Below are 48,909 nucleotides of genomic sequence, written 5' to 3'. Positions count from 1 at the left end.
ATGAAGCTCGGGAAGTCGCCGAACTGGGTCCACTGGTTGTACGCGGCCCGCACCGGCACGCCAACCTCGATCGTCTCGACGATGTTGGTGACCTTCTGCTCCTTGCCGCCCTTGCCGCCGCCCTTGCCGCGCACGCGGCCGAGAGCCGACATCACCTTCTCCTTACCGCCGGTCAGACGGGGATGGAACATGGCCTTCACCCGGGACTGGCCCTCGGCGCGCTTCTTACTACCGGTGACGGCGGCGACCAGGCCGGGGCCGCCGCCCTGCTTCGCGTACTCGCTGAGCCGCCCGGTGGTGCCGGTGATCTTCTCGGTCAGCACGTGGGTGGCCCGCTCCCCGAACGCGGAGGCGAGATTGCGCACCTCGCCGCCGAGCTGCTCGCGTGCCTTGTGCACGAGGTTGCCGATAACCATCGTCACTGACCCCCACGTTGACCGTCGTCGCTGGACCCCTGGCCACCCTGCTGGCCCTGCGCGGACTGGTCGGCCTGGCCGCTGGCCTTGCGGCGCAGCGCGTCCGCGCTGCCGCGCAGCTTGCCGCTGAGCACGTCGATGCCGCTGCCCGCGGCGGCAGTCGCCGCGTCCTTGCCCGCGGTGGCCAGCGGCTGGCCCAGCTTGCCGAGATTGCCCAGCTGCGAGTTGGCGCCGAACAGATCCGTACCGAGCTTCTTCAGCCCGCCCGTCTGCTGGCTGGCCCGCCCGACCGCTACCGCCGCAGCCAGAGTCAGGGCCGTCTTCAGCTTTTTGCGGCGCCCTAGGAGATAGCCGAAGCCCACCGCCAGTGCGACCCGTGTTCCCCTCTTCATCAGCTCTCCTCGCTCCCCCGGCGTACACCGACGCCGGTCACCTGGGACCGACCACAGCCGGCCGCCGGGGATCGGCGGAACAGATCCTGCGACACCGGGCGTCCGCCATCGGTGGAACCAGCGAGTACCCGTCTCTCTACCCGCAAAACGACACTGAACCGACAAAACCGGCCAACGCCAACCCGTACGCCGAGCTGCGGCGACCCTGACGACGGCCCGGGCGCGTATCGAATCGGGCTGCGGCATTGGTAGGGCTCTTGCACCAGACAGCACCATGGCGCAGCACGCCACGACGTAGCCAACAGCAATGATTGGCAGTCAAGGCCAGGTTGACACAGGCTGGCCTAGTTGGCACTCGGCGCTGCACCGTCGCCACTGGCGGGGGTCACTGCGTTCATCACCAAGCGCCAGACCAGGAGGCTCTGTTCTGAGCGGCCAGCCTGCTGCCACGTGACGAGGCGGTGGTGGGGATGCGGCGCGCACTCGGGCAGGCCCCCGCCTGCCGGCAACGCCGGCCCGAGGGGTCGCAGAGGCTCCGGGGTCAAGGGCGGCCCGCAGGGCCGTCGCGCAGCGATGCGAAGCACCCTTGAGGCTGGAGGGGCGGCCCCGCATCCTCCGCGCCGCATCCCCACCACGGCCGGCGGTGACCCGCCCTACGGCGCGGCGGTGCAACGGCCGCCGCGCCTCCGGCCGGCTGCCGGCCCCAATAGCAGTTCACCGGTCGGTTCGACGCCGGTGGTGGGGAGGTGATGTTCGACCGGATCTGCTCGGAGAACGGGATCACCCACCGGCTCACCAAGCCCCGCTCACCCACCACCACCGGCAAGGTGAAGCGATTCCACCAAACCCTGCAACGCGAACTTCTCGACGACGTTGAGGTCTGGGCCACCCCGCAGGAGGCACAGGCCGCCATCGACGTGTTCCGGCACGGATACAACACCGGACGACGACACCAGTCCCTGGGGATGGCGTTTCGGGCCGACCGGTTCAGCGCCCCGCCGGCCGAAGAGCAGCTGCCAGTGCGGCTGCCGCCGACGCTGGTCAACACCATTCCCGCACCTCGCCGACCACTGCCGGCACTTCCACCATCGGCCGAGCAACCCACCACCTCGGCGGTGCCAGTGCCGATGGGCGACGAGGTCGGCCTGGCCGTGGAGGTCACCCGCCTCGTTCCCGCCTCGGGCAACCTCACTGTCTGCGGGCAACAGTTCTGGCTCAGCCCCACCCGCGCCGGACTGCCGGTCACCCTGTGGGCCGACACCACCGTTGTTCACCTGCTCGTCGACGGCGTCCGGCTCAAGACCGTGCCCTTCCGGCTCACCCGTGCCCACCTGCGTCAGCTTCTCGCCGACAGCGGCCGCCCCGGCCCGCCCCCGGTCACCGCGGGCCCGGTCAAGCCGGGGGCTCCCGTCGAGGTCGACCGGCTCGTCAACGCCACCGGCCTGATCAGCCTCGCCGGTCGGCAACACCCCGTCGGCTACCACTTCGCCGGCCGACGTGTCACCGTCCGCCTCGACCGAGGTGTCCTGCACCTCCTCGACACCGACCGGACCCTGCTGCGCAGCCTGCCCAACCCCTCAGCGCCGCCGAGAAAGCCGGCGTCCGCGATGCCCGGCCCGCCGGACCACCACCACAGCCCGCATCTCAGCCGGTGCCCGTCGAACGCCGCGTCAGCTGCCCGGGGCTCCCTTGTCATCGCCGGTCAACGCATCCACGTCGGCATCGGCCACGCCGGTCAAACGCTCACCGTCGAAGCCGCCGACACCACCTTCCGCGTCCACGACGGCGACCAACTCCTCACGAGGTCCCCCGCACCACGACCAAGCAAATCGCTAGATTCAAGGTCCGCAAACCCGAACCCCCACGCCAGCGCGTGACGCCGACCGGCACCTGAATCAGGGCAGGCCCGATGAGAGTTCCCACCCCGTTAACCGGCTGCCGTGTCGACCGCACGGCCTTCGACTACCAGGTGCGGCTCAGCCTCTGCGCGCTCGACCCCGACGAGGGCTACCGAGTCGACGCCGAACTGGCCATCGAAACTCCGTTCCTGCTCCGCGACCCGGACGGGCAATGGCACGAACTTGACCCCGGCACCGGCACCGGCGCCAGCCTGGCGCCCGTCCTGGACCTGTTCGACCAGACCATCAGCAGCGTTGAGATCCGCGGCAAGGGTGCCCTCCACCTGACATTCGACAACGGCGTCGAGTTACACGTCGGACCCGATCACAGCTACGAGTCCTGGCACCTCACAGGCATCGGCGTCGACCCGATAACCGTCGGCCCAGGCGGGGAAACCGACTGGCAGCCGGCTCCCCGGCCCGAACCACGCCACATCGGCTAACATCCACAACAATGATCGTCTGGCCGGACGTGTCACGGATCAAGTGACAGCGATCCGTAACGCATCAAGTGAAGCCCGACATCGCCGGCGGCCGGCGGCCGGCTGTCGTGTCTCGGGACCTGCATGACAGATCGGTATCAGGACCTGGGTGACACTCCGCCGCCTGTATTACCGGCCGGAGGCCTGAGCCGAGGTCGACGGCCTGATCCGCGCAGGCGGCGACGGATGAAGGACACTCACCGGCCTCTATCGCCGCCCGGCGGGCAAACGGAGCCGCTCGAACTTGGGCCACCGCGGCGCATCCGCATCTGACGGCGCTGCCGTGTGGTACGAATTACCGAAAAGGTTAGACAGAACGGCGGAAACGGGCGCGCAGATGACGGGTGGGGCAGCCGGGCTCCTGCGACGACCCGAGGAACCACGAGCGACGTACCTGGAACTGTTCTTCGACTTGGTGTTCGTCTTCGCGCTCGCACGGCTCTCGCAGGAGCTGCTGAAACATCTGAACTGGAGGGGCGCGTTCCAGACGCTGGTGCTGCTGCTCGCCCTGTGGGCGGTTTGGGCCAACACGGCGAGGCTCACGGACAGGTTGAACCCGCAGCAGCCGCTGATACAGCTGCTGGTGATCGCGACCATGTTCGGCACCCTCATGATGGCCGCCGCGGCGCCGGAGGCGTTCGGCGAGCACGGCCTGTTCTTCGCCGGCGTGTAGGTCGCCACCCAGATCGGTCGCAACGCCGGTGCTGTGCTCCTGTTGCGGGGCCACAAAGGGGCGGCGCGTCTTTGCGCGGCAACTCTTCTGGTTCAGCGTGTCCGCAGTGCCGTGGATCGCGGGTGCTGTCACGCACGACACGACCCGCACGGTCCTGTGGGCGCTGGCGGTGGCCGTGGAGTACGTGTCTTTGCACTCGGCTTGCCCACACTGCGGCTGGGTCGCTCGTTCGAGCGGGTGGCCGAATTTGCGATCTCCGCCGAGCACCTGGCCGAGCGCTACCGGCAGCTGTTCATCATCGGGCTCGGCGAGCTCATCCTGGTCACCGGGCTGACGTTCAGCCACGGCACGTTCGAGCCTGACCGGGTTACCGCGGTCGTGTTCGCGTCCGCTACTACGGCACTGATGTGGCGGATCTACATCCACCGCGCCGGGGGCCTGATAGCGGAGGCCATCGCAGCCGCCCCCGACCCGCACCGCGCGGCCGTCACGACGATGCGCGCCCACCTGCTCATGGTCGCCGGCATCGTCGCCATCGCCGTCGGCGACGAGCTAGTCATCGAGCACCCGCTCGGACACACACCATCGGCCTGGATCATCGTCATCCTCGGCGGACCCGCGCTGTTCCTCGCCGGACGGGGCTTATTCGAGTACGAGGTGTTCGGCCGGGTCTCCCGCTCCCGGCCGATCGGGGTCCTCGTACTCGCCGCCACATCGCCGGCGGCGTTCTTCCTGCCACCGCTGCTGGTCGCCATGGCACCTGCCCTCGTCGCTGGAGGCAGCCGCCACGTACGGTCGGACCGTCGCGGACGAGGGTGACGACGCAACCGACTCAGACATGGTGACCTCGTACCAGTTCGAGCCGACTCTGCTCGTCGCCAGCGCCGAATTCGAGGCCGTGCATGGCGGGGAGTACGTGGTCGACGCCGGCCTGGTCGCCCGGAGCTAAGCCCCGCGCCGCCCGCCCGAGACGTTTCGGGCGGGCGGCGATCCGGACCGACAGCAGCTGGCAACGGGGGGTCGGCGGCGGATGACCAGCAGGGCGATGTCGTCGCTGGCGTGCTCGTCGGCGACGGCGGAGATGATGTGATCGCACAACGCGTCGGCCGGTCCGGGCTGGATGACGTTGGCGAGGCGGTCGATGCCCGTATCGATCAGTTCCCCGCGGCGTTCGATGAGTCCGTCGGTGTAGAAGACGAGCGTCGCGGTGGGCGGTAGGTGCAGCACGGTGGTGTGACGGTTGGTTGGTGGTCGGCCCACGCCCAGTGGCCTGTCGACCGTCAGGTTCACGAGCCGGGTGGGTTGGCCGGGGACGGCTAGTAGCGGTGGGAGGTGCCCGGCGGAGGAGAGGTGCACGGTCGCGCGGTCGGGTGAGATGAGGGCGTAGACGGCGGTGGTTAGGGTGCCGGCTTCGAAGTGGTGAATTTTGCGGTCGAGGGACGTCAGCGCTTGGGCGGGATCGTCGAGGTCGAGTGCGTAGGCGCGTAGCGCGCTGCGGATGCGTCCCATGACGACGGCGGATGGCAGCCCGTGGCCGGATACGTCGCCGATGACGGCGCCGGTCCAGCCGGAGGGCAGCGTGAATACGTCGTACCAGTCGCCGCCGATGCCCAGGTCGTGACCGGGCAGGTATCGGGCGGCCAGGTCCAGGCCGGGGATGTCAGGTAGTCGGCTGGGAAGCAGACTTCGTTGCAGGGCCAGCGCCGCCTGCCGGTCGAGGACCTGCGTTCGGGCCTGACCTGCGACGCTGGCCCGATCGGCGACGAGCTGCAGCAGGTGCACATCCTCGGGACCGAAGTGCCGCAGGCTCAGAGCGCCGACGTGCAGCACGCCGATGAGGTTGCCGTTGGCGAGCATCGGGACGCCCAGCAGGGCACGCACGCCCGCGTCGAGAAGGATGGGATTGACCACGTCGGCAGGTGTGACGTCGTAGATTGTGACCGGCTGGCGTGTCGCAGCGACCCGTCCAGCGAAGCCGTGTCCGACCCGAATGCGGAATCCCCGGCGCACCTCTTCCTCCAGGCCTTTGGCCGCCGTCGCGACCAGTTCGCCGGTGTGGCCGTCGAGCAGCAGGATGGTGGCAGTATCAACCTTGAGGAGATCCCGGACCCGTTCAAGCAGCTCATCGAGCAGCTCGGCGACGTTCAGAGCAGACAAGGCGGCGTCGGTGATCGCCTCGATACGACGTAGCCGCTCCTCATTCGTCACCAGCTCGGCATCGCTCACGCACGCAGCCTAGACGCCGACACGCCGCCGCCGGCCCGCCAGGAGTCGGATCAACAGGTGCCGGACCTCCCATCCTGAGATACCTGTCGACGTCATAGGTTGCCTTGATCGTCGGGCGAGCCGCTCAGCTTGAGTCGAATCGTCCTCGCTCACAGGATCGGTTAAGGTCGGCGGCGTAGACGATCCGGCAGCTAGGGGGAACAGTGGCGGACTCGCCGCTCGACCACCGACCCCCCACGGCCACGAAGCCCTTGCTCTCGATGTCGCTCACCCTCACGGACCTCACCCGCGTTCGACGCGAGGTCAAGGCCGTCAGTCACCGGTGCGGCCTCGACGATGACCAGATCGAAGACTGGATCACCGCGGTCAACGAACACATGATCAACGTGATCCGGCACGGCGGGGGGCGGGGCACCGTACGCCTGCTACTCCTCAACGACCGAGTCACCTGCGAAGTTACCGACCACGGGCCTGGATTCAAAACCGCTCACTACGTTCCGCGAGCTGAGCGGCCATCCCTGTCCGACGCGGGAGGAATGGGGCTATGGGTGGTCGGACAGATCGCCGACTTCCTCCTGGTCCACAGCGGGCCGGCAGGCACCACCATCCGCATCGCGCCACGCACCCAGGAAACCGTCGGCTGATCGCTCGGAGTGTGCCGTTCGGTCATACTCTCCCGTCAGCCACGGAGTTCCTGCACCTGCCGGAGGAACTCGCCATCGTCCTCAGCGCCGAAGTTCCCGTCCAGTCCACGCCGTGATCTCGAAATCTCCGAGGCCTGGCCGGCTTAGAACTCCTAACAGAATGATCTAGGGGAAGTTCGTCCTTCTTGGACGACCGACTAGAGTGCTCGGCCGTGAGGAGGGGTGAGCAGCCGCCGTGGATCGTCTCGGACGAGTTGTGGGCTGAGATCGAGCCGCTGCTGCCGCCCCGTCCACCGCGCAGGCACCGGGTCCCGGGCCGTAAACCCCTGGATGACCGCAAGGTGTTGTGCGGGATCTTGTTCGTGCTGTACACGGCGATCCCGCGAGTACCTGCCCCAGGAGCTTGGCTTCGGGTCGGGGATGACGTGTTGGCGTCGGTTGCGGGACTAGAACGACGCCGGCGTGTGGCAGCGACTGCACGAAGTCCTGCTCGGCAAACTACGGGCCGCAGACCAGTTGGACATGTCACGGGCGGTGATCGACGGCTCCCACGTCCGGGCGCTCAAGGGCGGCCCAAAACCGGTCCGAGCCCGGTCGACCGCCGCCGCCCGGGCTCGAAACACCACGTCATCACCGACGCGGGCGGCATCCCCCTCGCCATCAGCCTGACCGGCGGCAACCGCCACGACGTCACCCAACTGATGCCCCTGGTCGACAAGATCCCACCCATCAGAGGCATCCGCGGACGACCCCGACAACGACCGAAGCGGCTCTACGCCGACCGCGGCTACGACTACGACTGCTACCGCCGGGACCTGCGAGCCAAGGGCATCACCCCGGTCATCGCCCGACGCGGCGTCGACCACGGCTCCGGCCTCGGCACCCGACGGTGGGTCATCGAGCAGACCATCGCCCTGCTGCACTGGTTCCGCCGCCTACGCATCCGCTGGGAGATCCGCGACGACATCCACGAAGCCTTCCTCACCCTCGCCTGCGCCATCATCTGCTGGCGCCGACTCCAACGCTCAAAGAGTTAGGAGCTCTTAGTCGGGGCCTCAGCCGCCCACGTGGATGCCGGGCCTGCGAGCAGGGTCGCGTTCCACCTTGCGGATGATCTCCCGGACGACCGGTGGGGTGTCACCGCGGCCGAGCAGCAGGTGCGCCACAGGATTCCCTTCGGACCGCTCGAAGTGGGCTGCGACGGCTCCGCAGCCGCCGCGGCCGGGGTAGCGGGGCGGCCGACGGTGCACAGGTGCGTCCAGTCCTCGCTCAGGTCGAACACGTACGCGAAGGCCGCGCCGACCGTCAGGGTGTCCAGCTGGCCGGACCGGCCGTCGCGGGTGCCTGGGAACGACGGCCCGTCCCGCCAGGGCGACCAGGCTCACGTCCATGGTGTTGGACAGCACGAACATGCGCAGGTGCGCCATATCCCAGCGGGCCGAAGCAGACGTCGATCGCCGCTGCCAATTGGGCGAAGGTGTGCCGACGGTCGGATGTGAAGACCCGGCCGGGGCGGGGCGATCTCTCCCGGCCACGCCGGGTCACCAGTTCCGCCGACCGACGGCCTCCACCCGGCTCTCCACGGCCGTTCAAGCCCCCGGACGGATACGAAGAAGCCCCTGACCTCGCCAATCCGGCTGGTCGGGGGCTTCTTCCTGCGATGCGCGCCCAACGGAATTCTTCCCGATCAGCACGCCGCGCGGGCGGGGCGCCGATCTGGTCCCGGGACCGCAGCCGCACCACTCTCGATCGTGCGGAAGCCGGCCGAGCCGGCGGACCGACTCGGCGCGTAGGTCCGGGTCGGTGTCCGGATGGCCGACACCCGCTTCAGCTTCGCCCGTGCCCCAGCATGCCGGACCCACGACCACGCGCTTATTTGTATCGATCGCATCTTGTTAAATGATTGATGCGTGCCGATACTGACGGAAGTGTGTCAGGAGGGCGTTATCGACCGGCCCGGCGACACGTCCTCCAACTCACGGGGCCACCACAAGTCTGGCCCATCGCTCCTGAGGAGGAGACAGTGAGGATCAAGCGCAGCCCATCCCGCAGTCACGTCGCCCGATCCGCCCGAATTCTCGCTCTGGCCGTCGGCTTGGTCGCCACCGCCGCCTTCACCCAGCCGGCCGCCGCTTCGGCGGCCCCTCAGGACTACGGCGCCAATCAGCTCGCTCAGGTCACCCACGCGGTGGAGCGGTCGGCAGTCGAGGGCATCGCCTGGCACGTGGACGCGACGTCCGGCCGCGTCGTCGTGACGGCCGACAGCAGCGTTTCCCGGGCGGAGATCGCGAAGATCAGGCAGAGCGCCGGCGACAAGGCCGGTGCGATCCGAGTCGAGCGCGCCTCGGGCGTTTTCGCCCCGCTGGGGTCCTCTGGTGACGCCATCTACGGCGGCGGCTACCGTTGCTCGCTCGGCTTCAACGTCGTCAGCGGCAGCACCTACTACTTCCTCACCGCCGGGCACTGCGGAGACGTGGCCAACACCTGGTACACCAACTCCAGTCAGACCTCGCTCATCGGCCCGACCGTCGGATCCAGCTACCCGGGCAACGACTACGCGCTGGTTCGCTACGACAACACCTCCCTCACCCACCCCGGCGGATTCACCGTCGCCGACGCCTACATCGGAGAACCGGTCAAGCGCACCGGATCCACCACCGGCACCCACAGCGGAACCGTCACCGCGCTCAACGTCTCGGTCCGGTACGTCGGCAAAGGCGGCGGCACCGTGAAGGGCATGATCCAGACCACCGTGTGCGCCGAGCCCGGCGACTCCGGCGGCCCGCTCTACGACGGCTCCAAGGCGCTCGGCATCACCTCCGGCGGCAGCGGCGACTGCCGGTCCGGCGGCACCACCTTCTATCAGCCCGTACGCGAAGCGGCCAACGCGTACGGCGTGGCCGTCTACTGATACGACAGCAAGCCACGCAGAGGGCTCCCGGCCATGGCCGGGAGCCCCTTTGCCGTCACTGGCTGCCTCGGTCGGTCGTCTCGACGACCTGGAGCCGCTCCGGCATTGATGATCAGGAGCTGGGGCGGTCAGCCGGAACGGTGGTCGGGCGGCCGCCACCAGCCGGCTTGCTGGAAACGGTCGTGGGAATGTTGTCCGGCTTGCCGGCAGTCCGGGACGGGCGAACCTCGTTCGGCCGGGCCGGCGGGGCAGGCTCGGTGCTCGTCCGCGGGAGCAGAGTGTCGCAGTACGCAGCCACCTCCTCCTTGGTCCCGGCGGCGGTGATCAGCGCCGTGAAAGGGGGTTGTCCAGGGCCTTGCCCGGGTTGTCGCCAGCGCCAGCCCTGAACGTGCGGCACAGGCCGACCAGCGACGGCGACGGGGAGGAGGCGCCCTTCGCCTCAGCCAACTCCGCCGCCTGTTTGGAAGCCTTGCCCGTAGCATGCGGCGACGGCTGCACCTTCGCGTTGTCGGTCAGCGGGTTGGGCGGCACGCCGTTCGTGGCCGCTAGCTTGATCTTTAACCCCGAGGGTCCTGTTGGGACCCCGACCGAGCACGGAAACAGCCCTTGGTCGATGATCTTCTTGGCGGATGCGCTCAGACCGGGTACTCCGCCGGGCAGTGCCGCCCCGGCAGCCCGGGACGATCGGCCGACCGCGCAGGCACGGCGGCGAGTTCGTCTTCGGTGATCCGGCCACGTGGGGTGAGCCGGACGCGGCCACCGTTGCCGACACCCGTCTCTACGGCACGGCGTGGGCCCGAGCCTGGGACCGGTTGCACCCACGGTTGACCCACCGATCCGCCTGGATCGACTCGGCGAAGATGCTGCCGGTCATCGAGGGAACTGTCATCCGTTTGGAGGTTGGGCACCTGCCCAGCGGTCCGACCCCGAAGCCGGTCTGGCTGTGGTGGTCCGGCGTCGACGCCACCAGCGCTGATGTCGACCGGCTCTAGCTAGATGCGGACCGCTGCAGGTTCGGCCGTCCGGCAACTGCCGGCGCAGAGCCGCTACGTCACAGCTCGCGTTCGCGCAATGGCGGCTACTCACGCCTTACGGGGCGGTTCAGGCCACGCTCTGTCCCAGCTTGCCCAGATGTCAACCTCGTCGGCCGACTCCAGACCCATTGCCAGCAGCAGAGAGATCACAGCGACCAGGCGGGTGAAAACCGAGGAGCCGTACAAGCCCTCCCCTATGGCCGTGATGACCAGGCCCCTGGCAAGATCGCGGCCTGCGACGTGAAGGACCTCGGCGTACTCCGGCTCTGTTAGCCCGAGGGTGACTTCATCACACGGAACGGAGAGCGCAACGGGCACCGGATTAAGGTCGAGCTGGACCCCCCCGAAGAGTCGGTAGCACGCGCCATTAGCAAGCCATACGCCCCCGCGGGTTCAAATCCCGCCGCCACACTGGCTCAGCCTGGTGCCTGGTGTGCACGGGTGATGCTCGCGCTCAAGGCGTCGCCTGCAGTCGCGGGCCGCCGCGGTTGACTTGGCGGTATCGGGTCTGTTCGGGCATGCCGGGCAGTTGAATGGGTCAAATGGGCAGCCGGGTTGCGAGGCGACGGCGGGCCGCGGGTCGGGCGGTGGGTTTGCTGCGGCGGAACGGCAGCATGCAGCAGGCGACGTTCGTGGAGCTGTTCTTCGATCTGGCGGTGGTGTTCGCGCTCGACCGTGTGGTCGCGGAGTCGTTGCCCGGTTTCCTCAGCGACGACCCGGCGCGGCGGTGGGGCAATGCCGGCCGGACGCTGTTGCTGTTCATACCGGTGATGTACCTGTGGACTACCACCGCGTACCTAACCGGCCGGTTCGAGCCACACCGCGCGGGCACCCAAGTGATGCTGCTGTTCAGCACCTTCGCCATGATGATCATGGGGACGGCTGTGCCGGGGGCGTTCGCCGGTGAAGGTCTGGTGTTCGCGGTGGTGTTCGTGACGGTGCGGGTGGCGCGCCCGGCCGTGATCTCGCTGGGTCTGGGGTCGCACCGGTTGCGCCGGTTGTACTGGCGGGTAACGGCGTGGTCATGCCTGGCCGGGGTGTTTTGGGTAGGCGGCGGGCTGGCCGGCGGCGCCGCCCAGCTGGTGTGGTGGGCGGTTGCGGCGGTGGTGGATCTGGGATCGGCGAGGTTGGGCTGGCCAGCGCCCGGGCTGGGTCGGCATCGGAACACCATCTGGCAGGTCGCCGGGCACCACCTGGCGGACCGCAACGCACAGCTGTTGATGATCGCCCTCGGTGAGACCATCCTCGCCGTCGGCGTCAGCTATAGCACCCACCCGCACGGCCCCTACGAGACTGCTGGCCTGGTGATCGCTTTCGCCACCACGACGCTGCTGTGGCGGGTGTACTTCCAAAAGGCCGGTGAGCTGCTGCCCAAGGCCCTCGACGCGGCAGGCGATCCCGCGCAGTGGGGTCGACGAGTCGCGTTCGCGCATGCGGTGATGGTGCTGGGCATCGTCACCACCGCAATCGGACACGGGATCGTGCAGCACAGCCACACCCAGGTGACACACCCATCGTGGCTGGCGACAATCCTGGGCGGGCCGGCACTGTTCCTCGTCGGCCGGGCTCGCCTGGAGCATCTGGTGTTCGCCCGAGTCTCGCGGCGCAGGATCGTCGGCGTCGCCCTGCTGGCCGCGGCGGCCCCGCTGATGGGGCAGGTGTCGCCGCTGGCCACCGCGGCCACCGCCGCCGCAGTGCTGCTGCTCATCGCCCTGCTGGACTGGCGCAACGCGGCGGGCAAGCCACCGGAGGTCCCGTCGCCGCCCGGCTGACCGCCGCCCCAAGCAAGAGCGCGGCATCGACGGCGGATGGAAGGTTTGCCGCGTCGATGCCATGCCACTTTGTGGAGCCGCGCTCGTTTCACTCATCGTCACATTCAGGGCTGTTCGCGGGCGTCACGCTGTTTGGTGTCAAGCGACGGTTGCCAGCGGCTGCTGAGGGCCGGGAAACGCAACGTTTTCACGGTATCGCCGATCGGTTGTAAGGCAGCGGTGCAGACAGCGAAGGAGGCGGTTGAACAGGTTGCGTAGTGCTGCGTTGTGGTTGTCACCGGCGGTTCGTCGGCGCTGGTAGTGAGCTCGGGCGCCGGGCGAGGCGGTCAGCGCAGAGAAGGCCCAGTGGTAGCCGGCGGAGGCGAGGCGCTGGTTCTTGATCCTCCGGTGCATGACGATCACGCTCTTGCCGGATGCCCGGGTGACTGGGGCTGATCCGGCATAGGATTTGATGGCTTTCGCGTCAGCGAAGCGCGATCGGTCATCACCGATCTCAGCGAGAACCCGGGCGCCGACGAGTCGACCGATGCCTGCGAAGGCCTGGCGCTTCATCCGGGCCTTTGCGGCTGAGTGGACCAGGCCCTTGCGTGACGGTGACGGGGTTGACCACGAAAGAGCTGCGTGATGCGGAACAGGCGCTGGGATTCGAGCTTCCAGCGGCGTTGCGCGAGGCGTACCTGCTGTTCGGCCGGCGCGATGACCTGACAAGGAACGAGGACCGGTTGTTGCCGCCACGCGTCCTTCAGGTCGACGAGAGCGGTGAGGTGCTGGTTTTCCGGGACGAGAACCAAAGCGTGGCCTCGTGGGGCATACCACTGGCCGACATCGCTGAGCTGGATCCCCCAGTGGTCATGGAGCACGGGGAGGGGTGGCAGCCATTCTTGGACCGTGTCTCGCTGGCCTGCGTGGAGACGGTGCTCACCGAGGTGTTGTTCGGTTCGGAGTACCTGGAGAACGCAGCCGAACTACCGGCCGAGCTGATCAGCGTGGTTGAGGCGAACTACCAGCGGGTGAACTTTCCTGAGTACCCGATGTGGTCTGAACCGGCGGCGCCGGTTTGTTGGTTCTCCGCGCCCGGGCAGTTGCTGCGCCTGGACGGGCCAGGCGAGTGGGCGTGGCTGTTCGTCCGGGGCCGGACGGCCGACGATCTGCGGCGGATCTACCGTCTCATCCCTGGAGATTGGACTCTGGGAAATGCGCTGCTCTAAGTGTCGCCCATCAAGTGAAGCCAAGGTGTCACGCATCATCCGAGTAGGACACCGGGCAGGTAGCAGTGTCGGGTCTCACGACCTGCATGACAGATCAGCTCGGGACCTGGGTGACAGGCTCGGCTAGAAGCTCTGCTCCTTGGGATCACATCCCGCGAGGAGGACCGTCTCCGTAGAACCACGCCGTGGTGCCGGGCGGCGGCGGTGGTAGATCACCCCGAATGAGGTTGAAGACGGCTACAGCGAGGTCAGCCACGAGAGATGTATCGACAGACGATGCGCCGCGAAGGAACACGGCTTGTTGTTCGACGACGTAGTGCTCGGCTGCCTCTGCGACCGTGATGTGGCGACGTGCTCTCAGTCGTTGAGCCGCCCTCGCGAACAGTTCCAGCAGTTGTTTTCGCTGTCGGCCGGTCAAGTCAGCCGGGACTTCAAGCCCTAGGCTTCCCTGTGCGATGACTGCCATGCTGAGGTCGCGGCGAAGGCCGTCCCACCACGGTTCGCTGGCCAACTCGGCGGCCTCGGCGACGTGCAGCACCTCAACCGCCAAGATCGCGAGGCTGACGTCATACGCCCAGAACCAGTGATCGTCGTCCAGGATTACCGCAACCGTCTTGCTCAACCGGCTCCTCCCTCAGCAGCAACAGCGCCCACCAGTCTGCCCGGCACAGCCAACGACCGGGAACTTCAACCGCTCCTACGACAGCCGCATCGCCAGCGCGGGCGTTCCGAAGATCACGGTCCACGACGCCCGACGTACCTGCAGTTCCCTGCTGGTCGGACCTGGACGTGCATCCCCGGATCGCCATGGCGATCCTGCGGCACGCGGACTTCTCGATCACGATGGAGATCTACAGCCAGGTCTCGTCCAAGGGCACCCGCGAGGCTCTATGGAGACTCGGCGAGAGCCTCGATCAATGAGCCGTTGCTGTACTTCACTGCTGTGCAAGATCAGAAAAGGCCATCTGGAGGATTCCAAATGGCCTTTGACCTGCGTCGGGACGGCCGGATTCGAACCGACGACCCCTTGACCCCCAGTCAAGTGCGCTACCAAGCTGCGCCACGTCCCGATGCCCCCGCGCGGTTTCCCCCGCGACAGCCGGTACAGCTTAGCGCAGCACCCGCCCGCCGTCCGCACAGGCCCCACCCGGGTCGCCACTCCCCCGAACCACCCCACAACCCCTACAGCTTCCTAGGAGGATAGGGAGGGGCATGAGGGCAGAGAAATGCCGGATGGGCGGGAGGGGCCCATCCGGCATTCAGACGTACGCGATCAGCCGTGCGCCTTGCCCCTACCGCCCGGGCCGAGCTTCTTGCGGGGGCGGACCGAGATCTCGATCGGGCTGCCCTCGTATCCGAACTCCTCGCGGAGCTTGCGCTCAACGAAGCGCTGGTAGCCGGCGTCCAGCGGGCCGGTGGTGAAGAGCACGAACCGCGGCGGCGCCACCCCGGCCTGGGTGGCGAAGAGGATCCGCGGCGCCCGCCCGCCGCGCACCGGGTGCGGGGTGGCCTGCACCAGCGCGGTGAGCCACTGGTTGAGCTGCGCCGTCGGGACCCGCAGCTCCCAGCTGGCCAGCGCCTTGCGCAGCGCCGGCGCCAGCTTGTCCACGGCCCGGCCCGTCATCGCGGACAGGTTCAGCCGGATCGCCCAGGGGATGCGGCGCAGCTCCCGTTCGATCTCCTTGTCCAGGTAGTACCGGCGGTCGGCGTCGACCAGGTCCCACTTGTTGAACGCGATGACCAGCGCCCGACCGGACTCGGTCACCATGGACAGGATCCGCTGGTCCTGCTCGCTGATCGGCTCGCTGGAGTCCAGCAGCACGACGGCCACCTCGGCGGCCTCGATCGCTCCGGCGGTCCGCAGGCTGGCGTAGTACTCGGTGCCGCTGGCCTTGCCGACCCGCTTGCGCAGCCCGGCGGTGTCCACTAGCTGCCAGGTCTCACCGCCGATCTCGACGAGGCTGTCGACCGGGTCGACGGTGGTGCCGGCGACCGAGTCGACGACCGCCCGCTCCTCGCCGGAGAACCGGTTGAGCAGGCTGGACTTGCCCACGTTCGGCCGCCCGACCAGCGCCACCCGGCGCGGCCCGCGCGGCCGGTTCTCCTGGATCGGCGGTGCCTCCGGCAGCGCGTCCAGGATGGCGTCCAGCAGCTCACCGGAGCCCCGCCCGTGCAGCGCCGACACCGGGTACGGCTCGCCCAGGCCGAGCGACCAGAGCGAGGTCGCCTCCATCTCGATGGCCGTGTTGTCGGCCTTGTTCCCCACCAGGATCACCGGCTTGGCGCTGCGCCGCAGCATCTTCACCGCGGCCTCGTCCACGTCGGTGGGGCCCACCATGGCGTCGACCACGAAGAGCACCACGTCGGCGGTGACCACCGCCGTCTCGGCCTGCGCCGCGATCGCCGCCGCCCGGTCCTTCGCGTCGGGCTCCCAGCCGCCGGTGTCCACCACGGTGAACGCCCGGCCGTTCCACTGCGCGTCGTACGGCACCCGGTCCCGGGTCACCCCGGGGACGTCCTCGACGACCGCCTGTCGACGGCCGATGATCCGGTTGACCAGCGTCGACTTGCCCACGTTGGGGCGGCCGACCACGGCCACCACCGGCTGCGGGCCGGCCTGCTCCTCGACCTCGACGTCGGGCTCACGCAGCTCCACCCAACCGCCACCCTCGCTCATGCCACTCCCCGTTCCGTGAGCAGGTCGCGCAGGCGGGCCACGACCTCGTCGATGCCCAGCTCGGTGGTGTCCAGCACCACCGCGTCCGCGGCCTGGGCCAGCGGGTTGACCTTGCGGGTCGAATCGAGCCTGTCCCGGCGGGCCAGGTCGGCGGCGGTGGCCGCCACGTCGGCGGCGTCCTCGGCGCTGCGCCGGGCCGCCCGGGCCGCCTCGGAGGCGGTCAGGAAGACCTTCAGGTCGGCGTCCGGTGCCACCACGGAGCCGATGTCGCGGCCCTCGACCACCATCCGGCCGGCGTTGGCGATCATTTCGCGCTGCCGGGCGACCAGCAGCGCGCGCACCGCCGGCACCGCGGCGACGGCGGAGACCGCGCCGGTGACCTCCGGGCCACGGATCTCGGCGTCCACGCTCACGCCGTCGGCGGTCACGGCGTACCCCTGCGGGTCGGTGCCGATGCGCAGGTCCACCTCGCCGGCGACCTTAGCTACCGACTCGACGTCGGTCAGGTCGACCCCGGAGCGCAGCACCGCCCAGGTGATGGCCCGGTACATCGCCCCGGTGTCCAGGTAGCGGGCACCGATGCCGGTGGCGAGCCGCCGGGAGACGGTGGACTTACCCGATCCGGACGGCCCGTCCACAGCGACCACGCAGCGCCCGGCCCGTACGTTTTCCTCCACCGTCGTCCTCCTCAGCCCGTACCTCGCGGATCGCCGGGTTTCCGGCGCCGCAAGCGGTGTGCCCATCGTCATCAATCATGCCCGGGGCGCGCCGCGCACCGCGCGCGGCGCCGCTTGCCGCGACGCGCGCCACCCGCGCGGCCGCGCCCGGACCGTTGCGGAGCCTACCGGCAGCCGTACCCCGAACTCGGGGGTCAGTCACCCACGGCGTGGAACAGGGCGGCGACCTCGGCGTTGGTGAGTCGGCGGGTACGCCCCGGGCGCAGGTCACCGAGCCGGATCGGCCCGATCGAGGTACGCACCAGCCGGGACACTGGGTGGCCGACCTCGTCCAGCAGCCGCCGGACGATGTGCTTGCGCCCCTCGTGCAGGCTCAGCTCCACCTGGGCGGTCCTGCCCAGGGTGTCCACCACCCGGAACGAGTCGACCTTGGCGGGCCCGTCCTCCAGCTCCACCCCGGTCATCAGCCGCTTGCCGAGGTTGCGGGGGATCGGCCCGGCGACCTCGCAGAGGTACGTCTTGGTGAGCCCGTACGACGGGTGCATCATCTTGTGCGCCAGCGTGCCGTCGTTGGTGAGCAGCAGCAGGCCCTCGCTGTCCGCGTCGAGCCGCCCCACGTGGTAGACGCGCTGCTCGACCCGGTTGCCGATGAAGTCGGCGAGCGCGGTGCGCCCCTTCTCGTCGGCCATGGTGGAGACCACCCCGCGCGGCTTGTTCAGCGCCAGGTAGACCAGCCGGACGTCGGCGACCAGCCGCTCGCCGTCCACGTGGATGACGGCGGTGGCCGGGTCGACCTTGTCGCCGAGCTGGGCGACCCGGCCGTTGACCGTGACCCGGCGGCGGAAGATCAGGTCCTCGCAGGCACGCCGGGAACCCACGCCGGCGGCGGCGAGCACCTTCTGCAGGCGCTCGGCACCCTCGTAGACGGGGGCGTCGGGTTTCGGGGAACGGTCATCGCGTGGCATCGGCAAGCTCTTCTACGTCGTCGGGCAGGAAAGGGGCGAGTGGCGGCAGCTCGTCGACGGTGTTCAGCCCGAGCTTCTCCAGAAACAGCGTGGTGGTCCGGTAGAGGAACGCCCCGCTGTCCGGTTCGGTGCCGCACTCCTCGACCAGGCCGCGGGTGACCAGCGTACGGATCACCCCATCGCAGTTCACACCCCGGATGGCCGAGATGCGCGATCGGGTCACCGGTTGCTTGTAGGCGACCACGGCCAGGGTCTCCAGCGCCGCCTGGGTCAGCCGCACGGACTGCCCGTCCAGCACGAACCGCTCGACGTATGTCGCGTATTCCGGCCGCGTGTACAACCGCCAGCCGCCGGCCGCCCGGCGCAGCTCGAACCCGTGCCCGGCGGTCGTGTAGCCGGCGGCGATCTCGTCGAGCATCGACCCGACGCGCTCGGCCGGCTGCTCCAGCACCTGGGCCAGGACCAGCTCGCTGACGGGCTCGTCCACCACCAGCAGGATAGCCTCCAGCGCGCCGCGTAGTTCGGCGTCGGACAGCTCCGGGGCGGGCTCCGGCACGACCGGCGCCCGCCGTCGCCCCGCAGCCCGCCTCTGGTGTACGTCGGCAGCGCCCGCTTCCCCCGCGCCAACCTGATCCCCAGCCGGCTCCGGCTCCGGCTCCGGCTCCGGCTCCGGCTCCGGCGAGATCTTGGCAAGTTCCGGCCCCTCCGGGGGCCGTTTCGTTCCAAGATCTGCTTCGGCTGGTGACGGCCCTGCGAGGGCGGGCGGGACTTCGTCAGCGGGCGGCACCTCGGCAGGCGGCGGCACCTCGGGGGCGGGCGGGACGTCGGCAGGCTGCGGGGCTTCGGAGGCCGGCGGGCGGGGGCGGTCCCACGGGGGGACCCAGGCGGCGGCCTGATCGGCCAGGGAGTCCCGGCGTTCCTCGTCACTCATCCCGTTCACCCTCCGTCGTCCCACCCGCGTGCGTAACCTCGGTCTCCCCCACCGAGGCGGTCCCTGCCTCCGGCCCGGCCCCGACCGCCGGCGACGTTCCCTCGGCCCGTGCGGGCACACCCTCCGAAAAGGCTTCGGCCTCCGGCACGCCGCCGGGCGGCGGTGCAGTCGGCGCTTGCGCCGCGGTCTCACCTGCCAGGGCTGCGGGAAGCGCTGGTTCCGGGTCGGCGGGGGTGCCGGCGTACTCGTCGACGTGCAGCTCGGTGTCGCCGTCGGCGGGGCCGGTCCAGCGCACGGTCAGCTCTTCGAGGGCCTGCTCCTGCACGAAGGCCACCAGGCCCTCCCGGTACAGCTCCAGCAGCGCGAGGAACCGGGCCACCACCTCGAGGGTGGCCTCGCAGTCGGCGCAGAGCAGGGAGAAGGTGGCGGTGCCGGCCCGGCGCAGCCGCCCGGCGAGGATGGCCGCGTGCTCGCGGACGCTGACCCGGACCATGTGCACGTGGGCGATGGAGACCTCCGGCACGGGCTTCGGGGTCATCGCCCGCACGGCCAGCTTCAGCAGCCGCTGCGGGCCGATGCCGAGCACCAGGTCGGGCAGCGCCTCGGCGTACCGGGGCTCCAGGCTGACCGCGCGCGGGTAGCGCCGACCACCGACCGCCTCCAGCTCGGCGATGTGCGCCGCCGCCTCCTTGTACGCCTTGTACTGCAACAGCCGGGCGAAGAGCAGGTCGCGCGCCTCCAGCAGGGCGAGGTCCGCCTCGTCCTCCACCTCGGCGGCGGGCAGCAGCCGGGCCGCCTTCAGGTCGAGCAGGGTGGCGGCGATCAGCAGGAACTCGCTGGCCTCGTCCAGGTCCCACTGGTCGCCCATGGCCCGGATGTAGGCGATGAACTCGTCGGTGACCTTGTGCAGGGCCACCTCGGTGACGTCGAGTTTGTGCTTGCCGATCAGTTGCAGCAGCAGGTCGAACGGGCCGGTGAAGTTGGCCAGCCGGACGGTGAAGCCGCTGACCTCGGGGGCTCCCCCGGCCGGCAGCACGCCGTCGACCTCGGCGGCCAGCTCGGCTGCCACCGCCGGGGTGGCGGCCTCGTGCGGCCCGGCGGGCGGGTCGAGGGGTGGCGCGGTCACCGGACGACCGTAGTCCACGCGGCGGGCACCCGGCGTTCCGGCTACCGCTCCGACTGGGCGGCGATCACCTCGCGGGCCAGCTGACGGTAGTTGCGCGCCCCGGAGGACGACGGGTCCATGGTGGTGATCGGGGCACCGGCCACCGTGGACTCGGGGAACTTCACCGTCTTGGTGATCACCGTCTGGTAGACCTTGTCGCCGAACGCCTCCACCACCCGCTGGAGCACCTGACGGCAGTGCGTGGTGCGGCTGTCGTACATGGTGGCGAGGATGCCCTCGAGCTCCAGGTCGAAGTTGAGCCGCTCGCGCACCTTGTCGATGGTGTCCAGCAGCAGCGCCACACCGCGCAGGCTGAAGAACTCGCACTCCAGCGGGATGAGCACGCCGTGCGCGACGGTCAGCGCGTTGATCGCCAGCAGGCCCAGTGAGGGCTGGCAGTCGATCAGGATGTAGTCGTACTCCTTGCGCACCGAGCGCAGCACCCGGGCCAGGGCCATCTCCCGGGCGACCTCGTTGACCAGCTGGATCTCGGCGGCGGAGAGGTCGATGTTGGCCGGCAGCAGGTGCAGCCCCGCCACGTCGGTCTTGATGAGGACGTCCTCGGCGGTCACGTCATCCTGCATGAGCAGGTTGTAGACGGACAGGTCGAGGTTGTGCGGGTTGACCCCCAGCCCCACCGAGAGCGCGCCCTGCGGGTCGAAGTCGACCAGCAGCACCTTGCGACCGTACTCGGCCAGCGCGGCACCCAGGTTGATGGTGGTGGTGGTCTTGCCGACGCCACCCTTCTGGTTGGCCATCGCGATGATCCGGGCCGGCCCGTGCCGATCGGTGGGCATCGGCTCGGGGATGGGCTTGCGCATCGTGTAGGCGGCCGGATCCGCCGGACCCAGGTCCGCGCCGAGCGTGGCCTGCTGCTCGCGGAGCTCCGACGTCCAGGTCTCGGCACGGTCACCGTTGCCAGCCATGTCCTCGTTGCCCCCTCCCGACGACCACCCGGCGTCGGAGCCGTCCGACGTCCTACGCGGCGCCGCTGCGCACCCCGGTCGAATCGCCCCAGGAGGTCCGCGCCGATGCCGACTGTACGCCACCGACCAGCAGGGGGTCCGCTACCGGCCCGGCGTGTCGGGGCGACAGCGGCGCCCGGTCAGCCCCGGGCCCGCGGGTGGGCGGTGGCGTACACCTCGCGCAGCCGCTCCACGGTGACCAGTGTGTACACCTGGGTGGTCGTCACCGAGGCGTGGCCGAGCAACTCCTGGACCACCCGCACGTCGGCGCCCCCGTCGAGCAGGTGAGTGGCGTAGGAGTGCCGCAGGGTGTGCGGGGACACCGCGGCCGGCCCGTCGACCGGCAGGCCGGCCCGCCCGGCGGCCCGGCGCAGGATGGCCCAGGCACCCTGACGGGTCAGCGCGCCGCCGCGCGCGTTGAGGAAGACCGCCGGGGTGCCGCGACCGGCGGCAGCCAGCCCGGGCCGGGCCCGGACCAGGTACGCCCGCAGCGCCTCGACGGCGTACCCGCCGACGGGCACCAGCCGTACCCGGCCGCCCTTGCCGCGCAGCAGCACCGTGCCCTCGTCGGCGTCGACGTCGTCCACGGCGGCGCCGACCGCCTCGGAGATCCGCGCGCCGGTGCCGTACAGGAACTCCAGCAGCGCCCGGTCGCGCAGCGCCAGCGACGCGCCCTCGCCGGTGGCGGTGACCGGGCCGGCGGTCTCCAGCAGCCGGACCACGTCCTCGACCGGCAGTGCCCGGGGCAGCCGGCGCGGCGGGGTCGGTGGGCGGACATCGCGGCTGGGGTCGGCGCCGGCCAGCCCCTCGCGCAGCGCGAAACGGTGCAGGCCGCGCACCGCGCTGGCGGCCCGGGCGGCCGACGACACGGCCAGCGGGGCGTGCACGTCGTCGCCGGCGCGCAGCCGGGCCAGGTGCGACTCGACGACGCCGGCGTCGACCGACGCGAGGTCGCCGACGCCGGCCGCGACCAGTGTCGCCAGGTAGCGGTCCAGGTCGCGGCGGTACGAGGCCAGGGTGTTCGGCGACAGGCCGCGCTCGACGGTGAGATGGTCGAGGTAGCCGCGTACGGCACGGCGCAGGGCCGGCGCGGGCTGCTCGCCCGTGCCGGCCCCGTCCGGGTTGCCGGTCAGCCCGCCGCCGTTCAGGCCAGCGCGTCGGCCAGCGGCAGCACGTCCATGCCGTGCGCCTCGGCGACCGGGCCGTAGGTGACCTGACCGTCGTGGGTGTTCAGGCCCAGGGCGAGGGCCTGGTCGCGGCGCAGCGCCTCGCGCCAGCCGTGGTTGGCCAGCTCCAGCGCGTACGGCAGGGTGACGTTGGTCAGCGCGTAGGTGCTGGTGTGCGGCACCGCGCCGGGCATGTTCGCCACGCAGTAGAAGATCGACTCGTGGACCTTGTACGTCGGGTCGGCGTGCGTGGTGGGCCGCGAGTCCTCGAAGCAGCCGCCCTGGTCGATGGAGATGTCCACCAGCACGCTGCCCGGCTTCATCCGGGAGACCAGCTCGTTGGAGATCAGCATCGGGGCCTTGGCCCCGGGCACCAGCACCGCGCCGATGACCAGGTCCGCGTCGAGCACGGCACGCTCGATCTCGTACGCGTTGGAGGCGACGGTCTGCAGGTGGCCGCGGTAGATGGCGTCGGCCTGGCGCAGCCGCCCGACGTTCTTGTCCAGCAGCAGCACCTCGGCCTGCAGACCCAGCGCGATGGCGGCGGCGTTCATGCCGGACACGCCGGCGCCGATGACCACGGTCTTGGCCGCGTAGACGCCGGAGACGCCACCCATCAGGATGCCGCGCCCGCCACCCTGCCGCTGCAGCTGGTACGCGCCGACCTGCGGAGCGAGCCGGCCGGCCACCTCGGACATCGGGGCCAGCAACGGCAGCGACCGGTCGGGCAGCTCGACGGTCTCGTACGCGATGCCGGTGACCTTGCGGTCGACCAGGGCGTCGGTGCACTCCTTGGAGGCGGCCAGGTGCAGGTAGGTGAAGAGCACCTGCCCCTCGCGCATCCGGTGGTACTCCTCGGCGATCGGCTCCTTGACCTTGAGCACCAGCTCCGCGGTCTCCCACACCTCGTCGGCGGTGGGCAGGATCTTGGCGCCCGCCGCGGCGAACTCCTCGTCGCTGATGCTGGAGCCGACGCCGGCGCCGGACTCGACGAAGACCTGGTGACCGCTGCGGGTGAACTCGTTGACGCCCGCCGGCGTGATCGCCACGCGGTACTCGTGGTTCTTGACCTCGCGTGGGATTCCGACCTTCACGATGCAGACACCTCTCTTCGGGGCTGCTCACCCCCGACTGCTCGGTGCCACGACGGCCCCTTTGCCATCGCGGTCCACCGGTCCCGCCGGCGGCAGTCTAGGCGGGCCCGACCCCGCCGGAAGCCAGCACAGTGACATCCGGTGCCGGGGTGTCCTGACGGAGTGTCAGGGCAGCGGCCCGGCGGGCGGTGGGACGGCGCCTCAGCCGTCAGGACATACTTCGTCCATTATCGTCCCACCAGCCAAGTGGCGCTCACGCTGCGCGTCCGAGTCGCGCCGGCACGGACACGAAACGGGACCCTGCGGCATGCCGCGGGGCCCCGTTTCGCGCGTACTCCCGGCGTCGCCGGGGATCCTCAGCCCGGCAGCGGCGCGTCCGCCCGGCGCAGCGCGGACCACCCGGTGTCCCGGGCCCGCGCGGCAGCCAGCAGGCCAGCCACCGCGGAGGCGTTGGTGATCTCGCCGTTGAGCACCATGCCGACCGCCTCGTCCAGGTCGATCCGGACGACCTGCAGGTCAGCCTCCTCGTCGCGGCGCTCGTGACGCTGCTCGGCCGGCACCTCGGTCAGGTCGCGGGCCAGGAACACCCGGACCAGCTCATTGGTGAAACCAGGCGAGCTGTGCAGGTCGACCAGGACGTCGATCCGCCCTGCGGTGAGGTCGACCTCCTCGGCCAGCTCCCGCGTCGCCGCGGCCGGCAGATCCTCGCCGGTGACGTCGGTCAGACCGGCGGGCAGCTCCCACAGGTGCCGCCCCACCGGGTGCCGGTACTGGCGGATCAGCACCACCTGGCCGGCGTCGTCCAGCGCCACCACCGCCACCGCGCCGACATGCCGCACCATGTCGCGCGCCGCGGTCCCGCCGCCCGGCATGGTCACCTGCTCGGTGACCACGCCGAAGATCGGACCCCGGTACCGCTCCTCGCGGGAGCGCACCTCGTAGCGGTGCTCGACGGCGCTACGCGCCGCGCTGCTGTGCCCCGTGGTCCGCTCGCTCACGACGCCGACGAGGCCTTCGCCGCGGCACCGTTGCGGGCGGCCTTGCGCGCCGTGCGGGACTCCCCGGCCTCCGTCGCGGCGTCCAGGTCGACCGGCAACTGGTCGGCCTGCGAGTACGCCACCGCGGCCTTGACGAACGAGGCGAACAGCGGGTGCGGGCGGGTGGGACGGCTCTTCAGCTCCGGGTGCGCCTGGGTGGCCACGAAGTACGGGTGCAGACCCCGGTCCAGCTCGACGAACTCGACCAACCGCCCGTCCGGCGAGGTGCCCGAGATGTGCAGGCCGGCCTTGGTCAGCGCGTCCCGGTAGGCGTTGTTCACCTCGTAGCGGTGCCGGTGCCGCTCGCTGACCTCGGTGCTGCCGTACGCCTCGGCGACGATCGAGCCCTCGGTCAGCGTCGCCGCGTACGCCCCGAGCCGCATGGTGCCGCCCAGGTCGCCCTTGCCGGCGACGATGTCCTCCTGGTCGGCCATCGTGGCGATGACCGGGTGCGCGGCCTGCTCGTCGAACTCCAGCGAGTTGGCGCCGTCGAGGCCGGCCAGGTGCCGGGCCACCTCGATGGTCATGCACTGCAGGCCGAGGCAGAGCCCGAGCAGCGGAATGCCGTTCTCCCGGGCGTACCGGGCGGTGCCGATCTTGCCCTCGATGCCGCGTACCCCGAAGCCACCGGGGATGACGATGCCGTCCACGCCGGCCAGGGCCGCCGCGGCTCCGGCCGGGGTGACGCACTCGTCGCTGGGCACCCAGCGCAGCTGCACCCGGGCCCGGTGGCCGAAGCCCGCCGCGCGGATCGCCTCGCTCACCGACAGGTACGCGTCGGGCAGGTCGACGTACTTGCCGACCACCGCGACGGTGACCGTGTGCCGGGGCCGGTGCACCCGCTCCAGCAGGTCGTCCCAGCTGGTCCAGTCCACGTCGCGGAAGGAGAGGCCGAGCCGGCGCACCACGTACGCGTCCAGCCCCTCGCGGTGCAGCACCTTCGGGATGTCGTAGATGCTCGGCGCGTCCGGGGCGGCGGTCACGGCCTCCCGGTCCACGTCGCAGTAGAGCGAGAGCTTCTCCTTGACCTTCTCCGGGATCTCCCGGTCGCAGCGCAGCACCAGGGCGTCCGGCTGGATGCCGATGCTGCGCAGTTGCGCCACCGAGTGCTGGGTCGGCTTGGTCTTCAGCTCCCCCGACGGCGCCAGGTACGGAACCAGCGAGACGTGCAGGTAGAAGCAGTTGTCCCGGCCCAGGTCGTGACGCACCTGGCGGATCGCCTCCAGGAACGGCAGCGACTCGATGTCGCCGACCGTGCCGCCGACCTCGGTGATCACCACGTCCGGCACGTGGCCGTCGTCGTCCGGGTCGGCCATCGCCAGGATCCGCGACTTGATCTCGTTGGTGATGTGCGGGATGACCTGGACGGTGTCGCCCAGGTACTCGCCGCGCCGCTCCTTGGCGATCACCTCGGAGTAGATCTGCCCGGTGGTGACGTTCGCCTTGCCGGACAGCGCCCGGTCGAGGAACCGCTCGTAGTGCCCGACGTCGAGGTCGGTCTCGGCGCCGTCCTCGGTGACGAAGACCTCGCCGTGCTGGAACGGGTTCATCGTCCCCGGGTCGACGTTGAGGTAGGGGTCGAGCTTCTGCATCACCACGCGCAAACCGCGCGCGGTCAGCAGGTTGCCGAGGCTGGAGGCGGTGAGGCCCTTACCCAGCGAGGAGGCGACGCCCCCGGTGACGAAGATGTGCCTGGTCGTCCGTGCTGAAGGGGCCAACGCCTGCTCCCGTGTCGTCCGTCGCGGTCGTGCAGACCGCCGTGCCGATCAGCAACTGATCGCGATCCACGGGATTCCACGGTAACACCTACCCGGGGGTGCTCCGCAGCCCGCACCCGAGGTCGGCCGCCTGACCGGCCGGTCGGCGCCGGCCGCGGGTCAGGAGGCCGCCACCTCGGTCGATGCCCGGCTGACCTGCCGGGGCGCCCCGGCGGGCGCGGTGGGCGGGCCGGGCCGCACGGCGTCCGACGCTGCGGCGGACGGGTCCGCCCCGCCCGCGTCCGACGCCTCGGCGGGCGGGTCCGCCGCGCCCGACCGCCGCGCGGGCGGCTCCGCCGCGGGCGGGCTCATCGGTGCCACGGGCGCGTCCGCCGCCGCGCCGGTCGACGCCGACGGATCCGCCACCGGCGGGCCGGGGGCAGCCGGGTGCGGGTTGTCGGCGCCGTGCGGCCCACCGCCGCTCGGGCCGTCGCCCCCGCCGGCCGGCCCGGCGCCACCGTGCCCCGAGGAGCCGTCGTCGGCGGAGTCCGGGCCGTCGTCGCGGGACCGACCGCTCGGACGGGTCCGGTCGGCGGCGTGGTCGAGCACCCGCAGCGAGGCCAGCGCTGCCATCGGCACCACCAGGGCCGCGGCGGCACCGGCCACGTCCAGCGCCGCGCTGTCCAGTACGCCCCCGAGCACCGCGGCGACCGCGGTGCCCGCCATCGCCGCCCGGATCGCCGGGTAGATGCCGAACAGCCGCATCAGCCCGCCCCACGGCTGCAACAGGGCGAACCAGACCAGCAACGCGCCGGTCAGCGCCAGCACCGTCAGCGGGCTGTTCACCAGCGTGTCGAAGTTGGCGGTGCTGGACCGGTGCAGGGTGAGCCCGCTGCTGCCGTCACCGAGCGCGGCGAGGAACCGGCCCAGGCTCCCCCGCTCCCCGGCCGGGCGGCGCACGTCCACCACCGCGAAGCCGATGGTGACCGCCAGCCCGGCCATCGTCGCCCAGGCCAGCCGGCTCACGGTCAGCCAGCCGCCGGCGCTGATCGCGGCGGCCACGCTCAGGCCGGCGGTCAGCGCGATCGCGCCGACCGGGTCGGCGCCCAGGTACGGGCTGCCGACCACCACCACCGCGACGCCGCCGACGGCCACCATCACCATCGGCCGCCAGCCGCGGCGCACCCGCTGGGCGAGCCAGCCCGCGCTCAACAACGCGCCGGCGAGGAACACCCCCAGCCCGACGGTACCCAGGCCGGCGTACCGGCCGCCCTGCAACGCCGAGTAGCCGACCACCCCGTTGAGCTGCAGTCGAGCGCCGGTGAGCACGTCCAGGCCCACGGCCAGCGCGGCCAGGCCGGCGACGGCGCCCAGTGGGCCGAGGGTGCTGGCGTGCCCGGGAGCGAACCGGACCAGCGCCGTGCCGGCCGCGACCAGCAGCGCCGTGACCGCCACGAAGATCCAACCGGGGTTCCCGGCGCGCCACCAGGGCACCGCGTCGGCGAGCAACGCCGCCGGCACGGTCAGCGCGGCCGCGACCAGCAGCAGCTCCACCCCCGCCACGATCCGCCGGGGCACCGGCGCCGGCCCGTTCGGCCCGGCCTGACGACGCGCCCGGCGCAGCAGCGGCAGGACCAGGATGGCCAGCAGCACCTGCACGGCGGCCAGGAGGGTGAAGAATCCGCCGGACACGCTGCGCTGGGCGCCCGCCTCCCGGTCGGCGTCCACCGGCTGGGCGATCGCCGCGGCCAGGTCGGCCGGACGACCGCCGACCGCGACGGCGGGACGGCCGAGGAAGAGCCGCTCGGGCACCGGCCGGCCGAGCGCGGCGAGCGCGGTCGGCGCCAGATCGACCAGTTGCAGGTAGCCGTCCCGACCGGTGCTGGCCGAGGTCAGCCAACCCCGCTCCCAGCCCGGCCCGTCGGCGACGGCCACGTGCAGCCGGGTCGGCGCGGCGGTGTCGGAGATCCCCGCGACCAGCACCAGCGACCGGGGCGGTCGGGCGGCCAGCACCCGGGCCAGCTGGGCGTCCGCGGCGCGGGCCGCCTCGGCCCGGGCCGCGCGGTCGGTGCCGTCGACCGTGCCCAGGTCGACGATGCTCAACACGCACGAGCCGAGCAGCCCGCGCGGGTCGGCCGGCAGCGCCGGGGCGTACCGGTCCACCCGACCGAACGGACGGGCCGCGGCCACCGCGGCGCCCGGCCCCACCGCGACCGAGCAGCGCACCGACTCCGACAGCGAACCGGGCACGCTGCCCCAGGACAGCCGCTCCTGGTTGTACTGGACCACGCTCTCCTGATCGGGCAAATTCGCCCCGATGCCGTCGGGCTGCTCCACCGCCACACCGGACGGGGGGCAACCACCGGCCACCCGGCTGCCGTTCCAGGCCGCGAAGCTGCCCGCGCCCAGCGTCAGCCAGCCGTCCACCGGGCAGGTGGGCCGGTGCGCCGAGCGCACCGACAGCGAGCCGATCGACCCCTGCTGCGCCATCCGCCACAGCGTCGGGGTGCTCTGCTCATCGACGTCCTCCCAGCGCAGTCCCGCCACCCCGACCACCACCACGAAGTCGGCGCTGCGCTGCGGGGTGCCCCGGGGTGGGCGGGCGGCCAGCGCGGCGATGCCCAGGGCCACCACGAGCAGGGTCAGCAGGGCGGGGGCGAGTCGACGCAGCATCACCGGTGTCCCGTCGTCGGCGCGCCGGCGTCGGGAGACGCCGGACCGGTGGCGTCGGGGGCCAGTTCGGCGTAGAGGGCGGCCAGCGCGGCGACGGTGTCCGCCTCGGTGGGCCAGCTCGCAGCGCGTTGCGCGCCGCGCCGGCCCAGCTCGGCGCGGGCGTCCGCGTCGTCGAGCAGGGCCCGCACCGCCGCGTCGACCGCGTCGACGTCACCGGCGGGCACCAGCGCGGCGGCGTCGCCGACCAGCTCCGGCAGCCCGCCGACCGCGGTCGCCACCAGCGGTACGCCGGCCCGCAGCGCCTCCTGCGCGAAGAGCTGGCGGGCCTCCCAGTCGCTGGTGACCACCGCCAGGTCGGCGCCGGCGAGCAGGTCCGCCACGTCGGTACGGTGCCCGAGCAGGGTCACCGGGGCGCGGGCCGCGGAAATCCGGGCCGCCAACGGCAGGTACGCCGGGCCACTGCCGGCGATCACCACCACCGGTGGTGGGGTGCGGGTACGCCAGCGCGCGGCGGCGTCGACCAGCACGTCGTAGCGCTTCTGCGGGTGCAGCCGACCGACCGAGACGATCAGCGGCTGACCCGGACCGACGTTGAACTCGGCCCGCACCGCCGCCGGGCGGCGGCGCGGGGCGGGCAGCGTGGGCGCGGCGACCGGGGCGAGCCGGGCGTCGGCCGCGCCCAGGGCCGTGGCCCGGTCGACGAGATCGGCCGAGGCGCCGAGCGCCACCCTCGCGCCGCGCGCCACCATCCGCTCGGCCAGCCGGGACACGCTGCCACGCAGCCCACCGGAGAGCACGGCGTTGTGCCAGGTGACGACCAGAGGGGCGGTCGGGCGGGCGAGCACGGCGACCAGCCCGGCGCGCAGGCCGTGCGCGTGCACCACGTCGACCCGTGCGGCGGCCAGCGCCCGGCGCACGGCGAGCACCGCGCGCCCGTCGGCGGGCGTGGGACTGGCCGGGATCTCCACCGGCTCGAACCGGGCGCCGACGCCGGTGAAGTCGAACTGTTCCTGCGTCGCCGCCGGGCCGCAGACCAGCACGTGGGCGCCCGCCGCGGCGAGGCCGCGGGCCACCGACCGGACATGCTGACCGACCCCGCCGGTGCTCGAGGCGAGCAGCAACGCGACGGTGCCCGACCAGCCGCCGGCCAGGGAGGGCTCCGTCACCGTGACCACCGCCGGTCACCGCTTCTGGCACTCACCCGCGCACCGTCTCCTTTCCGTCGCCCCGCTCCGGCCCGACCGCGCCCGGCGCCGACCCACCGGCACCCTCCCGCGGCCCCCGCCGGCCCGCCCGACCCAGGCGGCGCAGCACCCCGGCGAGCAGCGGCCGTACGTCCCGCCGGTCGACGAACCAGACCACGACGAGGAACACGACCCCGATCAGAACCCCGGACAGCATGCCCTGACCGAGCGCCCCGGCCGTCGTCGGGGTGCCGCCGCCCGGCGTGTCGAGCCACCGGACCAACCCCAACCCGGCGAGCGCGGCGACCACTGCCGCCAGCCCCCCGGCCACCCCGGCACGGGCCGCACCGGCGAGCGCCGGACGCCCGGCCGAGCGGAGCACCGCCACGATGAGCAGCGCTCCGAGCACCAGCATGCCCACCGAGTTGGCCACGGTGGCCGCCAGCACCCGGTCGGCGGGTGCAAGCAGGGCCGCCAACGGCAGCGCCACCGCCGGCACCACCAGCCAGCCGACGGTGATCGCCACCGTCGCCGGCCGGGTGTCGCCCCGGGCGTACAGGGCACGGGAGAGCACCGCGAACAACCCGTAGCCGAGCAGGCCCGGCGCGAAGCCGATGATCGCGGCGGCGGTGGACGACGGATTGTCCGGATAGAAGAGGGCGGCGACGGGTTGCGCGGTGCCGATCAGCGCCGCGGCGCCCAGGCAGCTGAACAGCAGCACACTGCGCACCGTCGTGGACAGGGTCCGCCGGTAGCCCTCGTCGTCGCCGGCGGCCGAGGCGGTGGCGAGCGTCGGGTAGGAAGCCACCGCCAGCGGCACCGCCAGCACCGCCCACGGCAGCAGGAAGATGGTCTGGGCCAGGTTGAACACCTGCGGAGAGCCGGTGGGGCCGCCGGAGACCCGGTTCAGGATCACCAGGAGCGCGACCTGCTGGGCCGCGACGGTCACCGCACCGGCCGCCGCGAGCCCGCTGACCCGGGCGCGGGCGTCGGCCGGGAACGCGTACCCCGGTCGCAGCCGCAGCCCGAGCCGGCGCAGTGGGATCAGCAGCGACAGGGACAGCACGACGACGCCGAGTGTGGTGCCGGCGGACAGGACCAGTTCGCCGCCGCGGCTGACCTGGGCCACACTCGCCCCGCGCCCCTGACCGGCGCCGAAGGCGAGGTAGACGACGATCACGGTGAGGCTGGACAGCAGCGGGGCGATCACCGGCCAGGCGAAGCGGCGGTGCGCCTGGAGCACGCCGGTGAGCACGATGCCGATGCCGTACAGCGGCAGTTGCGGGGCGAAGACCCGCAGCATCCGAGCGCCGGCGGCGAGTTCCGCCGCGGACCGATTCTCGCTGATGAGCGACATCACCGGGTCGGCGAACACCGCGACGAGCACGGCGAGGGGCACCAGCAGGCTCACCGTCCAGGTCAGCAGCGCCCCGGTGGTGGCCGCCACCGCCCGCCGGTCTCCGGCCGCGACCGCACCGGCCAGCAACGGCACGACGAGGCTGGCCAGCGCGCCGCCCGCGACGATCTCGAAGACGATGTTCGGCACGGTGTTGGCGATGACGTACATGCCGCCGAGGTCGCTCTGCTGGACCACCCAGGTGAACACGGCGGTACGGCCGAAGCCGGCCAGCCGGCTGAGCACGGTGAGCACGGCGATGAGCGCGGCTGCCCCGGCCACCCGGCCGGCGCCGGCGAGGGGTGCCGGTCCGCTCACGTCAGTCGGCGCGCCGGCCCAGTGCGTCGAGCTCCCGCAACCCCGGAGTCCGCTGGATCACCGCCGTGAAGCTGACCTTCTCGCTGGCGGCGGTGAGGCCGGCGAGCGCGGCGAGCAGACCGGCCCGACCCAACGGGCCGGTACGGGCGGCGAGCGCGACGCCGAGCAGCGCGCCGAGCGCGTTCGCGCCGCTGTCGCCGAGCATCACCTCCTCGCCCAGGTCGGCGGGGAGCAGGCCGGCGGCGGCGCCGACCGCGCCGGAGGCGATGCCGCCGTGCGCGCCGCCCATCAGCGGCGCGCCGAGCAGCAGACCGGACTTCAACGCCCGACCGGGACGCAGGTCCAGCAGGTTGAGCAGGTTGGCCGTGCCGGCGATCACCCCGGCGCCGAGCAGCACGTCGACGCCGCGGCTGAACGCGCCGCGGCCTTGGCGGCGGCGGTGCGCGGCGACCCGCGGGTCGGCGGCGAGCAGCGCGGCGGCGCCGAGGCCGGCGGCGCCCACCCCGACGACCTTGACCATCCCGGCGGTGATTCGCCCCTCGCGCAGCGCGGCCAGGTGCCCGGCGAAGCCCTTCGCTGTCTTCTGCTCCGGTCGCGCCCCGACCACGTCGTCGTAGAGGCCGATCCCACCGGCGCCGAGGCCGGCGACCAGCGCGGCACCGCCGGAGGCGGCACTGGTGGCGCCGAACGCGCCGACGGCGGCCGCCCCGGCGGCGAGTGCGGGCCCGGCGGCCAGGGTGACCGTGCGGCCGCGGAAGTTGGTGCGCTCCAGCGCGGGTCCGACCGGGGCGGTACGCACCTCGCGCAGCGCGTACCGGGCGGCCGCGGCGCCGGCGCCGGCGATCAGCAGCCGGCCGAGCCCCCTCACGCCACCATCTCGTTTCGCTCGGCAGCGGCGCAGGACGCCGCCCTGCTGTGCCTCATGTTCGCCCGCTGCGCTCGCTCACGCGCCGCCTCGTCGGGCCCGGACACGGGGGTACGTCGTTGGCTCACTGGGGCAGTCTAGGCAACAGGCCGGAGGTAGCGTTGTCGCCGACGCCGTACTGGCCCGCCTTCTTCTGGGTGAGCTGCTGCATCAGGGCGAGGCTGGTGACCACCTGACCCTGCACGGTGTTGGCGTTGTCGACCGTGGAGATGGTCTGGGACAGCACCGCGTCGCCGCGGACCACGGCCACCACGTTGCCGCCGGCGGAGCCGTTGCCGCCGACCACGATCGCTCCGGTCCGGTCGAACTGCTCGGCGATCTTGACCACCGACTCGTCCCGCTTGGCGGAGTCCTTGTCGACGTACGGCTGCCCGCTGACCACGACGACCGCCTCGGCCGACCCGGTGACCTTGTTGTCGTCGGTGGTGAGGTAGCCGGCGTTGTTGTACGCGGCGAGCACCGCGCGCCGGTCGGCGTCGCTGACCGGGGTGGTGCCCTGCGCCCGGTCCAGCAACACGCTGGCCAGCAGGGCGCTGGAGGTCTCCACGCCGTGCCCGTTGCCGGGCAGCCCGGACGCGGGCGCGGTCGGCCGGGCGGCGGTGACGGCCAACTCCATCAGGTTGGTGTTGTTGTCCGGGTTGATGAACTTGTCCTGCAGGTCGACCCGGCCGGTGATGGTCGCCCCGCCCAGCTGGAGCTTCTTGAGCACGCCCTCGGTGTGATCACGCCCGTTGGGCAGGCTGAGCACCAGCACGCGACGCCCGGCGAGGGTGCCCGGGAGGACGACCTGGGACATCTCCTCGGCGAACTCCTCCTCCAGCCCCAGCTGCTTCTCCATGTTGTTGACCGTCTGGCGCATCTGCTGGTTGTCCTTGCGCAGCGCGGTGACCTGCTCCTTGAGCGAGTCGGCGACCGGGCCGTTGAGAGCGGCCGTGCCAACCACCAGGCCGATCGCCAGCGCCAGAAAGACCGCGGTGAGGGACACCACGTGGTAGCGGAAGTTGATCACGCTTGCAGCCTCTTGATCGGTCGGGGGCTAGAAGAGCCGGTACAGCTGGAACACGAAATTGTCCCACCATTCGGCGACCACGCCCAGGTACGCCTTACCGACGGTGGAGACGGCCACCGCCGAGGCCATCGCCGCGATCGCCGAGAGCACCAGCAGCAGCAGTGACGAACCGGAGATGCTCTGCCGGTAGAGCCGGCTCACGCCCTTGGCGTCGACCAGCTTGCCGCCGACCTTCAACCGGGTCAGGAACGTCGAGGCCATCCCGCCGCGGCCCTTGTCGAGGAACTCGACAAGCGTGGCGTGGGTGCCGACCGCGACCAGCAGCGAGGCGCCCTTCTCGTCGGCCAGCAGCATGGCCAGATCCTCGCTGGTCGCCGCCGCCGGGAAGGTCACCGCCGGGACGCCGAGGCCGTTGACCCGGGGCAGCCCCGGTGCCCGCCCGTCGGGATACGCGTGCACGATCACCTCGGCGCCGCAGCGCAGCACGTCGTCGGTGACCGAATCCATGTCGCCGATGATCATGTCGGGGGTGTAGCCCGCCTCGACCAGCGCGTCCGCGCCGCCGTCGACCCCGATCAGCACCGGCTTGAACTCCCGGATGTACGGGCGCAGCACGTCCAGGTCGGCCTTGTAGTCGTAGCCACGGACCACGATCAGGCAGTGCCGACCCTGCATCTGGGTCTGGATCTCCGGCACGCCCACGCCGTCGAGCAGCAGGTCGCGCTCCTGGCGCAGGTAGTCCATGGTGTTGGCGGCGAACGCCTCCAACTGAACCGACAGCCCCTCCCGGGCATCCGCCATCGCCTTCGCGACCGTCTCGGCGTCCTGGAGGTTGCCGTGGGCAACCGGCTCCTCACCGACGAAGACCGTGTTGCCCTCGATCCGCACGGAGTCGCCCTCGCGGATCTGCTCGAACACCCCCTCCCCCAGGTCGTCCAGGAGCGGGATGCCGGCGGCGACCAGCACCTCCGGGCCGAGGTTGGGGTAGCGGCCGGAGACCGAGGGCTTGGCGTTGAGCACCGCGGCGACGCCGACGGCGACCAGCGAGTCGGCTGCGACCCGGTCCAGGTCGACGTGGTCGATGATCGCGATGTCACCGGGGCGGAGCCGGCCGACCAGCCGCTTCGTGCGGCGATCGAGGCGCGCGGTGCCGAGGACTCTGCCCGGCTCCGTGTTTCGGGGCCGGCGCAACGTGGGTAGACGCATCGTGACCATCCTGGCATGTGAGGCAGGCTTTTCTGTCGCGACATGCCTGAGCAGGGCCGCCTACCCAGGGAAGCACACGAGAGCGCAGGCCGGTGTGCTTGCGCTCACAATCAGCGGCGTCACGGACGCCTTTCCTTGGCCGCCACGGCCAGAAGCTCCTCGGCGTGGGCGATACCCAGATCGGAATCCGGTAAACCGGCCAACATCCGGGCCAGCTCCCGGGCCCGCTCGGTGTCCTCCACCACCCGCACCCCGCTGGTGGTGACCGCCCCACCGGTGTCCTTCGCCACCACCAGGTGCCGATCGGCGAACGCGGCGACCTGCGGCAGGTGGGTGACCACCAGCACCTGGTGGCTGCGGGCCAGCCGGGCCAACCGGCGGCCGATCTCCACCGCCGCCTGGCCGCCGACACCCGCGTCGACCTCGTCGAAGACCAGCGTGGGCGGGCCGCCGGAGCCGGCAAAGACCACCTCGATCGCGAGCATCACCCGGGACAGCTCGCCGCCGGAGGCACCCCGCTGCAACGGCAGCGAGGGCGCGCCCGGGTGGGCCAGCAGCCGCAACTCCACCTCGTCGCCGCCGTCCGGGCCGACGCCCACCTCGACGCCGTTGACCGGCAGCGCCGGGTCGGTGCGACCGGCCGCCCGGGGCAGCACCGCCACCTCGATCCGGGCGTGCGGCATCGCGAGCCCGGCCAGCTCGACGGTGACCTGCTCGGCGAAGCGGACGGCCGCCTCCTGCCGGGAGATCGACACCCGGCCGGCCAGCTCGGCCACCTCCCCGGCCAGCCGCTGCCCCTCGCGCTCCAGCTCGTCGAGCTGCTCGTCGGAGATGTCCAGATCGGACAGTCGGGTGCGGGCCCGCTCGGCCCAGGCGATCACCCCGTCGACGTCGTCGGCGTACTTGCGGGTCAACGCGCGCAGCGCGGCCCGCCGCTCGTAGACGTGCTGCAACCGGGCCGGGTCGGCATCCAGCGTCGCCAGGTACGCCGACAGCTCGGCGGAGACGTCGGTGACCAGCGTCGCCGCCTCCTCCAGCCGGGCGGCCAGCTCGCCCAGCGCCGCGTCGGTGCCGGCCTGCCCCTGAAGGGTGCGCCGGGCGGTGCCGAGCAGCGCCGAGGCGTCCGGTGTCTCGTCGGCCGCCTCCGCCCCGCCGGCCAGGCACTGCTGGGCCACCTGAGCCGCGGTGCGCAAACCCTCGGCGTGCTCCAGCCGCTGCGCCTCGGCCTTGAGCTCGTCGTCCTCGCCGGGCTGCGGGTCGACCCGGGTGATCTCGTCGAGGCCAAGGCGCAGCAGGTCGGCCTCCTGGTTGCGCTCGCGGGCGTTGCGCCGCCGGTCGGCCAGGTCGTCGACGACCCGCCGCCACCCGGTGTACGCCTCGCGCAACGCGTCGAGCAGCTTCTCGTGCGCCGGCCCGGCGAACCGGTCCAGCGAGGCCCGCTGCTCGGCCGGGCGCAGCAGCCGCAGCTGGTCGGACTGGCCATGCACGGCCACCACCTGCTCGCCGACCTCGCCGAGCATCGACACCGGCATGCTGCGCCCGCCCAGGTGCGCCCGCGACCGGCCCTCCACCGTCACGGTGCGGCTGAGCAGCACCGACCCGTCCTCGTCCGGCTCGCCGCCGGCGTCGGTGATCCGGGCGTGCACCGCGTCGGCCACCCGGCCGTCCAGGCGCAGCCGCCCCTCCACCACCGCCCGGCCGGGCTGGGCACGCACCCGGCCCGCGTCGGCCCGGCCACCGAAGAGCAGGCCCAGGCCGGTCACCACCATCGTCTTGCCCGCACCGGTCTCGCCGGTGATGACGTTCATGCCGCCGGTCAACGGCAGCGTGGTGTCCTCGATGACGCCCAGCCCGGTGATGCGCAGCTCTTCCAGCACAGCAACCGACAGTAGACGCGGGGGCCGACAGTTGACCAGCCGACGGCGCCGGGGGCAGGCCCCGGGACGGCCGGGGAACGTCCGCCGTACAGTTCTGCCCCGTGTTGGACGTGATCGGCCTGACCCCGGCGGAGGAGGAGCTCTACCGCTGCCTGCTCCAGCTCACCACGGCCCGCATCGACGAGCTGGTCCACCGGCTGCGCCGGCCCCGCGCGCAGGTCGTCGCCCAGGTCGAGGCGCTGCGGATCAGGGGCCTGGTGCTGCCCACCGACGCCGAGGAGGACGCGCCGCTGCGCCCGTCCGCGCCGGACGTCGCGCTCGGCGCGGCGCTGCTCGCCCGGCAGGAGGCCCTGGAGGCGGCCCGCACCCGGGTCACCCAGCTGGCCGAGGAGTACCGCGCGGGGCTGCGCCGCCACCACAGCGACCACCTCGTCGAGGTGATCACCGGCGCCCGGGTGCTCCGCGAGCGGCTGCGCGACCTGCAGAACTCCGCCCGCACCGAGGTGCTCTGGTTCTGCCGGGCCAACCCCCTGGCCATGGACGGCCCGGACAACGTCGAGGAATTCGACGCCCTCGCGCGGGGCGTGCGCTACCGGGCCATCTACGAGCGGGAGCTGCTGCTGCAACCGGGCGCCCTGCCCGACCTCGCCAAGGGCGTGAGCGCCGGCGAGCAGGCCCGGGTGCTGGACCGGCTGCCGGTGCGGCTGGCCATCGTGGACGGCCGCACCGCGGTCTGCCCGCTGGTGCCCGACCGCGACCGCGGCGAGCCGAGCGCCGCCGTGATCGGCCGCAGCCAACTGCTCGACGCGCTGCTGGCCCTCTTCGAGAGCCACTGGCGGGTGGCCACCCCGCTGCGCCTGTCCGACCCGCTGACCGTGTCCGAGGCCGACGGCCGGCAACCGGACGATGACGCGCGACCGGACGGCGGCGGCTACCGTCCGGACGCCGACGAGACCCGACTGCTGTCGCTCTTCGTGGCCGGGGTGCCGGACAAGTCCATCGCCTCCCAGCTCGGGGTGAGCCGGCGCACCGTGCAGCGGCGGCTGGCCGACCTGATGACGGCCGCCGGCGTGGACACCCGACCCGGGTTGGCCTACCAGGCCGCCCGCCGCGGCTGGCTCTGACCCCGTCGGCGAGCACCGCCGCGCCCGACGGGGCGGGACGACCACCTCGGCCGTCCCGCCCCGCCCGACTCAGCGCAGCCCGTACGCCTGGAGCACCGTCTGGTCCACGGTGTTCCCGGCCCGGTCCGCGGCGTGCACCCGCAGCGACACCGTGCCGTGCCCGGCGGGCACGGTGGCGGTGTAGCGGGTGCCCGAGCCGCGGGTCGCCGCCGAGCGCCAGGTGGCGCCCGCGTCGAACGAGACCTCCACCCGCACCTGGGCACCGACGGGCGCCGGCACCCCAGCCGGCTGACGCAGGGTCAGCCCGACCTGGTGCGGGCGGTCGCCGCGCACCTCACCGCGCAGGTCGGTCGGCACCTGGTAGTCCACCTGGAGCAGCGACAGCGGCTGGGCCGCCTCGCCGGCCGGGCGGGCCGAGGTGAACTGCCAGGCCGTCTCGGTCCGGGTGGCGTGGGTCCACTCCGCCGAGGAACGCGCGGTGGTCAGGTCCAGCCGGTACCGGGCGGCGCCGGCCGTGGTCGCCACCGGAGCCCACTCGGCGCCGAGATCGGCGAGCAGGGTCCCGTCACGGCTGAGCCGGGCCTGGACCAGGTCGCTCTCGTCGTTGCCGCCGGCCGTGCCGACGTGCCCGTCGGCGTCGACGAACTCCGGGATCCGCAGGTCGAGCACGTCCCCGGTGCGCCGGGGCGCGGCGCCGGCGTCGGCCGGCACCGCCGGCCGGACCACCGGGGCGAACCACGTCTGGGTGTCGGAGTCGGCGGCGGCGTAGCGGCGCGGCGCCTGGGTGAGGCCACCGGTGAGCGCACCCCAGTCGGAGAAGGTCAGCAGGTGCGACACCCGCTGCTGCCACCAGGAGTCCCCGGCGCTGACCCACTCCTGCCGGCTGGTGCCGGTCTGGACCATCCGCTGGTCGTCGTTCCACGAGTACGTCTGCCACGGCCGCCAGCCGAAGCGCTGCTCCTTGGCCCAGTCGAGGCCGCCGCTGTCGGCGTACCGGGCGTCGACCCGCGCGGTGTTGGCCTCGGTGACCCGGTGCACGATCCGCTCCGGAACCCGGCCGGCGGACACCTGGAACACGTCGTACAGGTAGGGACTGTTCACCGTGAGCGCCAGGTCCAGCGTGGTCCTGCGGGCCTTGACCGCCGCGATCAGCCGCTGGCCGTCGTCGTTAGCGACGACCAGGGCCGGGATGGGCTGCCGATCGCCGGTGGGACGCCAGACGGTCCACGCGCTCCAGTCGGCGGGGCGGACGATCAGCACGGCCGCCGCGCCCGCCGCGGCCGCCGCCGCGATCTGGTCGGGCTCGGAGCGCTCCGGGTCGGCGGCCAGCAGCGCCGCCGCACCACGCACACCCGCCAGCTCCGCCGCAGTACCGGTGCCGGCCCAGACCAGCGGCAGCTCGCGCCGGCCGGAGAAGACCGGCGAGTCGCCGAGCAGGTTGATGTCCAGCGGCCCGGAGAACCCGCTGACGGTGGCGTCGACCATCGGCGCGACCAACTGCCAGCGCGACGAGAACTCGAACCGGCCGGCGGCCACCGGCCGGGTCGGGGTGACATTGACCTGCTGGACGGTGCTGAACAGCATCGTCCCGTGGTCCACCTCGCGGCCGTTGCCGAACACCCGGTGCTCGTAGAAGCTGATCGACGCCCGCTGTTCGGTGGGCCTGGGCGTCTCGATGCGCACCGGGGTGCCCTTGCGCGGGTCGAGGGTCACCGTGAGATCCCGATCGACGGTCAGCTCCGGGTCGGTGACCAGGGTGACCTGCTCGTCCAGCGGAGCGCCGTGCTCGATCAGCCCGGCCAGCAGGTACGGGCCCTCCTCGACCTGCGCGGTCATCTCGCCGCCGACGATGTAGCCGATCTGGTCGGACTCGACGTGCTCGCCGAAGAGCGTGACCACGCTCGCCGTGCCGGGCCGGCCGGCCAGGTCCACCGCCTTGATGGTCACGGTGTGCAGCGGGCCGCTGAGGGTCAGCGCCACGGCGGTACGCACCGCCACGCCGTCGGCGCCGGTGGCGACCAGCCAACCGCTGTAGACACCGCGGTCCAGCTTCGCCGGGTCGGCGTGCAGCGGCACTGCGACGGTGCCGCCGGCCGGGACGGCGACCTGCGTGGCGTCCAGGCTCACCCCGTCCGTCTCGGCGGTGTCGGTGTCCAGGTTGCGCACGTCCAGGGCGAGCCGCAGGGTCTGCGCGGCGTCGGTGCCGTTGGTGTAGGTGACACTCCGCTCGGCCGCGGCACCGCCGGTGGCGACCCGCCCGAAGTCGGCGACGCCGGTGCCGTACACCCGCTGGCGCAACGCCCGGGCCACGTCGACCCGGCCGGCGCCCTGCTCGAACACGGTCTGCCCGGGGTTGCCCTTGGTGGTGCTGACCAGCGCGTCCTTGAGCTGAGCGGCGGTCCAGTCCGGGTGGTCCTGGGCGAGGATCGCGGCAGCGCCAGCCACGTGCGGAGTGGCCATCGAGGTGCCCGACGCCTGGGTGTAGGAGTCGTCGATCGGCGTACCCATGGTGGTGCCGGCGGCCCGGGCGGCGATGATGCCGACGCCCGGCGCGGTGATCTCCGGCTTGAGCCCGTTGTCGCCCAATCGCGGGCCGCGGCTGGAGAAGTCGGCCAGCTTGTCGTCGCGGTCCACCGCGCCGACGGTGAGCGCCGAGGTCGCCGCGCCGGGTGCGCCGACGGTACGCGCGGCGCCCTCGTTGCCGGCGGCCACCACGAACAACGCGCCGGTCTCCGCGGTGAGGTCGTTGAGCGCCTGGCTCATCGGGTCGGTGCCGTCGGTCGCGCTGCCGCCGAGGCTCATGCTGACGACCTTCGCGCCGGAGTGGGCGGCCCACTCCATGCCGGCCATGATGCTCGACTCGTAGCCGGAGCCGGAGTCGTCGAGCACCTTGCCGATGAGCAGCTTCGCGCCGGGCGCCACGCCCTTGCGCCGTCCACCGGAGGCGGCGCCGCTGCCGACGATGGTGGAGGCCACGTGGGTGCCGTGGCCGTGCCCGTCGGCGGCGCTGCCGGTCCCGCTGAAGTCCTGGCTGCCGGCGATCCGGCCGGCCAGGTCGGTGTGGTTGGCGTCCACGCCGGTGTCCAGCACGGCGACCCGCACGCCGGCGCCGTCCCGGCCGGCGGCCCAGGCCTCCGGTGCGCCGATCTGCGGCACGCTGGTCTCCAGCGCGGCCTTGACCTTGCCGTCGAGCCAGACGTGCGCGACGCCGCCGGCGAGGGTTGCCGTGCCGGGCGCCGCGGCCCGGCCGGTCGGGGTGGCCCGCAACGCGTTCCAGAACCCGCCGAGCTCACCCGTACCGACGCGCAGCGCGGCGCCGCCGATGCTCTCCAGCGGCCGGACCGCGCGGGCACCGGCGAGCGCCTGAACCCGGCCCGCGGTCGGGTTCTGGTAGCGCACGATCAGTGGCAGGGCGTCGGCGCCGCCGAACCCGTCGGCGGCCAACTCCTGCACGTCGAACAGGTCGGCGTCGAGCACCCCGGCGGCCAGGTACGGCACCACGTCGCTGGGCAGCACCCGCAGCCCGCCGTCGACCTCGGTGGTGTGGAAGGTGACGCGTTCCCGGCCGGGGGCGGGCCGGACGGTCGCGGCCACCCGACCCGGGGCGGCCCGGACCAGGTCCACCTGGTCGCCGGTGATCAGGGTGACCCGCACGGGCGCGGGGGCGCCCGGGGCGGGCGCGGCGGGGGCGGGTCGGACGGGTGGGTCGGCGGACGCCGGCGCGGCGAGGCCGACCGCCAGGACGCCGACCGCGCCGGCGGCGAGCCAGCGGGGGGACCAGTGCATACGATGCGCTCCTCTACTCCTTGCGGCCCGGCACCCATGGGTGAGGACCGATTCGGAGTCTGCGGCGCAGCGCGCACCGGGTCACTAGTCGCCGCCCGCCGCAGCGGCGACATGTCGTCAGGTGGACAACCGCCGTGCACCGACCGTGCGAGCGGTGGTCACCGCCGGCTGCCCCGCCAGCCGTGCACGGGCAGCGCGAACTTGGCCACCAGCCGGTCGGTGAACGGTCGGGCCCGCAGCCGCACGATGCGCACCGGCAGCGCGCCCCGGCGCACCGTCACCCGGGCGCCCGGGGGCACGTCGTAGACCCGGCGACCGTCGCAGGCCAGCACCGCCAGGGTGGTGAACGGGTCCACGGTGATCACGAAGGTGGAGGTCGGCGCGGTGACCAGTGGACGGCTGAACAGCGCGTGGGCACTGATCGGCACCAGCAGCAGCGCCTCCACCTCCGGCCAGACCACCGGCCCGCCGCCGGAGAACGCGTACGCGGTGGAGCCGGTGGGCGTGGCGCAGACCACGCCGTCGCACCCGTACCGGGACAGCGGCCGCCCATCGACGTCGACGAGCAGCTCGAGCATCTGCGCCCGCTCGCCCTTCTCGATGCTGATCTCGTTGAGCGCCCACGACTCGATGGTCGGGCCGCCGTCGAACTCGGCGGTGACGTCCAGGGTGAGCCGCTCGTCCACGGTGTAGTTGCGCCCGACCACGTCGCGGACCGCGCTGTCCAGATCGTCAATCTCGGCCTCGGCGAGGAAGCCCACCTTGCCCAGGTTGATGCCGAGCAGCGGAGCCTTCGCCGGCCGCGCCAGCTCCGCCGCGCGCAGGAACGTGCCGTCCCCGCCCAGCGCGAAGACGATCTCGGCACCCTCGGCCGCCTCGGGACCGGTGACCGGCACCACACCCGGCAGGTCGAGGTCGTCGGCCTCCTCGGCGACCACGCGCACCTCGAAGCCGGCGGCGATCAGGTCGGCGGCGACCGCCCGCGCGTGCTCGGTGCTGCGCCGACGGCCGGTGTGCGTCACCAGCAACGCGGTGCGGCTCATCGGGCCGTGCGTCCGTCCGCGACCGGGCGCTGCCCGGCCGCCGCCCCCCGTCCACCGGCGCGGCCGCGTGCCCCGCCGGCCGTACGCTCGCTGCACCCGTTCACCCTGCGACCTCCTCCGCCGCCGTGGCCGGCGCGTCGCCGTCCGCCGTCGGTCCCTCCGGCCCGGCCGCCACCACGGCCCGCACCCGCTGCGGGTCGGCCGGTGGCGCGCCCCGGCGCAACCATACGAAGAACTCCACGTTGCCGCTGGGCCCGGGTAACGGGCTGGCGGCCACGTCGGCCAGGCCGAGCCCGAGCCGTGCCGCCGCGGCGGCCACGTCGAGGACCGCCTCGGCGCGCAACGCCGGGTCGCGGACCACCCCGCCGGCGCCCACCCGTTCCTTGCCGACCTCGAACTGCGGCTTCACCATCAGCGCCAGGTCGCCGTCGTCGCGGGTGCAGCCGGCCAGCGCCGGCAGCACCAGCCGCAGCGAGATGAACGACAGGTCGGCCACCGTGAGGTCGACCGGCCCGCCGATCGTCTCCGGCTCCAGCGTACGGACGTTGGTGCGTTCCAGGACCCGGACCCGCTCGTCGGTGCGCAGCGACCAGGCGAGCTGCCCGTAGCCCACGTCCACGGCCACCACCTCGGCGGCGTCGGCGCGCAGCAGCACGTCCGTGAAGCCACCGGTGGAGGCTCCGGCGTCCAGGCAACGCCGGCCGGCGACCCGCAGCCCACCGGGGGCGAAGGCGGCCAGCGCGCCGGCGAGCTTGTGCCCGCCTCGGGAGACGTACTCCTCAGCCGGGTCCGCGCCGGTGACCAGCAACGGGTCGGCGGGGTCGACCATCGCGGCCGCCTTGCGGGCGACCACCCCGCGCAGTTGGACCCGACCGTCCTCCACGAGCGCGGCGGCCTGCTCCCGGGAACGGGCCAGACCACGACGGACGAGTTCGGCGTCGAGCCGGTTGCGACGTGCCATGGGTGGTCTCCGGTCTCCTCAGGCCTGGTCGATGGTGGCGAGCGTTTCCCGCAGCGTCTCGTAGGCCGCCTCGTACTGCGCGATCTGGTCGGCCGGCGCGAGCGTCGCCGCGTTGATCATCGCCTGCACCGCCGCGTCCACGGCGGGGTGCCGGGCCTCGTCGTCCCCGTCGAGACCCGGCGGAACGGGCCGGGACGCGCCGCCGACCGGCGGACCGGGGCGGGCACCCTGCGGAGGGCCGGGGCGGACGCCGGGCGGCGGGCCGGGGCGGTACGCGTCGGTCACGCCATGCTCCGGGCGTCCGGGCCGCGCATCACGCGTCGCCACCCGGCTGTCGCTTGCGGACCGCCTTCTTGGCCGGCGTGGCGGGCGTCGCCGGGTCGTGCGTCGACGTGCGCGTGACGGTCGCCGGCGGCTTCTTGACGATGGCCTTCTTGGCCACCGCCTTCTTCGCCACCGCCTTCCTCGCCGGATGCGTGGACACCGGCGCGGCCGCCGACCCGGTGGACGGCACCAGCCCGGCCTCCGGTCGGACGCCGACCTCGGCGTCGGGCCGCGGGCCGGCCGGGCCGGCGGGCTGCGCCGGCGTGCCGGCCGACCCGCCGGTGCGGGCCTCGCGCAGTTGCCGTTCCAGGTCGTGCACCCGGCGGGTGAGCTCGGCAACCTCGTCGGCGGTGGCCAGGCCCACCGCGCCGAGTGCCCGGTCGACCTCGAACCGGACCAGCTTGGTCAGGGCCTCCCGATTGGCCGTGCCGGTGGAGACCAGTTCCTCACCGAGGGCCTGAAGCTGGGCGGCGGTCGCGCCGCCGGAGCCGACGAGGCGACGTGCCACGTCCTGGGCCTTCTTCCGGGGCGCCTCCGTCAGGCCCATGGCCAGCTCGAGGTAGGCGCGCCACGCGTCCTGCATGCCTGAGTCCTTCCGCGGGGCGGGGGGTGTGCAGGTGTCACGCTACCGGGCACCCCGGACGGTGCCGTGCGGTACGGTGCCGGGGACGGCGTGGCGAGCGGCGAGGGGGCGATGTGGCCAGCGTGGACGAGTGCCGGCAGGCGTTGCAGGATCTGGCCGCCCGGCTGGACCGCAACGCCGAGACGGTGCGCGAACGGATCGATCTGGACCGCACGCTCGCCTGCCGGATCACCGACCTGGACACCGCCTTCCACGGCCGGATCACCGGTGGCCGACTGGTCGACCTGACCGACGGTGACGACCCCAAGGCCAAGATCGCGCTGAGCACGTCGAGCGACGACCTGCTGGCCCTGGTCCGCGGCGAGTTGGACGTGACCCGGGCGGTGACGTCCCGCCGCGTGTCGATCAAGGCGAACCCATTCGACCTGATGAAGCTGCGCAAGCTGCTCTGAGAGCCGCCGCGGCGTCACCGCGCCGCGGGCAGCCCGAAGCTCGTCAGCGCATCCGCCGCGTCCGGGGACACCGGGCGCACGGGCGGCACCGCCGACGCCGACCAGGCGGCCGCGCAGAGCGCGGCCAGCGCGTCCAGCGGCCGACCGGCGCCGGCCAGCTCCAGCGTCCCGTCCCGGTCGGTCAACGTCCACCCGCCGGCGTCCGCCGGCCCGGGGACCCGCACCGCCGCAGCCGGGTCAAAGAGCCCCGCCAGGTCCCGCGCGACGTACGTGGGCCGGCGTGTCGGCTCGGCGGCCAGCAGATCGGGTACGCCGCTGACGCCGGTGAGGACGAGCAGGCTGTCCAGCCCGGCCCGACGGGCGCCCTCGATGTCGGTGTCCAGCCGATCACCGACGACCAGGGTACGGCCGGTGCCGCTGCGTCGGGCGGCGGTCTGGAAGAGCGCCGGTTCCGGCTTGCCCACGACCACGTCGGGATCCCGGTCGAGCGCGGTACGCAGCGCGGCCACCAGGGCGCCGTTGCCCGGCAGCGGACCCCGCCCGCTGGGCAGGGTCCGGTCGGTGTTGGTGGCGATCCAGATCGCGCCGGCCCGCACCGCGACCGACGCCTCGGCCAGGTCGGCCCAACCGACCTGCGGTCCGTAGCCCTGCACCACCGCGGCCGGCTCCTCGTCGGCCCGGGCGACCGGTGTCAACCCGACCGCCCGCAGCTCGGCCCGCAGCGCCTCCGCGCCGACCACCAGCACCCGCGCGCCGGCGGGCAGCCGGTCACGCAGCAGTTCGGCCGCCGCCGCGGCGGAGGTGAGCACCTCCTCCGGCCGGGCCGGCACGCCCATGCCGGTGAGCAGGTCGGCGACCTCGCTGGAGCGGCGGGAGGCGTTGTTGGTCGCGTACGCCACCGCACGCTCCTCGGCGTGCAGCCGGGCGACCGCGTCGACCGCGCCGGGGATCGGCCGGTCGATCAGGTAGATCACCCCGTCCAGGTCGAAAACGACCAGAGTGTACCCGTCGACCAGCCGCTCCCCGGCGTCCGTGCTCAACGCTGCGCCGACCCCGACTCGTCGTCCCGGGCCGGAGTCGACGTGCCATCGCGCGGCCCGTCGTCGGTCACCCGGACGTCCGCGTCCCGGTCGCCGGCGAGGTCGGCGTCGTCGCTCTGGACGTCGCCATCCTCCTCGTCGTCGTCGAAGTCCTCGTCCTGGTCGTCGAGGTCCTCGTCGTCGTCCCCGTCGAGGTCGTCCTCTTCGTCGTCCAGGTCTACGTCGTCTTCGTCGTCGTCTTCGTTCTCGGCGTCGTCGTCCCGGTCCAGGTCCTCGTCGGCGTCGTCCGCGTCGCGGTCGGCGGCCAGCTCGGTGTCCGGCCGGGCCGGCACGGCGCCGGGGGCACCCGGACCGGTCGCGATGTCCTCGGACTCGTCCTCGTCGTCGCCCTCGATCAGCACGCCGTCGAGCTCCAGCAGCCGCTCCGCGGCGTCGGTCTCGCCCTCGGTGTCCACGTCGGCGGCGCGGGAGAACCACTCCCGGGCCTCCTCGCGCCGGCCGACCGCGAGCAGCGCGTCGGCGTACGCGTAACGCAGCCGTGGCGTCCACGGCTCGGCGGCCTCGCTGGTCAGCTCCGGCACCTGCAGCATGGCCACCGCGGCGTCCTTCTGCCCGAGGTCACCCCGCGCGCCGGCGGCGACGATCAGCAGCTCCACCGCGACCGCCGGGTCCAGCTTCTCCCGGTCGGCCCCGCGGAACAGGTCGATGGCCCGCTCCGGTCGGCCCAGCGCCCGCTCGCAGTCCGCCAGCACCGCCAGGTGGCTCTGCAGCCCACTCATCCGGTGGTACGTACGCAGCTCCGCGATGGCCGACTGCCACTCCCCCGCGTGGTACGCGGCCAGGCCGACCGCCTCGCGGACCGCGGCGATCCGCGACGCGAGCCGCCGCGCGGCCAGCGCGTGCGCCAGAGCCTCGGCCGGGTTCTCGTCGATCAGCTGCCCGGTCGCGACCAGGTGCCGGGCCACGGTCTCGGCGACCGGCTTGTTCAGCGAGAGCAGCTCAGCGCGGACGTCCTTGTCCAGGTCGGTCGCGACGATGTCGTCCGGCAGCGCCGGGGCCGAGCTGCGCCCGCCCTCGGTCGACTCCGGGCCGGCGCCACGGTCGTCACGACGGAACTCGCCGTCGCGACGCGGCCGCTCGCCGCCCCGGAAGCCGCCGTCCCGGTCACCACCGCGGTAGCCACCCTCGCGGCGATCCCCGCCGCGGAAGCCGCCCTCGCGGTCGCCACCACGGAAGCCACCCTCACGCGGCGCGCTCGTGCGGGAACCGTCACGGTCACCACCGCGGAAGCCACCCTCACGCGGCGCGCTCGTGCGGGAACCGTCACGGTCACCACCGCGGAAGCCACCCTCGCGACGCTCGCCGCCACGGAAACCGCCCTCACGGTCGCCACCACGGAAGCCACCCTCACGCGGCGGGCCAGACCGGGTACGGTCGCCGCCCTGGAAACCACCCTCACGGCGGTCACCACCCCGGAAACCACCCTCACGGTCGCCACCACGGAAGCCACCCTCACGCGGCGGGCCAGACCGGGTACGGTCGCCGCCCTGGAAACCACCCTCGCGACGGTCACCACCCCGGAAACCACCCTCACGCGGCGCGCCCGGCCGGGAGCCGTCACGGTCACCGCCGCGGAAGCCACCCTCGCGACGGTCCCCGCCACGGAAGCCACCCTCACGGTCGCCACCACGGAAGCCGCCCTCGCGACGCTCGCCGCCACGGAAGCCGCCGTCCCGGTCACCACCGCGGAAGCCACCCTCACGCGGCGCGCTCGGCCGGGAGCCGTCACGGTCGCCGCCGCGGTAGCCGCCCTCGCGACGCTCGCCGCCACGGAAGCCACCCTCGCGGTCGCCACCACGGAAGCCGCCTTCACGGGGCGGACCTGAACGGGTACGGTCGCCGCCCTGGAAACCACCCTCACGGTCGCCACCACGGAAGCCGCCCTCGCGGCGATCCCCGCCACGGAAGCCACCCTCACGCGGCGCACCCGTGCGGGAACCGTCACGGTCACCGCCGCGGAAGCCGCCCTCGCGACGCTCGCCGCCACGGAAACCGCCCTCGCGGTCGCCACCACGGAAGCCACCCTCGCGACGATCCCCGCCACGGAAGCCACCCTCGCGGTCACCGCCACGGAAGCCGCCTTCACGGGGCGGACCTGAACGGGTACGGTCGCCGCCCTGGAAACCACCCTCACGGCGCTCACCACCGCGGAAACCGCCCTCGCGGTCGCCACCACGGAAGCCGCCCTCGCGACGATCCCCGCCACGGAAGCCACCCTCGCGGCGCTCGCCGCCACGGAACCCACCCTCACGGTCGCCGCCGCGGAAGCCACCCTCACGCGGCGGAGCAGACCGGGACGCATCACGGTCACCGCCGCGGAAGCCACCTTCGCGGCGCTCGCCGCCGCGGAAACCGCCCTCACGGTCGCCACCACGGAAGCCACCCTCGCGGCGATCCCCACCACGGAAGCCACCCTCACGCGGCGCGCCCGAACGGGAGCCGTCACGGTCTCCACCCCGGTAACCGCCCTCGCGGCGATCCCCACCACGGAAGCCACCCTCACGCGGCGCGCCCGAACGGGAGCCGTCACGGTCTCCGCCCCGGTAACCGCCCTCGCGGCGGTCGCCGCCACGGAAACCACCATCGCGGTCGCCGCTGCGGGGTCCACCGTCGCGGCCAGCGGAGTATCCGCCTCGCGAGCCAGCGGTGTTGTCGCGATCGCCGCGGTACGGCGGCCGGTCGTCACGGCGCGGCGCGCGGTCGCGACCGGCCGCACCCTCGGTGCGGTCTTCGTTGCGACGGGGACGATCTCCGCCCTGCGGTCCTGAACTCACAGGTACATCCTTCCTCATTGCGCCACCAATGGCGCTACGCAGTCGAGGGCCGACCCTGATGGGGCGGCCCTCGACTGGAAGATTGTCCGGCGGTGTCCTACTCTCCCACACCCTCCCGAGTGCAGTACCATCGGCGCTGGAGGG

Annotated in this window: 39 protein-coding genes, 1 tRNA gene and 5 pseudogenes; 15 read left to right on the top strand and 30 right to left on the bottom strand. The window is 72.6% G+C overall.

Annotation, left to right across the window (positions count from 1 at the left end; all coding sequences use genetic code 11):
• Window positions 1-416: pseudogene (locus ACFOW4_RS03835) on the bottom strand (cyclase); the annotation flags it as partial.
• 2 nt (window positions 417-418) lie between these two features.
• Window positions 419-808, bottom strand: a complete 390-nt coding sequence (locus tag ACFOW4_RS03830; RefSeq protein WP_377524439.1) for a hypothetical protein — start codon at window positions 806-808, stop codon at window positions 419-421.
• A gap of 749 nt (window positions 809-1,557) precedes the next feature.
• Here ACFOW4_RS03830 and ACFOW4_RS03825 point away from each other — a divergent pair.
• The 5 genes and pseudogenes from ACFOW4_RS03825 (at window position 1,558) to ACFOW4_RS03805 (ending at window position 4,680) form a co-directional block, all read left to right on the top strand.
• The gene (locus ACFOW4_RS03825) at window positions 1,558-2,685 is read left to right on the top strand and encodes an integrase core domain-containing protein (RefSeq protein WP_377524441.1); all 1,128 of its coding nucleotides are present in this window, start codon (window positions 1,558-1,560) and stop codon (window positions 2,683-2,685) included.
• A 32-nt stretch (window positions 2,686-2,717) separates the two neighbouring features.
• The gene (locus ACFOW4_RS03820; RefSeq protein ID WP_377524437.1) at window positions 2,718-3,149 is read left to right on the top strand and encodes a DUF6188 family protein; all 432 of its coding nucleotides are present in this window, start codon (window positions 2,718-2,720) and stop codon (window positions 3,147-3,149) included.
• Window positions 3,150-3,525: 376 nt separating this feature from the next.
• A complete protein-coding gene (locus ACFOW4_RS03815) occupies window positions 3,526-3,861 on the top strand; it encodes a low temperature requirement protein A (RefSeq protein ID WP_377524435.1) in 336 nt (111 codons plus the stop codon).
• Window positions 3,862-3,889: 28 nt separating this feature from the next.
• Window positions 3,890-4,021: pseudogene (locus ACFOW4_RS03810) on the top strand (hypothetical protein); the annotation flags it as partial.
• Between the two features lie 41 nt (window positions 4,022-4,062).
• The gene (locus ACFOW4_RS03805) at window positions 4,063-4,680 is read left to right on the top strand and encodes a low temperature requirement protein A (protein ID WP_377524433.1); all 618 of its coding nucleotides are present in this window, start codon (window positions 4,063-4,065) and stop codon (window positions 4,678-4,680) included.
• A 126-nt stretch (window positions 4,681-4,806) separates the two neighbouring features.
• Here the strand turns inward: ACFOW4_RS03805 and ACFOW4_RS03800 are convergent, their stop codons facing one another.
• Entirely contained in the window at window positions 4,807-6,087 is a 1,281-nt protein-coding gene (locus ACFOW4_RS03800) for a PP2C family protein-serine/threonine phosphatase (protein ID WP_377524432.1), read from the bottom strand.
• Between the two features lie 260 nt (window positions 6,088-6,347).
• Between ACFOW4_RS03800 and ACFOW4_RS03795 the strand changes: the two genes are divergently transcribed.
• From ACFOW4_RS03795 to ACFOW4_RS03775, 5 genes and pseudogenes are all read left to right on the top strand, one after another.
• Window positions 6,348-6,731 carry an ATP-binding protein gene (locus ACFOW4_RS03795; protein WP_377524430.1) on the top strand — a complete coding sequence of 128 codons (384 nt, stop codon included), beginning with the start codon at window positions 6,348-6,350 and terminating at the stop codon, window positions 6,729-6,731.
• Window positions 6,732-6,943: 212 nt separating this feature from the next.
• Window positions 6,944-7,768 carry an IS5 family transposase gene (locus ACFOW4_RS03790; RefSeq protein WP_377524429.1) on the top strand — a complete coding sequence of 275 codons (825 nt, stop codon included), beginning with the start codon at window positions 6,944-6,946 and terminating at the stop codon, window positions 7,766-7,768.
• A gap of 986 nt (window positions 7,769-8,754) precedes the next feature.
• A complete protein-coding gene (locus ACFOW4_RS03785) occupies window positions 8,755-9,642 on the top strand; it encodes a S1 family peptidase (RefSeq protein ID WP_377524427.1) in 888 nt (295 codons plus the stop codon).
• 626 nt (window positions 9,643-10,268) lie between these two features.
• A pseudogene (locus ACFOW4_RS03780) lies at window positions 10,269-10,631 on the top strand (transposase); the annotation flags it as partial.
• 632 nt (window positions 10,632-11,263) lie between these two features.
• A complete protein-coding gene (locus ACFOW4_RS03775) occupies window positions 11,264-12,448 on the top strand; it encodes a low temperature requirement protein A (RefSeq protein ID WP_377524426.1) in 1,185 nt (394 codons plus the stop codon).
• Window positions 12,449-12,586: 138 nt separating this feature from the next.
• Here the strand turns inward: ACFOW4_RS03775 and ACFOW4_RS03770 are convergent.
• Window positions 12,587-12,988 (bottom strand): annotated as a pseudogene (locus ACFOW4_RS03770) (transposase); the annotation flags it as partial.
• 62 nt (window positions 12,989-13,050) lie between these two features.
• Here ACFOW4_RS03770 and ACFOW4_RS03765 point away from each other — a divergent pair.
• Window positions 13,051-13,656, top strand: a complete 606-nt coding sequence (locus ACFOW4_RS03765) for a hypothetical protein (RefSeq protein ID WP_377524424.1) — start codon at window positions 13,051-13,053, stop codon at window positions 13,654-13,656.
• Between the two features lie 145 nt (window positions 13,657-13,801).
• Here ACFOW4_RS03765 and ACFOW4_RS03760 read toward each other — a convergent pair whose 3' ends face one another.
• Complete coding sequence (locus ACFOW4_RS03760) at window positions 13,802-14,278, bottom strand: hypothetical protein (RefSeq protein WP_377524423.1); 477 nt, start codon at window positions 14,276-14,278, stop codon at window positions 13,802-13,804.
• Window positions 14,279-14,339: 61 nt separating this feature from the next.
• On the opposite strand from ACFOW4_RS03760, the pseudogene ACFOW4_RS03755 reads away from it, so the two are divergent.
• A pseudogene (locus ACFOW4_RS03755) lies at window positions 14,340-14,577 on the top strand (site-specific integrase); the annotation flags it as partial.
• A gap of 75 nt (window positions 14,578-14,652) precedes the next feature.
• Here ACFOW4_RS03755 and ACFOW4_RS03750 read toward each other — a convergent pair.
• From ACFOW4_RS03750 to recN, 18 genes are all read right to left on the bottom strand, one after another.
• A tRNA-Pro gene (locus ACFOW4_RS03750) sits at window positions 14,653-14,726 on the bottom strand.
• A 203-nt stretch (window positions 14,727-14,929) separates the two neighbouring features.
• Window positions 14,930-16,333 carry a ribosome biogenesis GTPase Der gene (gene der / locus ACFOW4_RS03745; protein WP_377524421.1) on the bottom strand — a complete coding sequence of 468 codons (1,404 nt, stop codon included), beginning with the start codon at window positions 16,331-16,333 and terminating at the stop codon, window positions 14,930-14,932.
• Window positions 16,330-17,010, bottom strand: coding sequence for a (d)CMP kinase (gene cmk / locus ACFOW4_RS03740; RefSeq protein WP_377524420.1), 681 nt, complete (start codon window positions 17,008-17,010; stop codon window positions 16,330-16,332). Before cmk ends, der begins: the two co-directional genes overlap by 4 nt.
• A gap of 194 nt (window positions 17,011-17,204) precedes the next feature.
• Window positions 17,205-17,975 carry a pseudouridine synthase gene (locus ACFOW4_RS03735; RefSeq protein WP_377524418.1) on the bottom strand — a complete coding sequence of 257 codons (771 nt, stop codon included), beginning with the start codon at window positions 17,973-17,975 and terminating at the stop codon, window positions 17,205-17,207.
• Window positions 17,962-18,906, bottom strand: coding sequence for an SMC-Scp complex subunit ScpB (gene scpB, locus ACFOW4_RS03730; RefSeq protein ID WP_377524416.1), 945 nt, complete (start codon window positions 18,904-18,906; stop codon window positions 17,962-17,964). Before scpB ends, ACFOW4_RS03735 begins: the two co-directional genes overlap by 14 nt.
• Window positions 18,899-20,032: a segregation and condensation protein A gene (locus ACFOW4_RS03725; protein ID WP_377524414.1), complete on the bottom strand. Its 1,134-nt coding sequence runs from the start codon at window positions 20,030-20,032 to the stop codon at window positions 18,899-18,901. The genes scpB and ACFOW4_RS03725 overlap by 8 nt, the downstream gene beginning before the upstream one ends.
• A gap of 41 nt (window positions 20,033-20,073) precedes the next feature.
• Complete coding sequence (locus tag ACFOW4_RS03720; protein WP_377524412.1) at window positions 20,074-20,997, bottom strand: ParA family protein; 924 nt, start codon at window positions 20,995-20,997, stop codon at window positions 20,074-20,076.
• A 179-nt stretch (window positions 20,998-21,176) separates the two neighbouring features.
• Window positions 21,177-22,169 (bottom strand): site-specific tyrosine recombinase XerD, encoded by a 993-nt coding sequence (locus ACFOW4_RS03715; RefSeq protein ID WP_377524440.1) that lies wholly within the window; start codon window positions 22,167-22,169, stop codon window positions 21,177-21,179.
• An 11-nt stretch (window positions 22,170-22,180) separates the two neighbouring features.
• Complete coding sequence (ald, locus tag ACFOW4_RS03710; RefSeq protein WP_377524411.1) at window positions 22,181-23,296, bottom strand: alanine dehydrogenase; 1,116 nt, start codon at window positions 23,294-23,296, stop codon at window positions 22,181-22,183.
• 356 nt (window positions 23,297-23,652) lie between these two features.
• Entirely contained in the window at window positions 23,653-24,294 is a 642-nt protein-coding gene (locus ACFOW4_RS03705) for an NUDIX domain-containing protein (protein WP_377524409.1), read from the bottom strand.
• Window positions 24,291-26,051: a CTP synthase gene (locus tag ACFOW4_RS03700; protein WP_377524407.1), complete on the bottom strand. Its 1,761-nt coding sequence runs from the start codon at window positions 26,049-26,051 to the stop codon at window positions 24,291-24,293. Before ACFOW4_RS03700 ends, ACFOW4_RS03705 begins: the two co-directional genes overlap by 4 nt.
• Window positions 26,052-26,210: 159 nt before the next feature.
• Window positions 26,211-28,703, bottom strand: a complete 2,493-nt coding sequence (locus ACFOW4_RS03695) for a hypothetical protein (protein ID WP_377524406.1) — start codon at window positions 28,701-28,703, stop codon at window positions 26,211-26,213.
• Window positions 28,703-29,869 carry a glycosyltransferase family 4 protein gene (locus ACFOW4_RS03690; RefSeq protein WP_377524405.1) on the bottom strand — a complete coding sequence of 389 codons (1,167 nt, stop codon included), beginning with the start codon at window positions 29,867-29,869 and terminating at the stop codon, window positions 28,703-28,705. Before ACFOW4_RS03690 ends, ACFOW4_RS03695 begins: the two co-directional genes overlap by 1 nt.
• 31 nt (window positions 29,870-29,900) lie before the next feature.
• Window positions 29,901-31,601 carry a murein biosynthesis integral membrane protein MurJ gene (murJ, locus tag ACFOW4_RS03685; protein WP_377524402.1) on the bottom strand — a complete coding sequence of 567 codons (1,701 nt, stop codon included), beginning with the start codon at window positions 31,599-31,601 and terminating at the stop codon, window positions 29,901-29,903.
• A 1-nt stretch (window position 31,602) separates the two neighbouring features.
• Complete coding sequence (locus ACFOW4_RS03680) at window positions 31,603-32,469, bottom strand: hypothetical protein (protein WP_377524401.1); 867 nt, start codon at window positions 32,467-32,469, stop codon at window positions 31,603-31,605.
• Window positions 32,470-32,590: 121 nt separating this feature from the next.
• Window positions 32,591-33,535: a copper transporter gene (locus ACFOW4_RS03675; RefSeq protein WP_377524399.1), complete on the bottom strand. Its 945-nt coding sequence runs from the start codon at window positions 33,533-33,535 to the stop codon at window positions 32,591-32,593.
• A 27-nt stretch (window positions 33,536-33,562) separates the two neighbouring features.
• Window positions 33,563-34,741, bottom strand: a complete 1,179-nt coding sequence (steA, locus tag ACFOW4_RS03670; protein WP_377524398.1) for a putative cytokinetic ring protein SteA — start codon at window positions 34,739-34,741, stop codon at window positions 33,563-33,565.
• 119 nt (window positions 34,742-34,860) lie between these two features.
• Complete coding sequence (recN, locus tag ACFOW4_RS03665) at window positions 34,861-36,618, bottom strand: DNA repair protein RecN (protein WP_377524396.1); 1,758 nt, start codon at window positions 36,616-36,618, stop codon at window positions 34,861-34,863.
• A 101-nt stretch (window positions 36,619-36,719) separates the two neighbouring features.
• On the opposite strand from recN, the gene ACFOW4_RS03660 reads away from it, so the two are divergent.
• Window positions 36,720-37,742, top strand: a complete 1,023-nt coding sequence (locus ACFOW4_RS03660; RefSeq protein WP_377524395.1) for a helix-turn-helix domain-containing protein — start codon at window positions 36,720-36,722, stop codon at window positions 37,740-37,742.
• Window positions 37,743-37,811: 69 nt separating this feature from the next.
• On the opposite strand, the gene ACFOW4_RS03655 is transcribed toward ACFOW4_RS03660, so the two are convergent.
• The 5 genes from ACFOW4_RS03655 to ACFOW4_RS03635 all read right to left on the bottom strand — a co-directional run bounded on the left by ACFOW4_RS03655 (window position 37,812) and on the right by ACFOW4_RS03635 (window position 44,439).
• Window positions 37,812-41,528 (bottom strand): S8 family serine peptidase, encoded by a 3,717-nt coding sequence (locus ACFOW4_RS03655; protein WP_377524393.1) that lies wholly within the window; start codon window positions 41,526-41,528, stop codon window positions 37,812-37,814.
• A gap of 158 nt (window positions 41,529-41,686) precedes the next feature.
• Window positions 41,687-42,571: an NAD kinase gene (locus tag ACFOW4_RS03650; RefSeq protein ID WP_377524391.1), complete on the bottom strand. Its 885-nt coding sequence runs from the start codon at window positions 42,569-42,571 to the stop codon at window positions 41,687-41,689.
• 100 nt (window positions 42,572-42,671) lie between these two features.
• Window positions 42,672-43,532, bottom strand: coding sequence for a TlyA family RNA methyltransferase (locus ACFOW4_RS03645; protein WP_377524389.1), 861 nt, complete (start codon window positions 43,530-43,532; stop codon window positions 42,672-42,674).
• 18 nt (window positions 43,533-43,550) lie between these two features.
• Window positions 43,551-43,817: a hypothetical protein gene (locus ACFOW4_RS03640; RefSeq protein ID WP_377524387.1), complete on the bottom strand. Its 267-nt coding sequence runs from the start codon at window positions 43,815-43,817 to the stop codon at window positions 43,551-43,553.
• 28 nt (window positions 43,818-43,845) lie between these two features.
• On the bottom strand, window positions 43,846-44,439 hold the full coding sequence (locus ACFOW4_RS03635; protein WP_377524385.1) for a phasin family protein: 594 nt from the start codon (window positions 44,437-44,439) through the stop codon (window positions 43,846-43,848).
• Window positions 44,440-44,552: 113 nt separating this feature from the next.
• On the opposite strand from ACFOW4_RS03635, the gene ACFOW4_RS03630 reads away from it, so the two are divergent.
• Complete coding sequence (locus ACFOW4_RS03630; protein WP_377524384.1) at window positions 44,553-44,891, top strand: SCP2 sterol-binding domain-containing protein; 339 nt, start codon at window positions 44,553-44,555, stop codon at window positions 44,889-44,891.
• A 14-nt stretch (window positions 44,892-44,905) separates the two neighbouring features.
• On the opposite strand, the gene ACFOW4_RS03625 is transcribed toward ACFOW4_RS03630, so the two are convergent.
• Together ACFOW4_RS03625 and ACFOW4_RS03620 are read right to left on the bottom strand one after the other, a co-directional pair.
• Entirely contained in the window at window positions 44,906-45,931 is a 1,026-nt protein-coding gene (locus ACFOW4_RS03625) for an HAD-IIA family hydrolase (protein WP_377524382.1), read from the bottom strand.
• Entirely contained in the window at window positions 45,928-46,896 is a 969-nt protein-coding gene (locus tag ACFOW4_RS03620) for a tetratricopeptide repeat protein (RefSeq protein WP_377524381.1), read from the bottom strand. Before ACFOW4_RS03620 ends, ACFOW4_RS03625 begins: the two co-directional genes overlap by 4 nt.
• Between ACFOW4_RS03620 and ACFOW4_RS03615 the strand changes: the two genes are divergently transcribed.
• Window positions 46,831-47,817 (top strand): hypothetical protein, encoded by a 987-nt coding sequence (locus ACFOW4_RS03615; RefSeq protein WP_377524379.1) that lies wholly within the window; start codon window positions 46,831-46,833, stop codon window positions 47,815-47,817. The genes ACFOW4_RS03620 and ACFOW4_RS03615 overlap by 66 nt on opposite strands.
• Window positions 47,818-48,909 lie beyond the last annotated feature (1,092 nt).

Source organism: Micromonospora sp. GCM10011542 (assembly GCF_042650685.1).
GTDB lineage: Bacteria > Actinomycetota > Actinomycetes > Mycobacteriales > Micromonosporaceae > Micromonospora.
This window is presented reverse-complemented; position numbering and strand designations above follow the sequence as displayed.

What these genes read in the sequence shown, in the direction of transcription:
- ACFOW4_RS03830 (WP_377524439.1), bottom strand. Translation starts at nt 808, where the DNA reads ATGAAGAGGGGAACACGGGTCGCACTGGCGGTGGGCTTCGGCTATCTC.
- ACFOW4_RS03825 (WP_377524441.1), top strand. Translation starts at nt 1,558, where the DNA reads ATGTTCGACCGGATCTGCTCGGAGAACGGGATCACCCACCGGCTCACC.
- ACFOW4_RS03820 (WP_377524437.1), top strand. Translation starts at nt 2,718, where the DNA reads ATGAGAGTTCCCACCCCGTTAACCGGCTGCCGTGTCGACCGCACGGCC.
- ACFOW4_RS03815 (WP_377524435.1), top strand. Translation starts at nt 3,526, where the DNA reads ATGACGGGTGGGGCAGCCGGGCTCCTGCGACGACCCGAGGAACCACGA.
- ACFOW4_RS03795 (WP_377524430.1), top strand. Translation starts at nt 6,348, where the DNA reads ATGTCGCTCACCCTCACGGACCTCACCCGCGTTCGACGCGAGGTCAAG.
- der (WP_377524421.1), bottom strand. Translation starts at nt 16,333, where the DNA reads ATGAGCGAGGGTGGCGGTTGGGTGGAGCTGCGTGAGCCCGACGTCGAG.
- ACFOW4_RS03735 (WP_377524418.1), bottom strand. Translation starts at nt 17,975, where the DNA reads ATGCCACGCGATGACCGTTCCCCGAAACCCGACGCCCCCGTCTACGAG.
- scpB (WP_377524416.1), bottom strand. Translation starts at nt 18,906, where the DNA reads ATGAGTGACGAGGAACGCCGGGACTCCCTGGCCGATCAGGCCGCCGCC.
- ACFOW4_RS03720 (WP_377524412.1), bottom strand. Translation starts at nt 20,997, where the DNA reads ATGGCTGGCAACGGTGACCGTGCCGAGACCTGGACGTCGGAGCTCCGC.
- ACFOW4_RS03695 (WP_377524406.1), bottom strand. Translation starts at nt 28,703, where the DNA reads ATGCTGCGTCGACTCGCCCCCGCCCTGCTGACCCTGCTCGTGGTGGCC.
- steA (WP_377524398.1), bottom strand. Translation starts at nt 34,741, where the DNA reads ATGCGTCTACCCACGTTGCGCCGGCCCCGAAACACGGAGCCGGGCAGA.
- ACFOW4_RS03655 (WP_377524393.1), bottom strand. Translation starts at nt 41,528, where the DNA reads ATGCACTGGTCCCCCCGCTGGCTCGCCGCCGGCGCGGTCGGCGTCCTG.
- ACFOW4_RS03650 (WP_377524391.1), bottom strand. Translation starts at nt 42,571, where the DNA reads ATGAGCCGCACCGCGTTGCTGGTGACGCACACCGGCCGTCGGCGCAGC.
- ACFOW4_RS03645 (WP_377524389.1), bottom strand. Translation starts at nt 43,532, where the DNA reads ATGGCACGTCGCAACCGGCTCGACGCCGAACTCGTCCGTCGTGGTCTG.
- ACFOW4_RS03635 (WP_377524385.1), bottom strand. Translation starts at nt 44,439, where the DNA reads ATGCAGGACGCGTGGCGCGCCTACCTCGAGCTGGCCATGGGCCTGACG.